This window comes from Streptomyces sp. NPDC049597, assembly GCF_040675505.1.
In the GTDB taxonomy this organism is placed as follows: Bacteria; Actinomycetota; Actinomycetes; order Streptomycetales; family Streptomycetaceae; genus Streptomyces.
On sequence record NZ_JBFAOY010000029.1, the window covers coordinates 1 to 57,671 of the forward strand.

A 57,671-nucleotide genomic window follows, 5' to 3' on the forward strand; every position below is an offset into this window, starting at 1 on the left:
TCCGGCCTCCGTACCGTGCTGGACCTCGATGGCGCCATCGGCCGCGCCGATCTGGCGTTCGTCCAGCTGCTGCACGGCGTGCGCACCGGCGAGGCAGCCTTCCCACAGGCTGCGGTGGACACGCAACTGGCGAAGCTCGCCGACACACCAGGCAGCCTCTGCCCGCCGTTGTACGCCGGAACGGGAGCTGTGACGCGCAACCCCCGGAAGAGCAGCGACGAACGTCGCGTCTTCCTCCGGCGGGCGGCGGCCGGACAGGATCGACGCCGAAGTGCGGGGCGGTGTCAGAATTTCCCGTACCGTCTCGGCTCACAGAGCGTGCGAGACCGCGGCACCCCGACAACGCGATGAGGACCTTTCATGTACCGAAGAACGCGGCGTATAGCCGCTCTGAGCGCAGCCACTGGTCTGCTCACCGCTGCATCCCTTCTCGGCTCCGGTCCGGCTATGGCCGAGGACGGTCTGCGGGTTACGGGACGCGACGAGGTACTGCAGCCCAACTCCTTCTGGTACACCGGGGTGGAGATCACCGGCACGACCACGGTCAGAGGCCAAGTGGTGTTGGCGTACGCGACCAGGCCGCTCGACGGCACGGTGGACGGGGCCGGGTGGCCGTCGTCGTTCTCCATGAGCTTCCACGAGTGCCAGGAGGTCCCCGGCTACACGGCCGTCTTCACATGCAAGCTGGGGGCCTACTACCAGCGTCCTCCTGTGTTCGTCGTATCGGCGGATGCTGGCGACATGACCGCCGCGTACCGGGGATACGCGTACGTTCCCCCGGGCGGTGACCTGGCCGAGGGCATCGATGCCGCCCGCAACGCCGGCGTCAGGCCTGCCACGGCGACCTCCGGGATGTCGCAGGCCGTGGTCAAGACGCGGGAGCACGCCGAGCGCAACACCGTCGCCTTCGACCTGGCGAACGCGCCCGCCGGCAAGACGGTGCAGCAGCGGCTGCACATCCACGCGATCGACGCCGGACGACTGTACCTCTACTTCCGACCTGCGGCCGGGCAGGTCGCATGGCGCCGTGAGGACATCCGGATCGGGAACGTCACCACCGGATCCGGCGCCTCATGCGCGGTCCAGTGGTCCAAGCTCGTCGACGGGGTCCTCAACCTCAACTGCCAACTGGAACCCGGCGACCACACCATCGGCTACGAACTCACCCCGGCCTCGGGCGTCCACGCATGGCGCATGCAGGCCGTGACGATGTACGACATCTACACCACGTCCGGCCGCGACGACCGGTACGTCCGCCAGGCCGGGGACTTCTCCACGGAAGGCGCACCCGTCTTCCCCCGGCACCATCTTCTGGCACGCGACACTTCCGGGCAGCTGTACCTCTACCACGGCAAGGGCACGGCCACCACGCCCTTCTTCTCCCGCATCCTGGTCGGCGGCGGATGGCAGACGTACAACAAGCTCACCCGACTCTCCCCGCTGGCCGAGGACCTGTCCTACGCACCGGGCACCGCACCGGCCGGCGCCGCACGCGGCCGCGGTGACCTCGTCGCCCGGGACAGCACCGGATACCTCTGGTACTACGACCGGCAGTTCGGGCACGGCAAGCCGTACGCCACCCGCGTGAAGGTCGGCGGCGGCTGGAACATCTACAACCAGCTCACCGGCGCAGGCGATGTGAACCGCGACGGCCGGATGGACGTCGTGGCCCGAGACGCGACCGGGGCCCTGTGGCTGTACAAGGGCACCGGCGGCGCCGGCAGCGCCCGGTTCGCCACCCGGACCAAGATCGGAGGCGGCTGGCAGATCTACAACCAGCTCACCGCAGGCGCTGACCTCAACGGCGACGGCAGGCCCGACCTGCTCGCCCGCGACACCTCCGGCGTCCTGTGGCTGTACAAGGGCACGGGCAGCGCCACCGCCCCGTACACCACCCGCGTGAAGGCCGGCAGCGGCTGGAACATCTACAGCCGGCTGTCCCTCACCGGTGACCTGACGGACGACGGCAAGGCCGACGCCGTCGCCCGCGACACCTCCGGCGTCCTGTGGCTGTACAAGGGGACGGGCAGCGCCACCGCGCCGTTCGCTGTCCGCACCGGGATCGGCAGCGGCTGGAACATCTACAACGCTGTCCTCTGAGAGCGCCCTTTGCGACCCGGACGCCTGACCATTGACCGGCCAGGCCCTCTCCACTGACCCTGTGTCCCAGCTGGTTCGTCCCCTGAACCAACTGGTGCAGCACCGGGGAACGGCCCGGTCGGGACAGGGACGAGACGATCGCCGCCTATGGCACCGGCGACCTATGACGCTCCGGAGAGGGCACCGAAACCTGCCGGGTGGGAGCAGCGACGCCTACGGATGTCCGGGCCATGAGCCGGGCCGCCCGCGTCCCTGGGGACGCGGGGCGCGCTGCCCCAGCGGTCAGTCGGTTCGTCGACTTCGGTCGCAGCGAGGACTGCACGCGGACGCGGCTTCAGGAGTTGCGCGAGCCGGCCGAGTACGCCCGTGCCCGCGGCCAACCGGGCTCTTCGGATTGTTGTCGGCCGATGTGTGATCGTGAGTCCGGTGCCGGCAAGGAGCGGGCATGCCCGAGACGACCCGGTGGCGCGCCTTCCTGTGGTCGGTGAGGGGTCCGGGACCGGAACCCTGACCTGGAGGCCCTTTACGCCGGCCCCTGCAACCGGGGACCCCGACTTCTTCGAGTACACCCTGCATCGACAAGGCCGCCTACAAAGCCGGTGCCGTCACCGCCGACTACGAGACCTTCATGACGGTCAACGGGCAGTCGGTCAATGTCAGTCCGTATCCCCACCACGGCCCCGGCTACTGGCTGCACGGCGAATGGGTCGAGGGCCCGGCGGGACAGCGCCGGCCTGTGGCACCCCTGCAGCAAGGGCGACCGGATCACCGTCCGCGTCACCGTCCAGTTCGCGCCGACCCTGCACAGCGGCTGGACCGAGGGGAGCGAGCTGCATCCTGTGACGCCAACGGCCGGGGCAGGACGAGCTGCGCACGTATCCTGCCTGTATGGCGGTGCCTCCTGACCCGGCCCGGTGGCCCGGCCTGTACCGGCTGCGGCTGCGGCACGGCGTGGACTTCGCGCGCCGGCCTCAGGCGGGCGGACACATGGAGCAGCTCCCTGCGGAGCACCGCCACTTCGGCCTCGTCACCGTCGAGTACGAACTCCATGCGCAGCCGCCCGCCCGCTGGCGGCTGCGCCGGGTCCGCGATGTCGGGGGCGAGCCGCCGGGGCGCGACGAACTCCTGGTCGCCTGGGACCACTGGTACTGGTTCCATCCGAACGACGACGTCGAGTACGACACCTACCGGCCGCAGGACGACGTCGAGTACGACGCGTACCGGCAGACGGTCCCGGAGCATTTCCAGCACCTGTTCGAGCCGGAATCCCTTCTGGCGCTGTGCCAGGTGGAACAGGCAGCACCGGCGGTCCTGCTCGGGCGGAGCGTACAAATAGTGCTGGCCCGTCCGCGCCCCGGGCAGCCGGCCGGGGCGTTCGCCTCGTGGGGGCGGGGAGCCGACGCCTACCGGCTGCGCATCGACGCGTCCACCGGCCTCGTGCTGCGCGCCGAGGCCCTCGTCGGCGGACGCCCGTTCCAGGTGGACGAGGTGGTCGGGCTGGAGCTCGATCCGGACGTGCCGCCCGCGCTGTTCGCGGCCGGCCCGAACCCCGGGGACGTGCTCTACCGCAGGGGAGACATCGGACCCGGCCGACGCGTACCACCCGCCCGCGCCGCCCGGTATGCCGCAGCGGCGGGGTTCGACCTTCTGCTGCCGCAGCCCCTGCCCCCGGGCGGGGCTGTGCGGGTCTGGGACCGCGCCCTCGGCCGACGCGAGATCCGTGTCCAGGTGGACCTTGCATCCGGCCGCCACGTCGTCCTGCTGCAGTATGCGGCTGACGACGCGTCCGGTTCCGCCGCCTTCCGCGGCAGGACCTGTGTCGACGTGAGCGGCACGGCCGACCCCGAGGAGACCGAGAGCATGTTGGCGCTCCTGGCCCCCGTACGCTGACGGGCCCCCGGCCCCGCCTCGGGTTCCGGGCTCGCCTCGCAGCCGTCGGGCCCGCGACGCCTGCGACGCTGCCCGATCGTCGCCGACCGGCCGGTGCCAGATCGTGCGGCAGAGGCGGGCTGCGTCCAGCATCGCGGCGTGGATGTTCCTGCTGGTCACCGCGTCCCCTGTGCGGAACAGTCGCAACGAGCCGTCTTCATTGCGCACCACCGACCGGGGCTCGCGGGCCAGGAGTTCCGTCAGGTCGACGGCCCCCAGACGGGTCGAAGAGCCGAGCAGCCCGTCGTGGAGCTCCTGGACCGGTTCGATGCCCGTGTCTCGGCGGCATCGAACGTGCCGTGCTCACGGAACGCGGAGCGATCGTCGGCATCGAACCGGAGCCGGTTTTCCAGGATGCGTTGCTCCCGCCTGCCCCTTGAAGACACCGATGCCTGGTGGCCACACCGGAACTCTTCTGAGTCTCGCGCATCCGGCCATGCGCGCGCTGCCCCGGCCACTTCGGATGGCTGATCGGCCGTGCGCCGCAGCCGGCCGTCCCGCAGGCAGGGCTTGGGTCGCAGACGGCGCAGTTCAGCAGCCGGCGTCCGCGGACGGCCTTCGCCTCGCGGGTGTGAGCGGACACGTCGACGACGTGGAGAAGCCCGCTGCGCCTGCCCGGGGCGGCGGCGACCCTGCGGCTCGCCGACCACATCGCAGCGGGACCCCTGGGCGCGGCGGCGAACCGCTGCGGTGCCCGGGACTGAGTAGCTGTTGTCTTTCCGATCTTGAGAGATGCGCGTCGAACGGGAGTCCCGATTAGGTGGTCCTGGGTGCTTGGGGGCGCGTTCGCATCCCGCGGATCCGGGGTGACCCCCGTGCCGACGGTGTTGCCGCCGTCCGGAGCCAGCACCGTGTTGACCCGCCTGCGGGCGATCGCCCACTCCTGCCATTCCAGCTCGGCCGCGGCCAGCTCGGCCTGGATACGGCAGCCTCCTCACGCAGCCCGTCGACTCGACGGCGAGCGGCGAACTCGTACTGTTTCCAGTAGCCCGACCCCGACGGCATTCGAGGCCTCCCGCCGAGCGACAACACAACAGGCCACAGCTCCCACGGAATCACCGACCCCAAGCTTGACCAGCTGAAACGCCGTCCTCAAGTTCGGCAAGCCAACAGCCACCCACCCTTACCGCTTCAGGGGCGGCGGCGCCGTGCTGCTTCTGACCACCAGGCGGGTGGGAACGATGTCCGTGCCGGATCGGGGGACGTCGTGTTCGTGGATCTGCCGCAAGACCTCCTGGGCACTTTTCCGGCCCACCTCGGCGAAGTCCTGGTGGACGGTGGTCAGGGGCGGGGCGAAGTGGGCGGCATCGGGGAGGTCGTCGAAGCCGACCACGCTGATGTCGCCGGGGACGGCCTTGCCTCGTTCTTGGAAGGCGTGCAGGAGACCGAGTGCCATCTGGTCGTTGGAGGCAAACACCGCGGTGCAGTCCGGCTCTTGTGCGAGTTCGAGGCCGGCCGCGTAGCCCGATTCGGCGGTCCAGTCGCCGTGCAGGGGCGGTGGCACAGGCCGTCCGGCTTCCTCGAGCACGGTCTGCCATGTCTGGGCTCGGCGCTGGCTTGCGTACGACGTCTCCGGACCGGTCACGTGCCAGACGGTCTCATGTCCGAGTTCCAGCAGGTGGCTGATGGCCTCTCGGGTGCCGCCGGCCTGGTCGGTATCGACCACGCGATAGCGGTCTCCGGCGTCGGAGTCCACGACGACCACGCGCACGCCGGGCGGCAGCTTCACGGTTCCCGCGTCAAGCAGGTGGACCTCGATGAAGACGATGACTGCGTCGACGGCCAGTTCACCCATCCGGGTGAAGGCGCCCAGCACACTGTCCTGGGTCGGAATATCGACGGGGATCACCGTGATCGCGTATCCCTCGGCCGCGGCCTGGGCCGCGATCGCTTGCACGGTGTCGCTGTGGCCGGTGGCGGAGAGGCTGTGGAGGATCACGCCGATGGTCTTGAACTGCCCGTACCTGAGGGCGCGCGCGGCACTGTTGGGCCGGTAGCCCAGTTCCCGCATCGCAGCCTGCACCCGCTCCCGGGTCGAACCGATCACGCTGGGATGGCCGTTGGCCACCCTGGACACGGTCTGACGTGAAACGCCGGCAAGCGCGGCGACGTCGGCCCTCGTGACGTGCTGCCTGTGGCGCCCGCCCGGTACGGCCGAACCGACTTGCTGTGCGCCCACCGCAGGACCAGGATCCTGCTGTCCCGGCTCACTCAGGTCCATCGAGCCTTCGCTCCTGTCTGTCCACCCGTCGCCGTCCGCTGAAGGCTCGGGCGGAAGTTTTAACGTGCGAGAAACCTTGACCTCCCACTGTGACGGGTGCCACGCTACCGCATCATGTTCACGTGACCAACCGCCTGCGGGCTGAATGGTCACGTGAACAAGGTTCGGATCGGTGCGCTGAGCCGGACTCGATGTTCACGTGACCACGCAGTGTGGTCAGCGTTCGCGCAGCAAGGAGTGAAGCGGTGGTCGCAGCACCCCAGGCAGGGGTTCCAGGTGCCAGGAGGCCATCGGCCTCGAGACGGCGGTCATGGGTCGGCTGGCGGTTCGTCGGGCCGTTCGTGGCGGTGTTTGCGCTGGTCTTCCTCGCACCGATCGGCTACTCGATCTACCTGAGCCTGTTCCGTACACAGCTGATCGGCGGAACGGCCTTCGTCGGTGCCGACAACTACACCGAGGTGCTGGGGGACGCACAGTTCTGGTCCGCCTTCGGGCGGGTGGCGGTCTTCCTTGCCGTGCAGGTCCCGATCATGCTGCTCCTCGCGCTTCTGCTGGCCCTGGCGATCGACAGCGGCCGCCTGTACGGGGCGGGCTTCTTCCGGATCTCGGTGTTCCTGCCTTACGCGGTGCCGGCCGTCGTCGCAACGCTGATGTGGGGCTTCATGTACGGAACCCGGTTCGGCCTGGTCGGCAACATCAATGAGGCGTTCGGGATCTCGCTTCCCGACCCGCTGTCGCCCGATCTGGTCCTCGCGTCGATCGGCAACATCGTGACCTGGCAGTTCGTGGGCTACAACATGCTGATCCTCTACTCGGCGCTGAGGGTGGTCGATCCGGCGCTGTACGAGGCTGCGGAGATGGACGGGGCCGGGCAGCTGCGGATCATCCGGGCGATCAAGCTCCCGGCGCTGCGCGGGGCTCTGTCGATCGCAACGATCTTCTCGATCATCGGCAGTTTCCAGCTGTTCAACGAGCCGAGCGTCCTCAAGAGCCTGGCGCCGAATGCGATCACGTCCTACTTCACGCCAAACCTCTACGCCTACTCGCTGTCGTTTGCCGGACAGAAGTTCAACTACTCGGCCACGGTCGCCATCGTCATGGGTGTGATCACGATGATCATCGCCTACGCCGTCCAGCTGCGCGGCCTGCGGAAGGAATCCTGATCATGGCGACCACGACTCCCCGCGTCGGGCACAAGCCGCGCACGGCACGGCACGCGGGTGCCTCTTCGGGCCCGCTGGTGGTCCGCCCCGCCCGGCGCGCCTCCCGCCGGAAGAGGCGCAGCGCCACGCTGACCGCCCTGACGGTGATCATGCTGGTGTACACGTTGCTGCCGCTGGCGTGGCTGGCGATCAACGCGACCAAGACGCAGAAGGGGCTGTTCGACTCCTTCGGCCTGTGGCTGGATGGCGACTTCGCCCTGTTCGGCAATATCGCCGACACCTTCAGCTACAACGACGGGATCTTCACCCGCTGGCTGCTCAACACCGTGCTGTATGTGGTGGTCGGGGCGGGCGGCGCTACGTTCCTCGCGACGCTCGCCGGATACGGGCTGGCCAAGTTCGACTTCCCCGGCAAGAAGGCCGTGTTCGCGACTGTCATCGGAGCGGTCGCGGTGCCCGGTACCGCACTGGCGGTTCCCACCTTCCTGATGTTCTCCGAGATGGGGCTGACCAACACCCCGTGGGCGATCATCATCCCGTCGCTGGTCTCGCCGTTCGGCCTCTACCTGATGTGGACCTTCGCCACCGACGCCGTCCCGAAAGAGATCCTGGAGTCGGCGCGCGTCGACGGCGCCGGCGAGTTCCGCACGTTCTTCCGGATCAGCCTGCCGATGCTGGCGCCGGGAATCGTCACCGTTCTTCTCTTCAACGTGGTCGCGACCTGGAACAACTACTTCCTGCCGCTGATCATGCTGAAGGATCCCGACTGGTACCCGCTGACCCTCGGCCTGAACAGCTGGAACGCCCAGGCTTCCACCGTGGGTGGCGAAGCGGTCTTCAATCTCGTGATCACCGGATCACTGCTCACCATCGTCCCGCTGATCGTGGCGTTCCTGCTGCTCCAGCGGTACTGGCAGTCCGGCCTGTCCGCCGGAAGCGTCAAGGGCTGATCTGCGCCCGCCGACTGCAACCCCTCCCAGGTACACCGCACGAAAGGGAACACCCCATGACGAGAACCCGTCGTCACACCCTGCTGCTGGGCGCCGCGGCCCTGTCGGTGGCACTCACCGCCACCGCCTGCAGCTCCTCCGGCACCGAGGACTCGGGCAGCGCCAAGCCTGCGTCCAACGCCGACATCCAGGCCGCCCTGAACGCCGGGGGCGAGATCACGGTCTGGGCCTGGGACCCGACGCTGAAGAAGGTCGTCAGCGATTTCGAGGCCAAGTACCCCAAGGTCAAGGTCAACCTGGTCAATGCCGGTACCAACAACGAGCAGTACACCGCGCTGCAGAACGCGGTCAAGGCCGGATCGGGTGTCCCCGACGTCGCCATGATCGAGTACTACGCCCTGTCGCAGTTCTCGCTCGCCAAGTCCCTCACCGACCTCAGCGCCCTGGGTGCGGACAAGCTCCAGGGCACCTTCTCTCCTGGCCCGTGGAGCGCCGTCCACGCCGGCACCGAGGGTATCTACGCCCTGCCGATGGACTCCGGCCCGATGGCCTTGTTCTACAACAAGGAGGTCTTCGACAAGCACAAGATCAAGGTGCCGGCCACCTGGGAGGAGTACATCGCCGCGGCCAAGAAGCTGCACAGGGCGGACCCCAAGGCGTATCTCACCGCCGACACCGGCGACGCCGGCTTCACCACCAGCATGATCTGGCAGGCCGGCGGAAGGCCGTACACCGTGAACGGCACCCAGGTCGGTGTGAACTTCGACGACGCCGGGACCAAGAAGTTCACCACCGCCTGGCAGCAGCTCATCAGCGACAAGCTGCTCGCCCCGGTCTCCCCCTGGAGCGATGCGTGGTACAAGGGCCTCGGCGACGGCACGATCGCCTCCCTCGTCACCGGCGCGTGGATGCCCGCGCCCCTCGCATCGGGCGTCAAGGCCGGCGCCGGCAAGTGGCGTGTGGCGCCCATGCCGCAGTGGAAGAGCGGGCAGGAGGCCACCGCCGAGAACGGCGGCAGCTCGCTGGCCGTCACGCAGGCCAGCACCAAGAAGAAGCTCGCCTACGCCTTCCTCAAGTACGCCACCGTCGACGAGGGCGCGCAGACCCGCGTCGACGCCGGGACGTTCCCCTCCACCACCAAGCAGCTGAAGTCCCCGGACTTCCTCAATAAGAAGGACCCGTACTTCGGCGGCCAGAAGATCAACGAGGTGCTCGCCAAGTCGGCCAGCAATGTCCTCATCGGATGGTCGTACCTGCCCTTCCAGGTCTACGCCAACAGCATCTTCAACGACAACGTCGGCAAGGCCTACGTCAGCGGCACCACCCTGCAGGAGGGCCTGAAGTCCTGGCAGGACGCCTCCATCAAGTACGGCCAGGAACAAGGCTTCACCGTCAAGTAACACGCCCCCGGCCCGTGTCCCGCCCGCCTGTTGGCGGGACAGCAGGACCGTCCAACGGCACTTTGTCGCACCTCCACCCTGAGGGCACGAGGTCGCACGACCGGCCGCCAACGGCCGCCGCTGACGACGACCTCAGCGACCCGCCCCCACCATCGCCCCGCCGGCCACCTGACAGGCCGGCGGGGTCCCACCCCGGGCTCACCGAGCCACACGCGGCCTCCCCCCATGCTCGGAGCCGCCCGTACCCGAAGGAGCAACCCGGATGCACGGACGCTCGCCCAGCATCCTGCCCAGGCCACCGCCCGCGCGGATTCGGGCACCGGTGGTCGCGATCACCGCGGTCGGCCGCGCAGCCGCCAACAGCATCCCGTGCCCGCCGCCCCGAGCAAGGACACTCAGCGGGCGGTGACAAGGCCGTAGCGGGCCCCACCCGCAGTGGCCCCTTCTCCACAACAAAGGCCGTGCCCGCCAGCCCAAAGCGAGCACGTCAACTCAGCCGACCCCACGTGCCCCGGCTGCCCGGCGCCCATCACCACCTTGCGCCGTGCCCTCTCCGGAACACACCCGGGCGCCACCACCGCATCACAACCGCCCACCGCGGCAGATCGCTTCGTGGCGCCCAAGGCGGCAACGACCGCCTGCACAGAGCCGCATGCAGAAAAGGAATACGACATGCCCAACTCCCAACGCACCCGGCCAGGTCCTCACTCAGCCGTACTCCCCCCCGCCCGTACCCGCTTCCTCCGCCGCGCGCTGGCCTGCCTCGCGGCCGCGCTGATCGCCGTGCCGATCACCATGCTGTCCACGGCGTCGCCGGCGGCTGCGGAAACCAACCCGACGGACGCCAGCAAGTTCCAGGGCGTGAACTGGGCCAGGGTGGGCGACAACTTCGTCCAGGGCGACGACGTCGTCCCGGAGGGGCTGAACAGCTCCGACAGCTACGACACCGTCAAAGCCAAGGCCAACGCCATCCTCAGCGGATTCCAGAGCACGCTCGGCGCCAACACCGTCCGGCTGCCGATCAACACCCACTCCGTCCCCGGCACGACGTGGGGCGACAAGTACACCGGCGCCATCGACGCCGCAACCGCCAAGGGCTTCAAGGTCATCCTCTCCTACTGGGAGGACGAGGCCGCCTCGGGCGGCAAGATCACCAATATGGCCGCCTTCAACTCGATGTGGGACTCGGTCATCGGTAAGTACGGCTCCAACAGCCTGGTCTACTTCGAGCCGATGAACGAGCCCCACGGCTACAGCGCCACCGACTGGGCGAACGTCGCCGCCAAGTGGATCACCGACCGCCCCTCGGTCCCCAAGAACCGGATCATCGTGAGCGGACCGGACTACAACGACTACGTCACGACCGTGTGCGCAGACTCCCGCCTCGACGGGACCTACCTCTCGCTCCACCACTACGCCTTCAATCAGTCGGCGAAGACTTACGACGGGTTTGTCACCGACCTCAAGAGCAAGGTCGGCACCTGCGGCGCGCGCACCATCCTGGACGAGTTCGGCGCGCCGATGGACACAGGTCTCAACTACAACGACGCGACGAGCACCGACAACTTCGTGCGGTACCTGCGCGCCGACACCGACAGCGTGCGCTCCCTCGGCATGGGCGCGGTCTACTGGCCGGCCCTCGGCGGTAAGCCCACCGAGGGCCGGACAGACGGGCACGACTGGTACTCCCTGTTCGACCTCAAGGGCAGCGGCACCAACCTGGCGCTGGGCGTTCGCAACATCAGCGGCATCGACCGCCTGAAGTACGCCTGGGGCAGCGACCCCGGCTCGCACACGAGCATCCTGCGCAACGTCGGCAGCAACGGCTGCCTCGACGTCCCCCTCGGCCAAGACAACGTCCAGGTCCAGGTCTGGGCCCAGTGCTGGGGCGGCGACAACCAGAAGTGGACCCGGACGCCCTCCGGGCAGCTCACCGTCTACAGCGGTACGAACCAGAAGTGCCTGGACGCCTGGGGAGCCATCAAGGACGGCACCGTGGTCGGCACCTATAACTGCAACGGCCAAGACAACCAGAAGTGGAGGTTCTACTCCGACGGCACGATCCGTCCGATAGTGAACTCCGATCTCTGCCTGGACAGGGCCCTGGAAACCTCCAAGGTCCAGCTCTGGTCCTGCTGGGGCGGCAACAACCAGAAGTGGCAGACCAGCTGAGAGGCCACCCCCCGCCTGACACACCCACAGGCCGGTCGCGGACGTCAAGAGCCGCGACCGGCCTCATCCCCGGGGCGCTCCCCTCCGGGCCCGAGCAGCGCCCCGGTCCATCCACGGTCCCATCCGTACCCCGAACACCTCCCGACCACGAAGCGAGGAAAGCTGTGCCCCTTGACGACCTGACCGCATTCCACTCCGGCTTTGCCTGGGGAGCGGCCACCTCCGCCTACCAGATCGAAGGCGCGGTCGCCGAGGACGGCCGAGCACCATCCATCTGGGACACCTTCTGCAAGCAGCCCGGCACCATCGCCGGCGGGGACACCGGCGACGTTGCCTGCGACCACTACCGCCGGTGGCCCGACGACGTGGCGTTGATGAAGGCCCTCGGCCTCAACGCCTACCGATTCTCCATCGCCTGGCCCCGCGTCATGCCGGACGGGGACAGCCGCGTGAACCCGGCAGGGCTGGCCTTCTACGACCAACTGGTCGACGCACTGCTGGAAGCGGGCCTTGCTCCTCATGCCACCCTCTACCACTGGGACCTGCCGCAGGCCCTCGAGGACCGCGGCGGCTGGCCCGCCCGCGACACCGCCCTGCGATTCGCCGAATATGCCACCGTCGTGGCCGACAGGCTCGGTGACCGGGTCACCAACTGGGCGACGCTGAACGAGCCGTACTGCTCCGCATGGCTCGGCCACCTCCAGGGGGTCATGGCGCCGGGCCGCACCGACCTGACCGCCGCCGTGCGCGCCTCACACCACCTGTTGCTCGCCCACGGGCTCGGCGTCGAGGCCCTCCGGTCCACCGCCTCACAAGCGCGGGTCGGCATCGTCAACATCCTCACGCAGTCCGAGCCCGCGAGCGACCGGCCCGAGGACATCGCCGCCGCCCGCCGCGACGACGGGCACAACAACCGCTGGTGGCTCGATCCCATCCACGGCCGCGGTTACCCGGCCGACATGGTCGAGGTGTACGGGACCGAACCACCCATCGAGGCCGGGGATCTGCAGAAGATCGCGGCGCCGCTGGACTGGCTCGGCGTCAACTACTACAAGCGGTCAGTCACCGTCGATGATCCGCAGGGGCCCGCACCGTTCGCCCGTTCCGTCACACCGCCGGGCACACCCCGCACCGGGATGGACTGGGAGGTCCATCCGGACCGGCTGGAACACCTGCTCGTCCGGGTCACCGAGGACTACGCGCCGCGATCGGTCCTCGTCACCGAGAACGGCTCCGCTTTCCCCGACCGTGCAGCGCCCGACGGCAGCGTCCACGACGTCGAGCGCATCGCCTTCCTGGAGTCCCACCTGGCAGCCTGCGCGCGGGCTGCCCGCCGCGGCGTCCCGCTCGACGGCTACTTCGCCTGGTCCCTGCTGGACAACTTCGAATGGGCCTACGGCTACTCCCAGCGGTTCGGCATCGTCCACGTCGACTACGAGACCCAGACACGCACCATCAAGGACAGCGGCCACCGCTACGCCGAGATCATCCGCGCACACGGGCACACCACACAACACGCAGCTTCCGTCGCGTTCCCCGCCCCCCGAGAAGAGAACCTCTATTCGGAGGAGCGGCGCATTAACTGAAGACCCTCGTCACCAGGGGACTGTCTGACGCTTACATATCCCGGGCCGACAGGACGCGGCGAAGCGGTGCATGGATGCCGCCGAGGCCGAGGCTCTTGGTAGCTGTTGTTTTTCGATCTTGAGAGAAGCCCGTCGGGCGGGAGTCCCGATTGGGTGGTCGCGGGATGCTTGGCGCATACGGGTGGGGCCTCCTGAACAGCTTGTTGGTATCGAATCACCGAGCAGCAGGAAGCCCTGATGCAGCAGTCTTCCGTGCCGATGGCCGGGCGGTCCAGCTCGGTCACCTGGGAGTGTGACTGTCTGGCTCACCGGTTCGGAAACGCCGCCGACAACGGGTCCCGGCAGCCGCGTTATCCGACGGACATGACGGACCGGGAGTGGACGGCTGTCCGGCCGTTGCTGCCGGTGCCGGGCTGGTTGCGCGGTCGCGGCGGCCGGCCGGAGGCGTACTGCCACCGGGCCGTACTTGATGCGATCCGCTACCTGGTGGACAACGGCATCAAGTGGCGGGCGATGCCTGCTGACTTCCCGCCGTGGGACCGGGTGTACGCATTCTTCCGCCGCTGGCGCGACCACGGTCTGGTCAGGGAGTTCCACGACCGGCTGCGCGCCAGGGCCCGCCTGATGGTGGGCCGCGACGCGGAGCCGAGCGCAGGCGTGATCGATTCGCAGTCGGTCAAGGCGGACGCGGTGGTCGGGGCGGACAGTCGGGGCTTCGACGGCGGCAAGCTGGTCAACGGCCGCAAACGGCACGTCGTGGTCGACACGCTCGGTCTGCTGCTGGGGGTGATGGTCACCGCCGCGGACACCGGCGACCGCGTGCTGCTGAAACAGGTAGGCGATGCCCACCACCGCCTCGCCCTCGTCTGGGCCGACGGCGGCTACACCGGCAGCCTCGTCGAGCACTGCCTGGCCGCGTTCGCGCTGGACCTGGCGATCGTCAAGCGCAGCGACGACATGCGCGGCTTCGTGGTGCTGCCCAAACGGTGGATCGTCGAGCGGTTCTTCGCCCACCTGATGCGCACCCGACGCCTGGCACGCGACTTCGAACGCCGCACCACCAGCGCCGAAGCAATGATCTACTGGTCGATGACCCTGCTCATGACCCGCCGCCTGGCCCGGACACGCCCGCAGCCAGCATGAACCGGCCCGGTGCGGGCTCGGCCAGCCAGCCGCGGGCCACCAGGCGTTTCGCCTTCGACCGCAATGCCTCCAAACGCGCTGGCACCACGTCCATACCGAACACCGCAGCCATCTCCTGGCAGGTCAGCGGCCCTTGACGGAGCCGGGACCGGTCCGCGAGCGCCTGCAGGATGCGCTGGTAGTCCGCCGACAGCACCGACGAGGCCAGCCCCTCACGCCACACGGGCACCTGCGACTTCGGCTTCGCCGCATCGGGCGTCGGCTGAGCATCCGCATCCCGCGGATCCGGGATGACCTCCGTCCCGGCGGTGTCGCCGCGGTCCGGAGCCAGCACCATATCGACCCGCCTGCGGGCGATCGCCCACTCCTGCCATTCCAGCTCGGCCACGGCCAACTCGGCCTGGATCCGGTCGGCCTCCTCCCGCAGCCCGTCGACCCGACGGCGAGCGGCGAGCTCGTGCTGTTCCAGCAGTCCAACGACCGACGGCATTCGCGACCTCCCGGCAAGCGACGACCCGACAGGCCACGACTCCCACCGAATCACCGACCCTATGCCCGACCAGCGGAAACGCGGCGATCACGTCCGGAAAAACAACAGCTTCTCAGCCGCTGTCCCCGCCGCCTGCCGCTGGCACGTCGCCTCCGGCATCGCCTACCCCTCCCACGACGGCTCCGCCTGGTGCCGCATCCCGCACACCCTGCTCTGCCCCGCAGGCAATGCCCCCAAGCAGCTGACTCCGCCCCTGGCAGAGCTGCGCCGACGACTCGCTCTGCGCACCCGCCGCCTCCTCGACACCGGCGCCTTCATCTCCGCCACCGCAGCCGAGCCCCCCTCACAGGCTGCGGTATGCCGGCCGGCCAGGCCCATCGTGCAGATCCTCTACGGCCGCTACCTCGCCGCCCGCCCGGTCGACGCCATCCAGTGCGTCGCCCAGACCCGCAGGCGACACCGCTGCACCAGCCCCGTCCTCGCCCCCGCCGACCTCAGCGGAATCTGGACACTCATGCCCGCCACCACCCACCGCAGGCAACTCGCCCTCCCCGCCCGTGACATGGCCGTCTACGACCTTACCCACCTGCCCTACGACACCCAGATCCGCTGGCGCACCCAACGCTGCACCACCCACGCAGCCGCACCCGCAGCCGCCGACCTGGCCCTCACCGACTGGCAACCCTTCGACCCGCTGCTCCACCACGCCCACATCCACCACCGCCTCCCCGACAGCGCCCGGACAACGGGGCCCACCACCCCCCGCACCTGCCCCGCTCGTCCTCCCCGTGGCCAGGCGTGAACTATGCCCTTGCATGCTGTCGAGATCACCCTGACCCGCCCGGTCACACCGGGCGAACTCCGCCGCGCCGCCCAGGCCATGGCCCTGGCCCCGGATGCCGACCGCACACGGCTGATGACCGTCGCCCGGGGCAAGACCGCCCGCCAGGCCCTGCGACGCACCCGGAACCGCCTGCAGCATCTGCTGCCGATCGACATCCTGGCCACGCACTACCCCGACTCCACCGGCAGCGTCCTCATCAACATCGCGCTCCCCGAGAGCGTTCACGCCTACCTCGAGGACGCCGCCCGCCGCGAAGGCCGCAGCACCGAAGCCCACCTCACCGACGCCGTACACCACGCGCTGGCGCGTGCCGAGCACGACAGAGTCCGGCGGCTCGACGCCGCACTCGACGAGCTCCTGACCTGGACCACACCACATCAGCTGCTGGCCGCCGCAGCCCGCACCATCAACCAGCCCACCACGCATGGAGCACCAGGGTGCTGAACCCCACCGACGAACAGACCACCGCCGCCGACACCTTCAAGGCCGGCGACCACCTCGCCCTCCAGGCAGGCGCCGGCACAGGCAAGACCAGCACCCTCACATTGCTCGCCGCCGCCACGCCACACCGCCGCGGGCGGTACATCGCCTTCAACAAGGCCATTGCTCTTGACGCCGCCAGCCGCTTCCCGCCCACGGTCGTCTGCAAAACCGCCCACGCGCTCGCCTTCGCAGCCGTGGGCCACCGCTACGTTCGCCGTCTGGGCGGACCCCGCCAGGCCGGCTGGCGAACCGGCCAGGCCCTCGGCATCACCAAACCCGTCCGCATCGGCAACCGCGAAGTGACGCACAAGGCCCTCTCCCAGGCCGTGCTGAAAACGGTGATCCGCTACTGCCACTCCGCCGACCGCACCCTCACCCGCCACCACGTACCACGCCTACGAGGACTCGACGCCCCCGAGCACCACGCCCAGCTCACCGACGCCGTCCTGCCGTTCGCCCGCAAAGCCTGGGCAGACCTCCAGAACCCCGACGACGGCGTCGTTCGCTTCGACCACGACCACTACCTCAAGATCTGGGCCCTCACCGACCCCCGGATCGAAGCCGACTACCTCCTCCTCGACGAAGCCCAGGACACCAACCCCGTCCTCGAACACGTCATCGACGCCCAGCGCGACCACACCCAACTCGTGATCGTCGGCGACTCCGCCCAGGCCATCTACGGATGGCGCGGCGCCCACGACATCATGACCGGCTTCGACGGCACCCACCTCACCCTGACCCAGTCATTCCGCTTCGGCCCCCGCCTGGCCGACGAAGCCAACCGCTGGCTCCAGGCAGCCGACGCCCCCATCCGCCTGACCGGCACCCCCACCATCGCGACCGAACTCGCCCCCGTCACCCACCCGCAGGCAGTGCTGTGCCGCACCAACGTCGGCGCCATGACCGAAGTCATGCACCACCTCAAAGCCGGCCACCGCGTCGCCCTGGCCGGCGGAGGGGAAAGCCTGCGCGCCCTGACCACCGCCGCCCGCGACCTCAAAGAAGGCCGCCGCACCTGGCACCCGGAGCTCCTCCTGTTCCCCACCTGGAGCGACCTGCAGGACTACGCAGAGACCGACCCCGCCGGCCGCGACCTGAAACCCTTCGTCGACCTCATCGACCAACACGGCACCGACACCATCCTCATCGCAGTCGACCAGCTCATTCCCGAGACATCCGCGGACGTCACCATCTCCACAGCCCACCGCTCCAAAGGCCGCGAATGGAACACGGTGAGAATCGCGGACGACTTCACCGAACCCAGCAATACCGACCAGCGAGACAACGCTGGCCGATCTACTCCAGTGCCCATCGATGAAGCAGAAGCGCGCCTCGCGTACGTAGCCGTCACCCGAGCACGCACCTGCCTCGACCTCGGTGGCCTCTCCTGGATCACCGACCACCCTGTCGGGCTCTAGATGCGGCCACGTGCGAATGGTGCCGGCTATGAGGCGCTGGAAGAGGAGGCCGAGCAATCGACGGACGGAGATGCCGCAGCACCAGTGAGCTAACCAGTCCGGCCTTCACCAAGAGAGTGCTGGTGGGCCCGGTTGATGGTGGAGTCCACCGACACTGTCCACTCCACCTGCCACCCGCGTCGTCGTGGACGTGCACGTGCTCCAGCAGCTTCGCCCAGGTCCCGTCTGCTTCCCAGCGCGCGAACCGCTCATAGACCGTCTGCCAAGGCCCAAACCGCTCGGGCAGGTCCCGCCACGGGCGCCCACGCCCGTCCATGCCCGAGAGTGAGTAGCGGCTCTATCCGCCCCATGCCGCGTCCGTCAGTTCACCGCGACCCACCACAAGATCAATTATCAGACCTATCTCATTCGAACAGGCTACTCAGGATGCGCCCCAGGTCGGATTTGGCGATGCTCAAGACGCGCATGCCCAGCGGACTCTCGGCAACTTGTCGGCTGCCGCATGCTTCCGCAATCAACGGCTGGAACCGCATCAGTGCGCCACAACCGAGATGCCTGCCAGAACAGTAAGGAAGGAAGCGCCTTGTCGCAGCTGGCTCGGATTCCGCTAGAGAGCGGCGCCTGCATCCTGGTCGAGGCGTCGCCTGCAGTGGAGGGGCCGGTGAAGGCTGGCCGCCTCAGTGACACCATCCATGACCTGCCGGGCAGCCTTCAACAGGCGTTGGAGCCGGTCACTGCAGCGGCCCGCGCCACTCTCGAACAATTGCGCAAGGCTGGTCCCCACGAGATCGCGGTTGAGTTCGGTGTTGATCTCGCGGTTGAGGCTGGAGCCGTCATCACGAAGAGCAGGGCCAATTGCCACCTGCAGGTGACCATGATGTGGCAATGGAATGAGTCCCTACATTCAACGTAGAAGAGAACGTGGGCTGATTTGATGGGCGTGCTTGGAGAGGGCTCGGACAGCGGAAGGGCGTGGGGGCTACATAGTGCAGTGGCTCAGGTTCTCGGGCAGGGGGGTCAGGTGGCCGGGGCGGGCTTTCTGGTAGCTGAACGTCTCCTGGTTACCTGCGCGCATGTTGTACAGGCCGCCGGTTCCGGTCCCGGTGGGAGAGTACAGCTGATCTTCCCTCAGGTGGATGGCGCTCCTCAGGTGGAGGGCCACGTTCTGGACGAGCCGTGGCATTCTCCTGAAAACGAAGATGTGGCCATCGTGCGCCTGAGCAGGGCGTCAGCCGACATGATTGTGTTGCCGTTGGGCTCTGCGGAAGGTTGTCGGGGCCACCAGGTGCGCTCGTTCGGGTTCCCCGCCCAGGCCCCGCCTGGTGGGCACTTTGGGTTTGGTGTGTGCGGCGACCTGCTGGGCGGTACTGAGAGCAGGGGCATGCGTCTGCAGTTGACTAGCGCCAACGACCTAACCACTGGGTTCAGCGGCGGCCCGGTCCTTGATGAGGTGACCGGTCTGGTCATCGGCATGCTCACCGAAATCACCTCTCCTGATGAACGCGAAAGGGGACAAGGCATCGCTTATGTCACCCCGACGCAGGTGCTGCGAGAGATCTGGCCTGGACTGACTGAGCAGGAGGTTTTCCCCTATCGAGGGCTGGAGCCGTTCGCGGCTGAGCATGCTCGTTGGTTTATGGGCAGGGAAGACGCAGTACGGCAGGTGATTTCCAGGCTGGCGCGTCAGCGGCGGCTCACGCTGCTGCTTGGGCCTTCCGGCTCGGGGAAAACATCGCTGGTTCAAGCCGGAGTCCTGCCTGCACTGGCTGCAGGCGCGTTGCCCGGTAGCGATAGCTGGCTCTCTTTGCTCGTGCGGCCGCGGCAGGATCTGCTGGCCGAGCTGGAACACGCGGGGCTGCCCGGTGTTGGCAGCGATGGGATCTCCGTAGCAGTCAGCCGCAGACTCGCGACCGAGCCCACTTGTCAGCGCGTCTTGCTGATCATCGACCAGTTCGAAGAGCTGCTCATCCAGCCCACTGCTGGCATTCATGACGCTCGTCTGATGGTCATGAATCAGATTGCCGAGGCGGTCAACTCCCAGGGGCAGCTCAGTGTGGTCCTCATCATGCGCGACGACTTCTATCCCCAGCTCGCTGCCTTGGCACCTGAGCTGCTGGAAGCCGCGATGCCGGGACTCCTCAACGTGCCGGCCGTTCTCAGCGAGAACGACCTGCACGAGATCATCACCTTCCCTGCCCACGATGCGGGGGCCCACTTCGAGCCTGGGCTGCCTGGACATATCATCCGCGACACGTTGGCCACGACCCCCGAAGGGGCGACAGCCCGCCAGGCACCGGCCACCGTGCTACCGCTCGTTGAGCTGGCTCTCAGCCAGCTGTGGCAGAGGCGCCGCGAGGGATACCTCACTCACGCTGCCTACGAGCGCATCGGCGGAACGACTGGCAGTCTTGCCACGTGGGCCGACACCGTCCTCAACCAGCTCGCCCCTGATCAACGTCCAATCGCGCAGCGGATCCTGACCTCCTTGGTGCGACCCGCTGATCCTGGCCATCGCATTCCTGCCGTCCGCACGCAGGTCCCTTTGGGGGAACTACGTGATCTGTCAACCGACCCAAACGCCGCGCCAGAGAGTGACGTAGCCTTCGACGAGGTCCTCGCTGCCCTCACACGCCATCGCGTCATCACCACCCACACACCCGGCGCTTCCGAAGACGCCGATCCCCTTCACCGGCACCGGTGGCCGAGTTGATCCACGATGCACTCATCCGTGACTGGGGCACGCTGCACGAGTGGGTCCGCCAAGACCACCGCTTTCAGGAATGGCTCGAGCACACCCGTGCACGGCATGCCCGCTGGGCAAAAGCGGCTGACCCTGGAGATCTGCTCGGAGGGACAGCACTCGCAGAGGGCCTCGAGTGGCAACGGCAGCGTCGTCTGCCAGCGGGTATTACCGCCTACCTGGCCGCCAGTCAGCAACGCCAACAGGCGGTCATCCGGCGCAGCAGACGCCTCAATGTGATCCTTGCTACCGTGTTGGCCGTGGCACTCGCCGCCGCCGGGGGCGCGCTGTGGCAATGGCGAACCGCCGAGGCCGAACGCCGAGCAGCCCTGTCCCGCCAACTGGCTGTGGAGTCCAGCAGTCTCATCGGCACAAATCCCGATCTAGCGTCGCTGCTGGCCATCCAGGCATACCGCACGAGCCATACACCCGAAGCTCTTTCGAGTCTGCAGGACGCCGCGGCTCTCCCACTGCATCGGCGCTTGGCCGGCCACAAGCGAGAGGTGTACTCGGTGGCGTTCAGTCCGGACGGACGCACCCTCGCTACCGGCAGCACCGATCACAGGGCCCGGTTGTGGGACGTGACGACCGGTAAGACCCGCACCATCCTCACCGGCCACAGGGACGAGGTGTGGTCGGTGGCGTTCAGTCCGGACGGGCGCACCCTCGCCACTGCCAGCAAGGACCACACGGCCCGGTTGTGGGACGTGACGACCGGGAAAACCCGCACCATCCTCACCGGCCACCGCGGTCCCTTGAACTTTGTGGCGTTCAGTCCGGACGGACGTAGCCTCGCTACCGCCAGCAAGGACCACACGGCCCGGTTGTGGGACGTGACGACCGGCAAGACCCGCACCATCCTCACCGGCCACACCGACTGGGTGTACTCGGTCGCGTTCAGTCCGGACGGACGCACCCTTGCCACCGGCAGCGTCGACCAAACCGCACGGCTTTGGGACGTGGCCACCGGGAACACCCGCGCGACCTTCGTGGGCCACGAGGATAAGGTCTGGGTCGCGAGGTTCAGTCCGGACGGACGCACCCTCGCCACCGGCAGCGCCGACACGACCGTACGGCTGTGGGACGTGGCAACCGGCAAGACCCGCACCACCCTCACCGGCCACACCGACTCGGCATGGGCAGTGGCGTTCAGCCCCGACGGACGCACCCTCGCCACTGCAAGCGCCGACCAAACCGCGCGGCTTTGGGACGTGGCCACCGGGAACACCCGCGCGACCTTCGTGGGCCACATCGGGGCGGTGGAGGCGGTGGCGTTCAGCCCCGACGGACGCACCCTCGCCACCGGCAGCGACGACAAGACCGTACGACTGTGGGAAATGGCAACCGGCACCACCCGTGCCACCCTCACCGGCCACACCGGTGAGGTGTGGGCGGTGGCGTTCAGCCCGGATGGACGCACCCTCGCCACCGGCAGCGCCGACAAAACCGCACGGCTTTGGGACGTGGCCACCAGCAAGCACCGCGTGACCCTCACCGGCCACACCGGTGACGTGGGGGCGGTGGCGTTCAGCCCGGACGGACGCACCCTCGCCACCGGCAGCGCCGACAAAACCGTACAACTGCGGGACATCGCTACCGGGAACACCCGCACCACCCTCACCGGCCACACGAGCGGGGTGAGTTCGGTGGCGTTCAGCCCCGACAGACGCACCCTCGCCACCGGCAGCTTCAACACCGTACGGCTGTCGGACGTGGCCACCGGCAAGACCCGCACCACCCTCACCGTCACCCAAGGCGAGGGGTTCGGTGCAATCTCCGTGGCGTTCAGCCCGGATGGACGCACCCTCGCCACTGGGATCGGTGACACCACCGTACGGCTGTGGGACGTGGCGACCGGCAAGCCCCGCGCCACCTTCGCCGGCCACACGAATGTGGTGGGGTCGGTGGCGTTCAGCCCCGATGGGCGCACGCTCGCCAGCGGCAGCGACGACAAGACCGCGAGGCTGTGGGACGTGGCGACCGGCAAGCCCCGCGCCTCCTTCACGGGCCACACGGGTGAGGTGTGGGCAGTGGCGTTCAGCCCCGACGGACGCACGCTCGCCACCGGCAGCGCCGACCAGGCCGTACGGCTGTGGGACGTGGCCACCGGCAAGACCCGCGTCGCCCTCACCGGCCACACGGGTGAGGTGTGGGCGGTGGCGTTCAGCCCCGATGGACGCACTCTCGCCACCGGCAGCGACGACCAAACCGTACGGCTGTGGGATTCGGTCCTCCCCAACCCCACCGCAGCGATCCAGCAAATTTGTCGGCGTGTCAACCGCGAGCTGACTGCGGACGAAAGGGCGGCCTTTCTTTCTGGACAATCAACCGGCCCTATGTGTTCGTCACGCTGATCGCCGTCAAGACATCGAGGGAGCAAACGGCCCGGACCCGCCACTCAAGCGGGTGACCCAAGTCAGTGAGTCCCATGGTGGTGCCCACGACGAAGCGGCCCTCCGCGACCGGTGACCACCAGCGCGGCCCTGGCCCCTGTGCCGAGGCCGCCCCAAGCAGGAACCAGAGTCATGACCCACACCGGCGAACCGGCGCTGTCACCCGGCACGCCGCCTGCCTGCCCCTCTGCCGCGACAAGGACAGCGAGCGATCAACGAGACGCTGCCCTTGGAGGACTGCGAGGTCGTTAGCAGGGCAGGGATGGCTTGGTCAGAGGATGGAGTTGTAGATGTTCCAGCCGCTGCCGATTTTGGTGCGGGTTGCGAAGGGGGCGGTGGTGCTGCCGGTGCCTTTGTACAGCCAGAGCACGCCGGAGGCATCACGGGCAACGGCGTCGGCCTTGCCGTCGTCGGTCAGGTCACCAGTGAGGGACAGCTGGTTGTAGATCTGCCAGCCGCTGCCGACCTTCACGCGGGTCGCGTACGGGGCGGTGGTGCTGCCTGTGCCTTTGTACAGCCAGAGCACGCCGGAGGTGTCGCGGGCGAGGAGGTCGGGCTTGGCGTCGCTGTTGAGGTCGGCGCCTGCGGTGAGCTGGTTGTAGATGTGCCAGCCGCCTCCGATCTTGGTCCGGGTGGCGAACCGGGCGCTGCCGGTGCTGCCGGTGCCCTTGTACAGCCACAGGATGCCGGAGGCGTCGCGGGCGACGAGGTCCATCCGGCCGTCGCGGTTCGCATCGCCTGCGCCGGTGAGCTGGTTGTAGATGTTCCAGCCGCTGCCGACCTTCACGCGCGTCGCGTACGGCTTGCCGTATGCGAACTGCCGGTCGTAGTACCAGAGGTTGCCGGTGCTGTCCCGGGCGACGAGGTCACCGCGGCCGCGTGTGCTCCCGGCCGGAGCGGGGGCGGACCAGTACGTCAGGTCCTCGGCCAGCGGGGAGAGCCGGGTGAGCTGGTTGTATGTCTGCCATCCGCTCCCGACCGGCGTGCGGGAGAAGAAGGTCGTGCCGGCTGTGCCCTTGCCGTGGTAGAGGAACAGTTGTCCGGTGGTGTCACGGGCGAGAAGGTGATGCCGCGGGAACAGAGGTGCGCCTTCGGTGGAGAAATTCCCGGCCTGGCGCACGAGGGGATCGTCGAAGCCGGAGCGGGTGTAGATGTCGTACATCGTCGCGGCCTGCATGCGCCAGGCGTGGATGCCGGAGGCGGGGGTGAGTTCGTAGCCGATGGTGTGGTCGCCGGGTTCCAGGCGGCACATGAGGTTGAGGGCCCCGTCGACGAGCGTGGGCCAGTTGACGGTGCACGAGGCTCCGGGGCCGGTGGTGATGTTTCCGATCCGGATGTCCTCGCGGCGCCATGCGACCTGTCCCTCGGCGGGGCGGAAGTAGAGGTTCAGCTCTCCGGCGTCGTTCGCGTGGACTCGCAGCCGCTGCTGCACCGTCTCGCCCGCGGGGGTGTTCGGCAGGTCGAAGGCGACCGTGTTGCGCTCGGCGTGCTCGCGTGTCTTGATCACGGCCTGCGACATTCCCGAGGTCGCCGTGGCCGGCCTGACGCCGGCGTTGCGCGCGGCGTCGATGCCCTCAGCCAGGTCACCGTCCGGGGGAACATACGCGTATCCGCGGTACGCGGTGGTCATGTCGGCCGTATCCCTCGACACGACGAATTCCGGGGCGCGCTGATACTCGATGCCCGTCTTGCATGTGAACACTGCCTTGTAGCCGGGGATCTCCTGGCATTCGTGGTGGTTCATGGTGAACGAGGAGGGCCATCCGGCGCCCTCTTCCGTGCCGTCGAGGGGCCTGGTCGCGTAGGCCAGCACCAGTTGGCCTCCGGCCGTCGTCTCACCGGTGATGTCCACCCCGGTGAACCACAGGGAGTTGGTCGGCAGGACCTCGTCCTTTGCTGTGACCAGCGGACCGTCCTCGGCCATCGCCGGGCCGGGGCTGACGAGGGCTGCGGCGGTGAGCAGACCGGTGGCTGCGCCCATGACGGCTATACGACACATTTTGCGGTGCATGGAGATCCTTCATTGTGTTGTCGGGTCGTCGTGGTCTTGAGGCTCTGTGTACGGGATCGTGCTGGAACTTATGACGCTGCTCGCCAGAAGCGGTCTCGACGGCCGGGCCTGCCTCTGAGCCGGAGAGCTGGCGAAGAGACGAGTCGGTGTCTGCCGCGTGGTGGGCGGACAACAAGCCCCTCCGGAAAGGCGCGGCTCGCCCCCGCACCATCGGCGTCGATCTGGGACCGCCGAAAGACACCGGTGACGGCCTGTCTTGGATGCTGCCGCCTGGGCCGGAAGGCACGAGACAGCGGCTACGGGACGGTGGTGCCGGGAGTCAGCACACTGTCAGGTGCCGTGCCACGTGCTCAAGCAACCCGCCACGCGCTGTCGGACTTTAGGGCTTTGGGGGTGGCTCTGGCTGGGCCAAGAGCCACCCCCTCGCATTTCACCGCCTGCGGTGTTCAGTTGCGCTGCAGTGCGCCGGGCGGGCATGCGCGCCCGGCGAACAGCGGTTGGTGCCTGCCTAGAAGATGCCGGTGATGCTGGTGTTCCAGCCGGATAGGCCCACGAGGCGGGGTGGCCTGTGCGTGGTGGGTCCTCCGGGGTAGAAGAGCAGGCATCCGGTGGGGCAGGTGGTGGTCTTGGCGGTGCCGTTGTCGTCGACGTAGCTGACGGTCAGGTCAGGGTCGGCGGGTGTGGTGGCCCACAGGTCGCCGTGGGTTTCGTTGGCCGTGGGCTGGAACTGGCGGTAGGTGATGCTGGTGCCGGCGTCGGGGTCGCTGTAGCTGGCTGTGCTGACCGTGCCTTGGACGTTGCCGGGGGAGGCCAGGTGGGGGCGGAGCTGCCATGATGCGGTCCCGTAGACCGAGCGGGTGCCCAGCGAGAACACCCCATTGTTGATCTGACCGGGGTAGAGGTAGAGCTGGCCGGTGCTCGGATCGCGTGCGACGAGGTCCTGGACGCCGTCGCCGTTCTGATCGCCGACCGCGAGGTTGGTGTAGTCCTTCCAGCCATGCAGGCCGATGTTGACGCGGCTGCCCAGGTCGAACGGTGCGGTCTGGTCCTGCCAGTTGTTCGGCGGGGTGCCGAGGGTGTTGCCGGTGTAGAGCCACAGGGCGGCATTGGTGCAGGTATCGTCGACACATTCGATGGTGATGAGGTCGTTGCCGCCGACGTGGCCTTCCGTGCTGTTCTGGTCGATGTCCCCGGGCATGATGATCTGGCGGATGCGCCGCCAGTCCGGGGCGCTGTCCACACTGGGGTGGATCAGTTCGCGACGGGTGTCGGGGGCTGGGGTGCCCAGCCCGGTGCCACCGTAGACGTAGAGCTTGTTGTTGCTCAGACGCACCACGAAGTCTTCGTAGCCGTCTGGCGGTGCGGTTGGACTGGTGAAGTCGCCCAGGTCGCCGCGGTGCGCTATCAGAGCGCCCGTCCAGCCCGAGAGGCCCACGGTTTGCGCGGCTGCGACCTTGCCGGTGCCGTCGCCGGCGTACAGGCGCAGCTTGCCGGCGTCGTCGGTGGCGACCATGTCGCCATAGCCGTCACCGTTGAGGTCACCCGGAAGGTCTCTGAGGGCGATGCCGGTGCCGGGATCTTTGCCCGGCCCGTAGACGAACTCGGACTTGTTGGTGCTGAGGATGACTTCATCGGCGCCCTTGCCGAGCGGCGAGTGGTTGCCGGCCTTGTCGTAGGCGACGACGTGCAGGGTGCTGGAGGGCCAGCCGCTGGGGGTCACGTCGACGGTGGCGCTCAGCCCGTCGGCTCCGACGTTCACCCAGTTGCCGTTGGCGCAGCGGGTGCTGGAGGCAGACAGGTACAGGTCCAGGGTCCAGCAGAATCCTGCAATGTCGGTGGCGGTGTTCTTGAGCTTCAGCCGGGCGGTCTTGCGTGCCGGGTACTTGTCGTTCAGAGCAGTGCCGTCGGCGTTGGTCACCGTAACGGAGTCTTTGGGACCGATTCGGTCGACGGTGAAGGCGCAGGAGGACGTGTAACTGCTGTAGGTGCTCTCTCCGTCCTTGGCACGGACCTTCCAGGTGTAGGTGCCGTTGGTGAGATTGGCGTAGGGCATGGTGACCGACGCCGTCTGGCCGTTGGAGACCTTGTCGTAGGACGGGCTGGGGTAGAAGGACACCGTACTGCCAGCTGAGTTGGTCACGGAGAACTCACCGGTGACCGCTCCGCCGTCTTGGTCCTTGAGCGTTGCTGTGAGGGCGATTCCGCTGTTGCCGATGACGCCTGCGCAGGGGACCTGCTTGTTGCCGTCTCCGCCGGGGCTCCACGATCCCTCGTAGGCTTTGGCGCTGGTGACCTCGGGTTTGAAGTTGTAGGTGACTTCCAGAGCAGGGTTGTTGGTAAACCGCTTGAAGCTGTCGTGGTCGTACTCGTAGCCGCTGCCGGCGCGCAGGCCGAAGGCCAGCGTTCCCCAGCCGCTGTCGGCGGCCTGCTGGACGTAGTTCGTCAGCGCGGCGGAGGTGTAGTCGTGCCCCAGGGTGCCCGGACAATAGGTGGGGTTGCCGTGGGCGTACGAGTCGGAATCGAGCTTCGCGGCCCACAGAGAGCCGTTGTTGTTCCAGGTGACGTTGTCCGTGATGGTGCCGGTGGACCACAGTTCGGTCGGCCCGGCTGCAGAGGCATCACAGCCCCAGGAGTGTGTCTCGACCACGGTGAAGGTCGCGGACTGGATGTCCGCTCCGGCCAGGCCGTTGGTGTTCATCGCGAAGAACGACCGTGTCGCACCGGTCCCGTTGAAGCCGACTCGCGGCTCGTCGCTCGGCGTTCCGGAGTGCCAGCCAGACCCGTTCGGGTAGGCCTCACTGGGTGTCGCTGAGTACACGACGGCCCACTTCTCCCGGTAGCCCCCGGTGAACACCGGGTCGACGACCAGCGGGAACTGATCTGCCGTGGCCAGGAGCGTGGGGTCCGGGGTCAGCGTCAAGGTGTTGCCGGACACATCGGCGGCCACTGGCGCGGTCTGCGGCTGGTCGTCGGCACTGGTCGCGGTCATGGCCGCGAGACCGGATGCCGGCTGCTCGTCGGTGGCGGTCGGCTCTTCCCACATCTTCGGCCGGGGGGCGCTGAAGACGACGTTGCCGCTCGCGTCCTTGGCTGTCAGGTTGTCACTCGCGTCATCCTCGAGGGTGACGCCGACGGTGGAGATTCCGAGCTCGATGCTCCTGAGCTCGGGGTTGGCGGCGGCCTGCGGCGTGTGGATGACCAAGTGCTCGGCGAAGCCGTCGACTTCAGCAATGATCTTCAGATCGACGTCCGGCAGGACCGACTTGTACACAGCGGTGTTGCCGTCGAGGACTGGCTGCGGAAGCACTCCGGGCCAGGTGAGCGCCAACTTCTTGTTGTCCTTGACCATGGTTGCCAGCGGGCCGCTGCCCCCGCCGGAGAAGGTGACGCCGAACGTCGGTGACGCGGGACCGATCGAGCCATCGCCGTGCCGGACCATCGTAGCGTCGGCCTTCTTCCACACGCCGTCCTTGCGGGACCACACGGGCGTGGAGTGCTGGCGGCGGGTGGTGGTTCCGTCAGGGTTGGCGAAGATCTCCGCGTTCTCCTCGCGCCGGTCGAGGATCTCCACGCGTCGGCCGGTCTTGGCGGCGACGTCGTAGGCCTTGGCCTCAGAAGCGGGCGGATTGGGAGGGGCGCTGTCGTCGGCCGCGGCCGCGGTGGGCAGAGCCAAAGTGGTGACGGCCGTCAACGGGAGTCCGAGGGCGAGAAGGACCGCTATGGAGCGTCTTCTTCTGCGGCCAGTCTTGTCCGGGTCTGTCATGAGGCCCTTTCTGAGGCGCACGCGCAGGATGCTGGGACCCGCAGATTACTCACACTCATGCCGTATTTCGCAGTGACGTCGACCATCCCGGCGCCTGCACAAGCGGACCAATTGGTTCCATCCTGTTATTCCGAATCAAGTTGCTTCATTGGATTTTGACGTCATGTCACATGAGGGCTGGTCAGGCTTGTGATCTCGACAGGTGGACATCGGTACATCGAGAGAACCGCCCAAATCGGGTTGTTTGGATGGAGGTCTTGTGTGCGTGCCATCTAGTCGGGTTTGATTCGCTCGTTTGGCACGTGACGCGGTTCTAGGGGTGGGGTTTTCATGTCGTACCGTCGTGGCTTTGGCATGCCTTTTTCTGCCCACCCGCTGTTGCGGTTGCGCCGCGGACAGGCCCCTTTGGTCGGCCTGCTCTGCACAGCTCTGAGCCTGTCGCTGCTGTCCGCGCCCGCGCTGGCCAAGCCCGGCGAGGGGTTCTCGGTGCGGTCGGTGCAGAAGACGGCATCGGTGCCGGGCAAGGACCTGACCGTCAATCGCTTCGTGACGATCCCTCCCTCGCAGCGCAATCGCTGGCATCCGCCGGGGAAGATCGCCTGGCCGACCGCCGGTCAGGCGGACGTGACGCTGCCTGACGCCGCCAACAGCACGGCGAAGAAGGCCGCCGCAGGCCACCGGCGGGTGCAAGCGGGGTCCCTCCCGATCCGCATCAGCCGGCCGACCACTCCCTCCGCCGGGACCAAGACCGGTCACCGCACTGCCGGCGCATCGAGCCCCGAGCGGCTGCGTGTGACTCTCACCGATCGCAAGACCGCGCAACGGGCCGGGGTCCGGGGGCTGATGCTGTCGCTTCAACGGACCGGCCCCACCGCTCCCAGCGCGGCCGAGGTCCAGGTCGACTACGCAAGCATCGAGTCAGCGTTCGGCGCCGGCTGGTCGTCCCGCCTGCGCCTGGTCCAGCTTCCTGCCTGCGCCCTTACCACCCCTGACAAGGCCGCATGCCTCAAGGGCGTGCCGCTCGCGACAGACAACGACGCCAAAGCCCGCACGCTGACCGCAACTGTGGCGTTCCCTGGCACCAAGAGCACGCGTCAGCAGTCACGCACGGCGGCAGCCTCGAGCGACAGCATGGTGGTGCTGGCCGCGACAGCGGCCGCAGACGGCGGAGAGGGGTCGTTCACCGCGACCTCGCTGTCCCCGTCCGGGTCGTGGTCGGCCGGAGGGAACTCCGGCGGTTTCGGATGGAGTGCGCCGCTTGGCGTTCCGCCTGTCCCGGGCGGGCTGCAGCCGAGCGTGGCGCTGTCCTACAACTCCTCCGCAGTGGACGGCCGGACCTCCTCGACGAACAACCAGACATCGTGGATCGGTGAGGGCTGGGACTACTCGCCAGGCTTCATCGAGCGCACCTACGCCGGCTGCGAGAACGACAAGCAGGGCGGCAACAACACCGCCAAGGTCGGGGACCTGTGCTGGAAGTCACACAACGCGACACTCTCGCTGAACGGCAGGTCCACCCCTCTGGTGTGGGATGCCGGAAAGAGTGTGTGGAAGCCTGCCGACGATGACGGTTCGCGGGTGGAGCGCGTAACCGGCAGCTTCCCGGACGATGTCAACGGTGACGAGAACTACGAGTACTGGAAGCTGACCACGGTGGACGGCACCCAGTACTGGTTCGGAAAGAACCGCCTCCCGGGCTGGTCGAGCGGCAAGGAGGAGACGAACTCGGTCTTCACCGTCCCGGTCTACGGCAACCACACCGGCGAACCAGGCCACGGAACGGACTTCGCGTCCTCCGTCGAGACGCAGGGCTGGCGCTGGAACCTCGACTACGTCGTCGACCCGCACCACAACGCCATGGCCCTGTACTACTCCAAGGAGATCGGCCACTACGCACAGAACCTCGAGGTCGATGCCCCGGTTCCCTACATCCGTGGCGGCCACCTGAACCGGATCGACTACGGCCTGCGCGCCGGCGCCGTGCACACGACGGACAACCCGGCGGGCCGGGTGACGTTCGGTGTGGCGGAGCGGTGCCTCGCCAACTGCGGCACCTTCGATGAGGCCCATGCCGCCAACTGGCCGGACGTCCCCGTCGACCTGAACTGCACTGCGGACAAGCAGTGCCTGAACCCGTCGCCGTCGTTCTGGTCCCGCAAGCGGCTGACCGACATCAACACCTTTGCCCTGCAGGGCAGCACGATGCAGCCGGTCGACACCTGGGCCCTCGAACAGTCCTTCCCGGCCACCGGCGACGTCTCCAAGCCCGCACTGTGGCTGGCGTCCATCCAGCGCACCGGCAAGGCAGGTGCGCTGGCGGACCTGACACTGCCGACGAAGACCACCTTCGGCGGGACACCGATGCCGAACCGGGTCAACTCGGCCGAGGGCCGGCCACCGCTGAACAAGTACCGCATCACCCGGATCACCAACGAGACCGGCGGCCAAACCCTCGTCACCTACAGTCCCACCGAGTGCACCCCCAGCACCCTGCCGTCCTCCCCGGACCAGAACACCAAACGCTGCTACCCGTCCTGGTGGACCCCGGACGGCGCCGTCGAGCCGGTCAAGGACTGGTTCCACAAGTACCTGGTCACTGAGGTCGTCGAGGACGACACCACCGCCGGCACCGGCTCGCCCTCGAAGACCACCACCTACGAATACGACAACGGCCCCAACTGGCGCCGCGACATATCCGAGTTCAGCCTCGACAAGCACCGCAGCTGGAGCGTCTTCCGCGGCTACGGCACGGTCCGCACCCTGACCGGCGCCACCAACCGCACCAAGACCGAGACCAGCTACTTCCTCGGCATGGCCGGCGACACCCTCGCCGACGGCCAACCCAGGCCCGCCGCCAAAATCAACGGCATCACCGACCGCGACGACTTCGCCGGCCGACCCGCCCAGACCCGCACCTACGACCAGGACGGCACCGGCGGCAAGGTGATCGCCAAGACCACCTACATTCCCTGGGAATCCGAGCCGACCGCCACCCAGAACATCACCGGCATCACCGACCCCGACAAACCAGGCACCCCTGGCCCCACGCTGCCCGACGCCGTAGCACGGCATTCAGGCACGGTCACCGAGACCGCCAGCACCCTGCTGGACGACGGCACGACGTGGCGCACCCTCACCACCACCCGTGCCTACGAACCGGTCTACGGTCTGGTGACCGCCGAGGGCGACGACGGCGACCCCACCCGCGGCGTGAAGCCGAAGTGCACCCGCACCTCCTACGTCACCCCCGACACCACCAACTGGCTGATCGCCTACCCCTCCCAGGTCACCACCATCGCCCAAGCACCCTGCGGCCTGGGCTACCTCAACACCGCCATCACCGGAGCAACCCGCGTCTCCTACGACGGCCAGGCACCCGGCGTCGCCCCCAAGTCCGGGCAGGCGAACACGACGAAGACCGAGCAGGCATCCAAGCTCGACATCAACGACCAGCTGATCTGGGAGACCACCACCCAAACCGGCTACGACCAGTACGGGCGCGTGGTTTCTGCCGCAGGCCAAGATGGTCAGCCCACCACCACTGCCTACACGCCTGCTACCGGCGCGCAGCCCACTACATTCACGACCACCAACCCCAAGGGGCACGCCAGCACGACCACGCTGGACGGGCTTCGCGGGCTCACCTTGAAGGTCACAGAGGCCAACGACCGCACCGCCACCGGCGAGTACGACGCGCTGGGTCGCCTCATCAAGGTGTGGAGCGCAGGCCGCGCCGTCACCAGCAACCCCAACGCCATCTTCACCTACAGCATGTCCGCCACCACACCGTCCACGGTGACGACGAAGAAGCTGTACGAGGACGGCGCCTGGGGCACCAGCATCACGATCTACGACTCGCTGCTGCGTGAACGCCAGACCCAAGCGGACGCAATCGGTGTCACCGGCCGGACCGTCAGCAACACTTTCTACGACACCCACGGCCGCGCCTTCCAGACCGACGCACCCTTCTTCAACGACCAGGCAGTCTCCACCACGATGCTCGTGGTCACGCCTAATCAGGTCCCCACCTCCCTCGTCAACGAGTACGACGGCCGTGGCCGGCCCACCGCCGCGATCACCCTGTCGCTGAACGTGGAGAAGTGGCGCACCACCTTCGCGCACGGCGACACCTGGACCTCCGTCCTCCCGCCCACCGGCGGCACCGCAACTCTCGCGATCAACGACATCCGCGGCCGCACCACTGAACTGCGCCACTACAAGGACCGCAACCCCCTCATCGGCGCAGCCGCCAGCCAGTACGAGAAGACCACCTACGCCTACGACCGCGCCGGCAACCTCGAGAAGATCACCGACACGTCCGGCCGTAACTCCTGGACCTACACCTACGACCTGCGGGGCCGGCAGATCGCCGCCACGGATCCCGACAAGGGTGCCAGCACCATGGTCTACGGCGCCGACGGTCGCCTCGCCACGACCACGGATGCCCGCGGCACCACCTTGGCCACCACCTACGACGAACTCGGCCGCAAGAGCACCCTGCGCACCGGCTCGGTCACCGGCGCCAAGCTGGCGGAGTGGGCATATGACACCGCGACCGGCGGCAAGGGCCTGCCTGCCTCCTCCACCCGCTACGACACATCCATCACCCCAGCCGCCGCCTACAAGACCGCGGTGACGGGCTACGACTCCACAGGCCACTCGACCGGCATAACGGTGACAGTGCCGTCGGTGACCGGTGAAGAGAAACTCGCCGGCACCTACTCCATCGCGACCACGGCCACCCCGGTCAGCGGACTGCCTGCCAGTGCCGCCTACAGCACCGGCAACACCAACGCCACCACCGCCCTGCCCGCCGAGACGGTCAGGAACCGCTACGGCGCCCAAGATCAGCTCAGCATCGTCGACGGCACTCTGTCGCAGGTGTATCTGACCGGCGCCAAGTACACCCCCTTCGGGGAACTCGCCCAGGCATCCCTCGGAAACCTTGGCGCCCGTGTCATCCAGACCCTCAGCTACGACACCGTCACCCGCCGACTTGCCACGTCCATCGCCGACCGCGAGACCTCCGGCCCCCAGACCCTGTCGAACATCAAGTACACCTACGACACGGCCGGCAACATCACCCGAATCCGCGACGATCAGAACGACGGCACCATCGCCGACGACCAGTGCTTCACCTACGACTGGGCCCGCCGCCTGGCCGAGGCTTGGACCACCGCAGACGCCTGCACCACCAAGCCGGTCAACGGCACTGGCACCCCGGCCCTCGGGACCGTCGACCCGTACTGGACCAGCTGGACCTTCACCAACACGGGCGACCGTGCCACCGAGACCCAGCACAAGGCCGGCCCCATCACCGCCGACACGACCCGCACCTACACCTATCCCACCACCACCGGCGCCGCCCAGCCGCACGCCGTACGCACCGTCACCGCAACCGGCGGCGCCACCGGGTCAGACACCTACCAGTACGACGCCACCGGCAACCTCACCAAGAAGACCCCCGCCACCGGCGCCGTCCAGGACCTCACCTGGAACGCAGAAGGCAAACTCGCCACCTCCACAGTCTCCGGCGCCACCACCAAGTTCCTGTACGACACCGAGGGCACGCGCATCCTCAAGCGGGAACCGACCGCCACCACCCTGTACCTGCCCGGCGGCCAGGAACTCGTCCTCACCAAATCCACCAACACCCTGGCCGGCACCCGCTACTACGCCGTACCCGGCGGCTCAGCCATCCGGACAAGCAGCGACGGCAGAGTCCGCCTCCTGGTCGCCGACCACCACGGCACCAACCAACTCTCCGTCAGCGCCACCACCCTCGCCTTCAACCGCCGCAAGACCCTGCCCTACGGCGGCCCTCGCGGCACCGCCCCCGCCTTCTGGCCCGGCCAGAAGGGCTTCGTCGGCGGAGACATCGACACCGTCACCGGCTTCACCCACATCGGCGCCCGCGAATACGACACGGCCACAGGCCGCTTCATCAGCGTCGACCCCATCATGCACGCCGATGACCCCCAGCAGATGCAGGGGTACGCCTACGCCAACAACAGTCCCGTGACCTTCTCCGATCCCACGGGACTAGAGATCGGCTCCACGCCGGGCACCTGCTCCTACGACGTCAAGCACTGCACTCCGGACCAGTTCTCGGGCAAAGACAAGAACAACGGGGCGAGGGACAACAGCGGCACTACGTCGGGGGACAGTGGCACCACGCCGGGGGGCAGCAGCGACCCCCAGCCGGAGGAGCCCGCAATCGGAGGTACACCGATTCCCACGCCACAGGAGCTGGCGGCTCGCGGGATCATGACCCCCTGGAACACCTATGAAGAGGCCATCCAGCTGTGGGCAAAAAACAGCTGTCAAGGCAGTTCGGCCAGTGAAAACACCTCGTTCTGCTCTGCAGCCGCCGATATCGGCCTACTCGATCTCGAGCAGCCGTGGGTAGGAGTTGCCATCGCTGTGATCGCCGGTTGCACAATGGCAGCCGAAGCATGTGCCGCTGCCGCGCTGAGATTCGTAGCCAGCGAAATTGAGTTCGCCGCAGGAGGGTCGCTCAGTGCAGGCGCTGCCCTAAGTAGATTCGGCAGCAAACTGAAAGGCCTGTACGGCTCACTCGGTTGCAAGAACAACAGCAACTGCCGCCCTACAGGCGTCGGAAATCCAGACGCTCCTAAGCCACTCGGGCGAGGTTCAACGGGTGACTCCACTCCAAGATCCCTCAAGGAACAGATGGCAATGGCGCAGGTCACGTCAAACCCAGCTGGCGGTTACGTCGTCCCCCTGAAGAAGGGCATGACCGACCCGAGGTGGGAAGGAAAGGACGGCTGGCAGAAGATGACTCAGAACGTCGACGGAATTGAGATCCACTACGTGTACAATCCCATGACTGGGCAAGTCGACGACTATAAGTTCAAGCGGTAGTGGAGGTAGAGAATGATCGTTGAGAGTCTCGTCACACAAGAAGCGATGCCGATTACGGCAGGTCGCAATTATGGCGTCTACGGTCTTGCTCAATATGCCTCACGCGCCATCGTCTTGGTGCGATCGGATGATGACCGCCCCAACTGGTGCCCGCTTGAGTGGTTTCGGGTAGTAGATGGCCATATTCCCGGAGATTGGGAATTTTCCGTCGTCGACCCGACTGGGTCGGCTCTGCAGCTCCTATTTGGATACCCGGAACTGGTAAACGATCCGGATCACTATGACGGGCTCCTAGAGCGTGATCCGCGGGCCATCTCTGTTTTCAGGGAAATCGCAGTGACCCCGTCTGAATTTTCAGCTCCATCGGATGAAGAATTCTTGTCTAACTTTGGCGTAGTCCCGAGTCAGGTAGGAAGTAGTAGTCGCTTCTCGATTGAGCTGGAAGATCCGACTGGTCGCGCCATTCTCTTGCAGTGGGATTCGATGGCGCGTACCGCCCAGTGGAGTCTTTTGACGGGACGGGAGGTAGTTGCGGAGGAAGCGCTTGTTGAATTGAACGAGGTCGCCATCTATTGCGAAAATCAAGAGTCCGGATTGATCCTCCGGGCGGGTGCGCCTCCAGGGCGAAATCATATCAGGATGCGCATTTATCCGGCCATTCGTGCGCAAACAGTCATGGGGTAACGAAGGCTAACTCGATTCCCGCTGGGAAAGCGTGACCCCGTGTTTGGTAACTCCATTCGTTCTTGATTCGCTCGAACATTGTTTGCTGTCGCCTGCCCTATCGAGAAATTGCGCGATGCTGGGCCCTGTCGCAACCCGCCGACCCGACCGACCTCAGTCAGCAGGTGCCTTCAAGACTCGTGACGATCTGCGAAGCCCTGGACCGGACAATGCCGTCAGAACTCGTTAACAAACGCTGTCGCAAGAAGTGATCGAAGCCAGGAAGCCGCAGCTCTTGCTCCAGCGGGCTGCCCTGCACGAACTCGTCCTTCAGGGTGGCCGCGGCCCGGGTCAGTCTCCGGGTGAGCTCACGGTGGCCGTCCGCCCGGTCCGCCACGACGGCCCCGGCGGCCTCCTGTGACCAGTCCGCCAGGATCTCCTCGAGCAGCCGGACCAGGTCGTCCAGGTGGTCCTTATCCGCCCGGCGGGGCGGCGGCCGGTGATGACATTGCGCGCCCGGTGCGGTCGGACATTATCGAGCCGCTGATGCCGGCCGATCCGGTCCGCGGGGGGCGATGGGCCGCCGCACTCTTGAGGCCTTCGCGTGGAAGTACCGCACCAACTCGCTCTGGTGGGACCTGCCCTAGGAACTCGGCTCGTTCCAGACTGCGCACAGGCGGCTGATCAGATGGGCCGTCGACGGCACCTGGGAGACGATTCTCGCCGCCGTCCTGGCAGCGGCGGACGCCGACGACGACATCGACTGGACGGTGTCGGTGGACGCCACGGTCGTCCGGGCCCACCAGCACGCCGCCAGAGCACCCAAAAGGGGGCGGCCCGCTCCGGCGAGCCCGCCGATCATGTCTCGGACGCTCCCGCGGCGGGTTGAGCACCAAGGTCCACCTGGCCGCAGACGGCCGCGCACGGCCCCTCGCTTTCACCGTCACCGCAGGCCAGGCAGGTGACGCACGCGCCTTCGAGACGGTGATGTCCCGCATCCGCGTGCCCCGCCGCGGTCCGGGCAGGCCAGGCACCCGGCCCCCTGGCCGTTCCGGCCGACCGCGCGTCATCGCCACATGTTGGAGCTGATTTGGTCGAACAAGGTTTCCCACTCACCTTCTTCGTCTGCGAAGGGTGTGGGGTCGACAGCGGTGATCTCCTGAGTCATGCGGTCCACGATGCGCAGACGCTGCTCGTCGTCGTCCGTCTCCAGCTGCAGGTAGTCCAACCGGCCCCTGTTCAGGACGATGAGTGCGTGCACAAGGCTCGATACATCCGCGTGCATCGGCTGGTAGTTGATCTCTCCCTCCGGGAAGGCGTAGATCCGTCCGTCCCGCGGGTCGAGGGCGACTGTGGCGTAGATGAAGTGCCCGAGCAGCTCCCAGGTCTCTGCTTCCGGTGGCAGTTCGGATCCGACGCGTTCAAAGGACGCCTTCAGGCTCGGGCCGAATCCCAGGCGCGGCGCATGGTTGTCCTCCAGGTCCATCCGCGTGCCAAAGAACTTGCTCTCCGGAAGCCCGACAGTTGCCAGGAAGTCGGCTGTCGGCGCATGGAGGTGCCTGGGTGCTGCGTGGGGAAAGTAGGTCATGGAGGTGAGACCGAACGCCTCGATCGCGGCTTCTGGACTGACATGGGTAAGCATGCTGGACCTGTCTGTCATGGGTGTCCCTGGCTTTGGTGACGCTTCTTCAATTCTTTCATGTATTCGCGGTGCTCTCGGTCTCGCTCGGGATCTCTGGAAGGAAGCGTCTGGTCGTACGAATTGGCGTGCTCCACTTGCAGGTTCGGATTCTTGGTCTTGAAGTACTCGTCCAGCCACTGGTCGCACTTTGGGGATTTTTGGCAGGGCTCCCGTTCGGTGTAGACCTTGGTGATGTTCGCTTCTTCGTTGTGTCGGAGCACCGGGTAACCGATCGTTCGTTCCGAGTGCGGACCTTCGCTGTCGCCGATGAGAATGATGGGCTTCCCGGTCTTTGGGTTCACGTACTCTGCGGCGGCGAAGTTGGTGCCGCCGTAGTCGTCCTTCGCGAACCGGGCGATCTCCGTGGCCCGCGACAGGTCGGTGGATCCCGGTGTGATCTTCTGCGAGACCACCTTAGGGCCGCCGCGCGTGTTCGGGATGGGGTAAGGGTTGGTGCCTTTGGGGGGACGCCAGACGGTCCCATCCTTCTCCAGGACATTCCAAATACCGGACTTGTCATCCTTCGAAACAGCTGACCTGCTGCCGTCGGTGTGAAGTTCCTGCACAGACCCGTCAGCATTGAGCAAGTACATCGGGGTGTCGCCGCCGTCGGGCGTCTTGCATTTGTCGATATCGTCCTTGGTGTTCTTGTCGGTGCCCTTCTGGTCCTTCTTGCTCTTGTCGATCTTGCCGCCGTGGTCTTCGAGGGTTTTGACCATCTCGTCGGCCTTCTTGTCGACCGCGTCCTCGGCTTTGTCCATGACGGTGGAGAGCTTGTGGAACCTGCTGTCCTTCTTCACCGACGTCTTGCGCCCGGCTCCGCCGGCCTTGAACTCGCCCTTCTTCTTGTCGAAGTTGGTTGCGGTCTTCTGGTAGTCACCGGCCGCGCGGTCGAACTCGTCGAACTCGATGACGAGGTCTTGGGCCATGTCCTTGCTGCCCATGGCCATGACGTCGTGCGTACTGCCGCCGCCGAGCTTGTCGGAGAACAGCTTGTCGATCTCCGCGAGGACCTTTGCTTCAATCTTGTCGGTGACGATCGCGGTGATCTGATCGACGGCGTAGTCGATGGCTTCCTGGATGACGAGCCGTGCGGCGCCGATAGCAGCCGCAGACAGCAGACCGCTGAGACCGGCCGTGAAGAACATGCCGACGACACCGGCCGTTGCCGCGGCGGCCGTTGTGGTCAGCTTGCCGATGATCGCGACCTTGCACGTGACGATGAGGCCGGCACATTCGTCGAGGGCGCCGGCCAGGTCGTCGCATCCCTTGGCGAAAGTCGCCAGGTCTCTCGTGGTGAGCTTGCCCCAGCGGCGGTCGATGGCGTTGACCGTCTCGCCCTTGCTCTTGCCGGCGACGATGTGAGAGCAGGCGTCGTTGCCTTCCTTGACCGCGTCGCGGATGCCTTCGGCCAGCTTCCGGTAGTCCTTGGCCGAGGCTTTGACGTCGTCCTCGTCGATCTGTGGCCAGTCGATGCCTATGAGGTCCAGGGCCTCGACCAGGTCATCGGGCAGCGTCATCCCCATGTGTTACCCCCGTCATGCGCCAATCTCCCCACCCTTCATGCCAGTTGAACAGCCGTCAACTTTGCACATGGGAGGGAGCTCTGAATCAGACAGTCCGCAAGTCGGATTCTGGAGAGCTGCCGCCACCCTGTGATCGTCGTGGAACGAGGCAGGTCAGGGCCTCATCCATCCCGATGTAGACACGGCTGTCCGAATCAAGCGCCACGGCACGGACAGGCGGGCCAGGCCGGAACGTTTGCTGTGCACCGGTGTCCCACTCGATCCACTGCACTGCGCCGTCGCCCCAGGCCACCACGACGGACGGCCCGTTGTCCGTGATCGCGGCATCGAGAGACACCACAGGGCAGGACCGTTGCACCAGGGGCGCGGTCATGGGGGAGTGGCCTGGTGACCAGGCCCGCACGGTGCCGTCCGCGCCGCCGCTGTAGATGAGGGGTACTGCCGTGTCGCCGACGATGGGGACGCTGAGTGCGGCCAGAGACCTCACCGGGCCGTCGTGCAGCGAAGCGGAGTCTGCAACGTCTCCGAAGGCCCGCACGGTGCCGGTGGCGCCGCCCAGTGCCACGATCCCGAGGTCGAGTCCCGCGGCGTAGGCGAGCGCGGTGCCCGTGTGTTCCTGCACGGCTGCGACCAGGCGCTGGGCGCCGGTGGGGGTGTCGTCCAGCAGTGCCGCAAGGCCTGACCCCGCAGGCCGGGCGGCCCAGCTGGCGTCGGCGTGAACGTGACCGGCCTGATCGAGCACCAGCACGGTGCCGTCCGCGGTGACCGTCGCATCGGCCGGTTCCCCGCGTCCCTGAGGCAAGCGCCCGCGCGGGGAAGCGTCCGCCACGTGCACGGCCTTCACGACGCCGCCAGCACCGACCACCAGCAGACAGCCGGCGAGGGGCCCTTCGCCCAGAGCCAGCGTGGTCACAGCACCAGGCCAGGGCGGCGCCATGTCCCCCCGAACCCGACTCCACTCCACACTCCAGTCCGAGCCCGCCGCGAGCTCGACAAGCACAGGCGCAAGCCTCGGATCAGCAGAGTCACCCAACACACAGAGGAGACTCAGTGCGCGAGACGCCGGTGACTGTTCCCTGCACAGGGACTGCCCCGCTCTCAACCAAGCGGCGCGAAGCCCTCCGTGGTCACGGTCGCCGTCACTCTCGTACCCGGCAGTGACCTGCCACGGATCGGCGGCACAGACCGCCACCGGATCAGAAAGGTCCACTACCGTGTCCTCAAGCCCCGACACCGCGCTGCCTTCACCTTCGCTCAGGGACGCCTTCCACTGCTCGAAGCGACGATGGTCCCGCCACTGCTCCAGATCCAAGTCCAGCTCCGCGCAACCGCTGCCGGCCAGACGCTGATGCGCAGGACTACCGGAACGGGACTCGACGATCAGCCGGACATGCGGCAGACGGGCCAGGCTGCGCACCAGCTCGATGCCGTCCCCCTCGTGAAGATCGGGCAGAACGATCACCGTGCGCCGCGGGTCACGCCCCAGCACGGCCACGAGCTCACCCCGATCACGCGCCACGACGCCAAGCTGGTCGGCCAGCGACCACACCGTGCCCCGCAGGCTCCGCCCCGCGGCGGGAACCACGGCATGGACCGCGCGCTCGGCCGGAGTCCCACGCTGGCTGCCGTGGCGCACGAGCCAGGCGAGCAGCCCCGATTTCCCGCATCCCTCGGATCCTGACACGAGACACAGCCGAGGCGCCTGCGGGTCGGCAAGCCAGCCCAGCAGAGCAGCTGCCGCCGGTTCACGACCGGCGGCAGGACGTTCCCACCGCATCAGCCACGCCTCGCCTGCTCGGCAGCGTGCGTGATCAGCTCCTTGAGTCCCTCTTCGCGCGATGCAGCGCTCGCACCGTAGTCGAAGCTGTGGGTGAACTGAGCCTGCGGAAAGGTCTCCTGCATCCACACGGCACAGTAGTGGCCGGGCATGAGACACGGCTCCAGCTCACAGTAGACACGACGCACCTGGTCAGGCTGCACACCCTCCCCGGAAAGGCGGCGCCAGATCAGCTCCTCGGGATGCGGCCGCCCCGGACCCGTGGCCTCCGTGACAACCTGCTTGGCACCTGCAGCATCCACATACTCGAACGCAGCAGAGAAAGGAAAGTTCAAGGTGTGCCGGATGTCGTCGAGGACACGAGGCCACCAGGACTCCCTCTCCTCGAAGGCCGCTGCATCAATCCGTCGCAGCTCCGCAGACAGGTCGCGGAAGACAGCCGCAGCCTCCTTCAACCCCGAGGCCCCCGCAATCAGCGGCTGTGCACGGTCCAGCGCCAGCAACGACGCACTCAGCGTCGAAACAGCCGTGTTCACGAACATGTCATCCGCGACCCCCTCCAGCACGACGGCCTGAACGGCACCGTCGGGCCGCACACACAGATGCGCCAGACCGTCGAACCCGATGCGCGGCCAACTCTCCATAACGGCATGCGGCCGCGGTCCGGCGGAACGGGACGCGACAACGCCCAGGGCTACAGGCTCATCAACAAGCGGAGCGCGGAAGTAGGGAGCAACGCCTACCGGTATGCCGCTCTCCTCCAGGAACACCGTCGTGGCCTCCGGCAAGCGGGCACCCGACAAACTGGCCCGCCCGAATCGCCGCAGCCCCTGACGACCGAAGTGCTGAACCAGCTCGTCCCGGTTCTCCGGAGCGGGGGAAGGCATGGGAACCTCGCAATACACGCAGGCGGTCGATGGTCACAGACGACCTTAGTCGTGAGCAAGGACAGCGATGCCCCAGGACGGGGGAGCGGGCGCATGGCGCCGGTCAGCGGAGGAGGCGGCACGGCCGGCGAGCTTTGCGACCGGGGTTTGACGCCCAGAAGAGCATCTTGGGCTGAGCCGGCAAGAACCCTGAATTCAAAGGGCCATCGGTTCAGGTGGAGGCTGTTCGCCGCAGTACAGGGCGGGCCGGCAGCACCGAATCACTCGTGCGGCATCAGGGTGTCGACCAGCGTCGCACGTACAGACGTACAGGGTCCCCACCCGAGAAGGGGTCGGTTTGCCGGACCGCTGCACGTGGTAGCTCACGTTCCCACCACTACGCGACCGAGGATCCCGCCGACCTCGTCTGTGGCCTGGACGGTTGGGGCGGTGCCCCGGAGGCGGGATCACTGATGTTCGTGGAGGTCGACGACTCCTACCTCTGCAAGACTGCAGGCTGTGAAACGCTCGAAGCTCGATCATGTCGCCGCGACCCTCGAATTACGGTCCTCTGGCCTCGAGCCGGTGGACCCGTACCCGGGAGTGACCTCCAAACCATTCAAGGTGCGTTGCACCCAGCCGAGCTGCGAGGGCCACCTAGCACCGTTTCCTGCCTACCTCAGCGTCGTCCGTCAGCTGGCGGCCAAGGGCCGGGTTGGCTGCGTTCACTGCAACAAGCGGAATCGGGCGAAGCAGCGGCGGACGGACATGATCAGACTGGGGCACATGTTGCCCATGGTGGAGATACCTGATGTCAGAACCGCGGTGCAGTCGTGGTGCATGCGGTGTTGGAAGGTCTGCCAGCCAGGGCCGCGGCTGGACAACATCAAGAATGGCAAGCAAGGGGGCTGCGACCACTGTGGAGGAAAGCGTCGCCTACCTGATGACGTGGCGCGTGAGCGCGCACAGGCCTGGGGTTACATTCCGGATCCGGACATCCCTTACACGAGCGACGCGACAAAATGGCCGGGCCGTTGTGTCGCCAAAGGTCACTACTGCGCACCCGTTCTAAACGCTCACAAGCGCCAAGGGCCTTGCGGGACTTGCGCCGATAACGGCTTCAAGCCGCATCGACCCGCTCTCCTCTACCTTGTCACCAAGGCCAGCCTTGTCGCAGCCAAGATCGGCATCTGTGAAGACTCTCCGAAGAACAGGCGGCTGTACGAGCACCGGTTGAACGGCTGGACCACGATCGAAACGATGCGCTTCTCCGTCGGCGCCGACGCTCGGATCGTTGAGGACACCATCGTCCGATCCTGGCGCGCCCGAAACCGTCCGCCCGTGCTGGACAACGGTTACGGATACAGCGGATACAGCGAGACGGTCTCGCTCGACGAAGTTCGAGTGAGTGAAATCTGGTCGGAGGTCTGTGCCGTCGCGGAACGGATCGCGACCGAGTGACGCCGACCAGCCCACCTCTGTAGAGCGCATGTGTTTCCCTACCGGACCGATTCGAGTTTTGCGGTTTCTACAGAGGTGCACGTCCCGCCCTGACGGCCAGTCTCGGGCCAAGCGCCCGCCATCATCGGCTTGCGGGTGGGCCCCAGTTGAGGATTTGGATGCTGGTGGCCTTGATCAGGTCGGTGTCGAGGTGGAGAAGTTGGATGGGGGAGTGGCCGTGGCGGCGTAGCCATCGGCGCCGGCGCGTGTTCCGCGGGGTGCACGGTAGGCCGCAGCCTATCGACGTGCTCCCCGCCCGGATAGTTGCCACCGTGCCAGGCGTCCCTGGGCCGGCGCCGTGCTGGATCCTGGCCGGACAACCGACTGGATCATGGCGGGATCCCGGCGCAAGGTCGGTTGTCAGCGGCCAGCCTGCTGGGGGAAGCCGACCTGATTGGGGACGGTCGGGGCCATCGGGGTCGGCTGAGGGCCCGCGACCATCGCCGTGAGAGCCCTGTCGGTCGCGCGGACCGTGTCCGGGCGCCGACAGGGAGGGGCAGCCGTGTCCGCTGACAGGACCGGGCGGGCTGCGATCCCCTTTTGTCGGGGAGCCGTGCCGACCCCGAGCGGCACGGCTCCCTACCGGGAGCGAGGACCTGGTGGTGCTGCGTTCGCGGGTGGAGCCGATGCTCGCCCAGGCCCGGGAGACTCCCCGGCCCCGGCACCCTGCCTGGCGGGCTCGTGTTCGAGGCGAAGTTCGACGAACGGGTGCTTGCTTCTCACCCCGGTCCGGCCAGGTACGCCGGTGCTCTTGCCGTATCGGAGTGGCAGTTGATCCAGCGTCACTTCCCCGACCTCGTCATCGCGGCGGCGCAGCTGCCGCACGGACTGGTCCTCGACGGCGTTATGCGACGTGCCCGTTGACAGCCTGCTGCTCCACGCCGGACAGCCAAGTGCCTGCCATCTCTGAGGGAGATGCACCTCGGCACCCATCACCCGAATGGGTGACAGATGTATTGCTATCCGGAACTGTGCTGACAGACTGCTTGTCCGATCTTCAACCCGCCTGGCGACAATCACTCCTAACATGGTCTCAGGTTCGGGGGAGCGAGTCTTGGGGAGGGACCGCGCGGATGAAGGTTCTCAGACCGACGCAGCCGACGAGTGAGCAGCTCACCGTGATCAACAATCACAAGCCGGGGGTGTTCGTCGTACGGGGCGCCGCCGGAAGCGGCAAGACCACCACAGCCCTCTACCGGCTGAAGTTCACCGTCCGGTACTGGCAGCGGCGGCGCCGTGACGGCTTCATCGACGGCCCGGTCCGCGTCCTGGTCCTCACCTACAACAAGACGCTTCGCGGCTACATCGAGGAACTCACCGAGGAGCAGATCAAAGGCAACGACGTCGAGCTGACGATCTCCACCTTCGCCAAGTGGGCTACCGACCACGTGCCCTACGAGCGGATCCTTCGTGAGCGGGAGCGCAACGGAAAGCTGGACACCCTGGCCGCGACCCTGCCCCTGTCCGACGACTTCGTACGCTCCGAAGTGGACTATGCTCTAGGCCGCTTCATGCCGGACAGCCTGCACGAGTACATCGAGTGCGAGCGACAGGGCCGCGGCCGCTCACCGCGCATGCCGACCTCGCTGCGACGCCGACTGCTGGGCGAGGTGATCCTTCCGTTCCAGGAGTGGAAGAAGCAGCAGCAGGCCTGGGACTGGTCCGACCTGGCCAACGCGATGGCCGCCAAGCGCGCCGACGCCCCCTACCACGTGGTCGTCGTCGACGAGGCCCAGGACTTCTCCGCGAACCAGGTCCGGGCCGTCCTCAACCACGTTACCGACGAGCACACCCTCACCTTCGTCCTCGACGCCGCCCAGCGCATCTACCCCCAGCGCTTCACCTGGGCCGAAGTTGGCCTGGGCGTGGGGCCGCACAACAGTAAGCTGCTTTCGAAGAACTTCCGCAACACCCGCCAGATCGCCGCCTTCGCCGCCCCTTTGCTGCGCGACGTGGAGACCACGGACGACGCCGCGATCCCGGATCTTTCCTCGTGCGAGGAGGAGGGCGACAAGCCCTTGCTGGCCCAGGGCACCTTCACCCAGCAGATGGACCACGTCGTTCAGTTCCTCAACGACCTCGGTCCGGAAAACGACGAGTCCGTCGCCATTCTCCATGCCAAGGGCGGCGGCTGGTTCGACTACGTCAAGACGCGCCTAAACACCGCCGGGCTGGCCTGGGCCGAACTTACCCGTAATGGGGAATGGCCCACCGGCCCGGTGAACGTGGCGCTGTCGACCATGCACTCCGCAAAGGGCCTGGAGTTCGACCACGTCATCATCGTCGGCCTTAACAGCGAGGTCATGCCGCACGCCGCTGAGCCCGGGGACAGCGAGCGAGACGCTCACCTGCGCCTGCTGGCCATGTCCGCCGGACGCGCCCGCAAGACGCTCACCATCACATACAAGCCCTCCGAGGCCAGCGACCTCATCGCCTGCATGGATCCGGACACCTACGAGGTGAAGGCCGTATGACCACCACAGATCCCAGCCCGCCCATATCGGACGGCGAAAGACACAGTGAGGGGATCAGCGCGCTCATCCAGGAGCGGAAGATCACCGAAGTGGTGCACTTCACCACGAACCGCGGTCTCCTCGGAATCCTCGTGCAGCGGCTTTGCAAGGCCAGGGCGCTCTTGGCCCAAGACCAGTACCTCGAGAGCATCTACCACCAGAACACCAAGATCCGCAGAGAAGCTCCGCAGTACTGGTCCTACGTGAACCTCAGCATCAGTGAGCCCAACCACCGCTTCCTCCGGATCAGCAGCGAAGACTGGTGGGCGAACGAGGACCTGTTCTGGGCTGTCCTCAGCTTCGATCCAGTGATCATGACGCACCCCGGCGTCCTGTTCGCCCCGGGCAACATGGGATACACCGGTATCACCCCCGTGAAGGGGCTGCCCGGAGCTGAAGCCCTCTTCGCCGACGGCGTTCCTGCGGGTTTCAACAAGACGATGCCGCGCCACGACCGAGCGCCTGACCTCCCGACGAATCCCCAGGCCGAAGTGCTCTATCCGCAGGCCGTCTCTAGCGAACATCTGCAGCGGATCTACGTCCTCACCGACGAAGACGCAGCGAAGGCCGAGGCCATTGTCAGCGTCAGCGAACATGATGAGGTCGACATCATCGTCGACCCGGTCATGTTCGGCAGGTAAGGACTACGGTGAGCGCCATGCAATGGGAGGCAGTACGCGCCTCAGCCCAGTGGGCTGCCTACGGAGACGCACTCGGCTTCATCACCGAACTGACCGACGCCGCCGGCGTACGTCGCCGCATCGGACGGGATGAAGTCACCACCACCGTGCCATGGAAGAGGCGCATCGGAGGCCGCTACGGACGCGACATGCCTCTCCCCGCAGGCGCATACTCCGACGACACCCAGCTGCGCCTGGCGACCTCACGCGCCATCCGCGGTGACGGGGAATTCGACGCGGAGGCCTTCGCGAAGATCGAAGTCGTTGCCTGGCAGGCTTACGCCCTTGGAGCCGGTCGTGGGACCAAAGCGGCAGCCACCGGCTTGATGCGGGTCGAGGCCAAGTGGTCGCAGAACATCTTCGCCACCAAGGCCGCCCGCTATGCCGACATCGGTGGGAACGGGGCCGCCATGCGTGTCCAGCCCCATGTCTGGTCCGCGCGGGACCTCACCAGCTGGGACCACATCACCCGCGACGTCGTACGCAACGCCGTCAGCACTCACGGCCACCCCCGGGGCATCCTCGGCGCCGTTCTGCACGCCGTTCTGCTGGCTCACGCCCTGGACACCAACGAACTGCCCGGCCCCAAGCAGTGGCGCCCCGCAATCGACTGGCTCGAGCAGGTTCCAGACGTCATCGCCAAGGACGACGAACTGGCGTATCTGTGGCTACCCACATGGGCGGATGCCGCAGGGATCGACTTCCGCTCGGCCGCGATCACCGTGGCCCACGAATGCCGCGCAGCACTCGAAGCTTATGACCCCGCATCGCCCCTGACCGCAGAAACTTATGCTGCCCTGGTGGAGCGGTGGGGCGGCTTCAACGACGCGACTCGCGGATCAGGAACAGTCACCACCCTGCTTGCCGCGGTTCTCGCACATGCCTATGCCGACTCACCCGAAGCCGGCCTGCTCCTCGCCGCTAACACTCTCGGATCGGACACCGACACCATCGCCACCATGGCCGGCGCACTCCTCGGCGCCGTCACGGCAGGCCCTCCACCTGGCACCGTGCAAGATGCCAAGGTCATCGATGCCGAGGCACGCCGCATGTGGGACATTTCCCAGGGGCGTGAAGCCGCCACGTTCGCCTACCCGGATCTGCTCCGCTGGAGCCCTCCCAAGGCCACGCTCGACCTTGTAGGCCACACGTCACTGGGGCCGGCATTGGCCGGTCTAGGTCCACTTACGCCTACGGACACGCCGGCAGTGAGCAACCAGGCCACATACGTGTGGGGCACCTTGTCATTCGGCCAGAGCGTCTTGGTCCGCGCCAGGCCAGACCTCAGACCTCTGGATGAGAACCTGCTTCCGGGAGATGTGAGACAGCCGCGGAGCCGGCCTGCTGGGAACGCTCCGAGAGAACAGCAACTCCTCTTCGAAGCTCCATTGCAGGCTGCTGCATCAGCTGATCAAAGGCCCGTCCTTGCCGGAACTGTGCCTGGGGCCGAGAGCGAGCGTGCCCACAGGTACGCACCACCGCCCCTTGAAGAGATCGTTCAGGAGCTGGCAAGAAACGGGTTCACGCCCCAACAGGTAGGTAGTGCACTGCTTCAACAGATCCGAGGCGGCCGATACAGCGTAGAGCGGGCTGCTGCGTTCGCGGGGCTCCTTGCCCGCGCCTACCGCCAGGACGATCAGTAGCAGTCCGGCCCAGCGAGCTGTCCACGACAGCTGTCAGCCGGCATTCGCGCTCCTACGGATTCCGGCCGGACCGCGGCTGTCACGACGCCATCCAGGCTATCTTCAGCACCGCGAAGGGCAAGGCTGCCAAGCGCCAGTGGGACTGGCCGCCGACTGGCCGCCGCGTTCGATCGCATCAACCACGACTATCTCCTCAACACCGTCGAACAGTTCCCAGCCAGGGAATTGATCTGGCAGTGGCTGAAGGCGGGCATGGCCGATGATGGACCGCCTCGGTAGCCGGGCCCGGGCGGGCCATCACGCTGGCCGGACGGTTGTTTCCGGCGTTATCACGGAACTGCGGGCCGCCCGGCCGGACGGACGCGGGTGTGGCCTCGCTAGCGGCCACGGTCCTGCCCCGCGGTCGTCCGGTGTCCGCAGCCCCGGGTGTCACCCCCGGTGCCGCGTCAGAGCCTCTCGCACGGCGGTGATGGTGATGCGCTCTTGCTCCAGGCGCAGGTGCGGCCGGTAGGCGCCGGTCCGCAGGTCCTGGTCGAGGTGGGCCTCCTCGGGCGTGAGGTGTGTCAGGCCGCCGCGTGCCTGAGTCTTCTCCTGGCCCCAGTGGGACTCGTGGGCGAGGAGGGTGGCGCGGTCCATGAGCAGTGACGTGGTGTGCGGGAAGCGTCCTCGGACCTGGTCGAGGATGGCGAAGCCATGGGTGTCGATGTCGCCCCAGTAACAGAGGTCGACGTCGTCGAGCCAGGGGAGGTGACGCAGCAGGGCAGCGGCGTATCCGGAGCCGAGGATGGCGATGGCGTCGGGGACCGGCGGCAGCGAGAGATAGGTGATCTCGTTCTCGAGGACGAAGACGGTGCGCACCTTGGGGGACCAGTCGGCCAGTTCCTCGGCTCGGACGGTGAGTTCGCTGAAGGGCAGGGGAGAGGCGCCGAGGTAGCGCAGGCGGATGTAGATGGGCTTGGTGCGGAAGCCGTAGCGGGCGGCGAGATCATTCTTCGGGGCGTCGGCGTCGATGCGGTCCTCGGGGAGGGCGTGGTCGAGGAGTTCGGCGAGGATCGCCTTGTGGGTCTCGACGAACTTGGTGTCCACGCCGGGGACGTCGATCTCGCGCAGGTAGACCTGTTCGGCGCTGTGGTCGCGGATCCAGCAGACAGTACGCACGAGCTGGTGCCAGACCGCGGTGCGCAGGAGCACCTTCATGGGGTGGTCGGCCATCCACCGGGCGAGGCCGGGGTCATGGAGTGCGGTGTGCTCGTACAGGGTGTGGAAGCGGTCGACCTCGGCGGTGACGCCCAGCAGGGCCCACAGAGCGGGGCGGGTGTCGACCCAGGCCCGGGCCGGCACGGTGTGGGAGGGAAGGCCGTTGCGGCCGCCGATGGATCTGGTCTGGAGGCGCAGCTGGGGGTGAAGGCTGGGGGCCCAGGACTGCGCCCAGGCAAGTGCCTGTTCGTAGTGGTGCAGGGTGTCGGCCGCGGTCGGGCCCTTGAGCGGCACCGCGATGGGTTCGAAGGGGTGTCCGCCTGCGGCGGCGGCTAGGTAGCGGCCGCTGGTCCACTTGCGGCGCAGGGTCTCGACAACGTCCTCGGGGCGGGTCCACGCGGCCGGCGTCATGACTGCTCCGCCGGCCGCTGGTGGGCTTGCCGGGCCGCTTGCTTGTGGGCGCGGAACTCCTCGATGGTGAGGTTGACCAGGCGGGAGCAGGTCTCGTCGGGCTTGTCGACGTAGCCGACGCGCGTGACGTGGGGCTCGATGACGTGCAGCTTCTGGAGCGGGGTGATGACAAGGAGTTGCAGGCCCAGACGCTGGAACAGGTCGAGGGCGAAGTGGGCGGAGGAGTCGTCTCCGCGTCCGAAGGCCTCGTCGATGGTGACGAAGTGGAAGGTCTTGGCCTTGGTGGTGGTGGGGTCGATGCGGAACTGGTAGGCGAGGGAGGCCGCGAGAACGGTGTAGGCGAGCTTTTCCTTCTGGCCGCCTGACTTGCCGCCGGAATCGGGGTGGACCTCGTGCTCGGTGTCGGTGCCGCGGTCGAGCTCGCTGGCGGAGAAGACGAACCAGCGCCGCACGTCGGTGACCCGGGCGGTCCACCCGGCGTCGACGCGGGTGTGGTCGGCGCGGCCCTTGAACCGATCGAGGAGCGCTTTGACCTGGAGGAACTTCTCCTCGGTGTAGGCGTCGCCGGTGTCGTTGGAGAGCGCTTCGCTGCTGCAGGCCCGCAGGTCGTGCTGGAATTCGCGGATTTCCCTGTTCAGCGTTGGGGCGGCGTTCAGCCGGATGTAGCGGCCCGGGTTGTAGTCGATGCCGGCCAGCGAGTCGTTGATCACGTCGATGCGTTCGCGGATCTGCTGCTCCTGGGCGGTGAGCCGGCCCTGGAAGGAGGCGATGTCGCGGATGACATTGGTACGCAGGTAGAGGAGGAACTGCTGCTCGAAGCGAGGCAGGTCCTCGTCGGTGAGATGGCGGTGCAGCGATCTGTAGCCGGCGACGGACCCCATGGAGTTGTCCAGTTCGGTGGTGTGGGCCGGGTATCTGCCGCGGAAGGCGGTCATCAGCCCGATCGCCTGGTTGCTCGCCTGGCGCAGGGTGTCGTTGCGTCTGCCGATCGTGCGCTGCAGTTGTACTTCGGCGTCGCGCTCGGCTATGTCCAGGTCCTCCAGGCGGCTGTCGTCGCTGCCGACCGCGGGCAGGAACCTGCCCAGGGCTGTCTCGTGCTCCGCCACGGCGTCGAGGTCGCATTTCGCCAGCAGGTTCGTGGTCTTCTCCAGCAGCGTGGTGGTGCCCTCGGTGTCGTGGCGCAGCGCGCCCAGCTCTTCCTGGCCCTGGCCGAGGGTCTCCTCGCTCTGCTTGATGTCGTTCTTGGCCTGCTGGAGCTGCGCGGTGAGCGTGTCCAGGCCTGCCTCGGCCTCCAGGGTGCGTTTTTGCCGCTCGAGCTGTTCGATGTCAGCGACGGTGGCCGGCCAGTCGAGTTCCGCGTAGGCGGTGACGCTGGCCAGGAGGGTGAGGGCGCCGCTGGTTCCGGCGCGGGCCCTTTGACGCTTCTCGAGTTCGCGGGTGGCGGCGGTGAGGGCGGCGCTCTCGCGGGTGAGGCGGTCGGCGTCGGCGAGGAGGGCGTCGAGCTTAGTCTGGTTGCTCCAGCCCAGCACCCAATTGCGCCGGTCGTCGATGCGGTGGGTGTCATTCTTCTCGTGGCGGCCTCCGCCGGCCTTGACCAGGCCTTGCCGGGTGACGGCGGGCCGGGTGGCGCGGGTGAAGGTTTCCAGGTCTTCGGCGCACAGGTAGTCGGCGCGCGAGCGCAGCCGCGCGGCGAGCCAGTCGCGGGCCCAGCTGTCGAACTTGAGGTCGAGTTTGCCGGTCAGCAGGGTGCGGTCGTCAGGCAGCGTGGTGCTCGCGGTATGGGCGGGGATCGCGTAGTAGACGAGCCTGAGTCCCAGGTGACGGCCGTTGACCCAGGACGAGACCGCGTCGTAGTGGGTGTGCGGGACCAGCAAGGACAGGGCGAATCCGCGCAGGACGCGTTCGGCGGCGCCGGCCCAGGCAGCCTCGTCGTCGCGGACCTGGATCAGCTCGCCGGCGAACGGCAGGATGTCGACGCCGACGCCGGTGGCGGAAGCGAGTTCGCGGCGCAGGTCCAGCAGATGGGCGGGGATGCTGGAGCGCTGCTGCTGCAGGCTGGTGATCTCGCGCCGCATCTCGTCGGTCGCGGCGGTGTTGTCACGGCGCGCGACGGCGAGGCCGTCGAGTTCCTCGCGGTCCTGCCGTTCCTGTTCCCCGGCCCGGGTGCGGGCGGCGGCGATCTGCTCCGTGCGCTCGCGGAAGGAGGCGGAGTCGGTGACCGGGGCCATGCCTGCTTGCGCGAGCCAGTCGTTGTACTCGGTGGCGCGGTCGCGGCGCCGCTTGCGTTCGCGGCCCAACTCATCGATCCGGCTGGTCAGCAGGACGAGCTTCTCCCCGCCGGCGCCGTCGATGCGGCGCTGCAGGCCGTCGGCCGCACCGCGGAGCTGCTCCAGCTGCCGCGCGCGGGTGGACTGCAATTCCTCAAGTTCTGTCGTGCGGGCACGCAGGGCCGTGTGGCGTGCGGCGAGGAGGCGCTGGCGGTGGCGGGCGAAGAACGCGGGGACGGCGCTGCGGCGCCTTTCCAGGATGGTGAGGTCTTCCTGGAGGGTGTCATACCGGGCGCACGCCTCCACGATCGGCGCCAGGCCTTCGATCATCTGGCGGGCCCGCACCACTTCGCTGTGGCTGGCGGTGAGCGCGTCGAAGTGAGCGACGATCTTGTCGACGGCCGCCTGGGCGTCGAACGGCTCCAGCATCCGCTCGCGGACGAATTCGTCCAGGCTGCCCACGGCCTTCATCGACACCGTCTGGTGGAACAGCTCCAGGGCCTGCTCGCCGGGGATGCCCAGGCCGCGGCGCAGCGCCTTGCCGTACTGCGTGTACGCACTGCCGTGGAGGGTGGCACCGCGCTGTTTCAGCTGCCGACGCAGGTCGGAGATGTCGGTGCCGAAGCGGGTGAAGTCGGTGTCGATGGACATCGGGTGCTCGGCGGTGAGGTAGAACCGCTCCGGCTGCCCGGTACTGGTAGGGGAGGTCCAGTAGAAGACCTGCGCGAGTGTGAGGTGGGTATCGAGGGCGTAGTTGGTGAAGACGCCCAGGATCACGCTGTAGGAGGTGTGGTCGCGCAGCCCCACGGGGCGGGTACTGCCCGTTGCTTCGACACGTTCGTTCCGGTAGTGGCCCAGGACGTAGGAGCGCAGGTCGCGTTCCTTGGCGTCGGCGCCCGCCGCCTTGTTGTAGTCGATCTTGTGGGCGGGCAGGAGGAGTGTCGTGATTGCGTCCACCAGGGTGGACTTGCCCGAGCCCACACCGCCGGTGAGCAGCGCGCTGTGCCCCTCGATGGCGAACGTGCGGGTGGTGCGGTGGAATGTGCCCCAGTTCAGCACCTCCAGGCGGGCGAGCCGGAATCCGGGGCCGGTGTCGTAGGTGGGTGCCGGGCTGGACGCCGTCTGGCGGGGGATGAGCGCCGCCGGGCCGGTGGTGAGAGTCATGCGTCGTCCTTAACCGTGGTGGAGACAGCGCTGCGGTAGGTGGCGAGGAGGTCGTTGAAATCTCCCAGAACCTGGGCGTCGACCAGGGCCTTGAGGTGCCGCCGTACCTCGTAGGCTGCGGTCTGCTTCGTCGGGCGCAGTACTTTGAGGTCGACGAGCTTCCTTATGTGGGCGTCGATCTGGTCGACGAGCTGGGCTTCGTTGCCGCGTGGGGGCAAAAAGCCGCGGACCATCTCGACCAGGTCCTCACGGGTCAGCACCAGGCGCGGATCGTCGGAGCCGGCGTCGCTGTCCGCCAGCCGCCCGCGCAGCAGGACGAGCATCAGGCTGACAGGGAAGGAGAGTCGGTGGCGGGTGACCAGCCTCGGCACGGCGGTCCCGTCGTCCCGGGCTTCGCTGTCCTGCTGTCGCACATAGGCGTAGCCCTCGGCGCGGTCGATGACGACATCGAGGCCGATCACGCCGAGGTAGTCGCCGATCGCCGCCTGCTGGGCGAGGATCTGCTCCCACACAAGCGGGGCGTCGCCCTGGTAGAGCACGCCTGCCTTCAGCAGGTGGACCACGGGGGCGGTGAGGGTGTCGCTCATCGCGGGTCGGCCTTTCCGGCGGCCGTGCCGCCCTCGTGGCGTACGAACGTCACATGCGGCACCTCGGCCCGGGCGTGGCCCGGTGCCCCCACACGCGGGTAGACCAGGACATCGGTGCGCTCTGGGTCCACGCTCACGTCCAGATCGGGATGCTGGATGCGGAAGTAGCCGAGCAGTTCCGCGAGCCCCAGGGTCAGCGGGTGGTCGTCGACGACAGTGGCCAGGGCCGCCTGGCCGTTCGGGCTCGCGGCGACCGCGTCCAGGACGTGGCCGGCCAGAACCTCGGTGTCGACGTGGATGCCGGCGAACAGCTCCGTGAGGTCCGCCTCGGTGTCGTCGGGAGGATCCTGCGTGGTGGTGTCCAACTCGACGCGTTCGACCGGCATGTACAGCCGGCGTTCCATCGGCAGCGCAATGCCCGCCTGGGGCATCTCCAGCTCCATTCCGGGCAGATCCGCCATGTCGCTCAGGGCGGTGACGTGGCGCTGGACGGAGCGCACCAGCGCGAGCACGCGCTGGTCCTCTGCCCGGCTTCGGTCGGCCAGGAAACGGCGCAGCTGTTCGGTCAGCTGCCGGACGGTGTCCTGAGTGTTTTCGGCCGCCTCCAGCCAGGCGAACGGAATCTTCAGCAGGGTCCGGTCGGTTCTGCCTTCCAGCTGCGGCAACTGGGTGACCTGCTGCAGCAGTTCCCGCAGCTCCTGCTGGCGGCGTGGGGAGAGGAGGTAGTCGAAGAACGCCTGGAAGCTCTGTCCCTGGTCGGACTGGGCGATCTCGTCGCGTTCCAGCAGGAAGGCGGCCAGCTGCTCGCCCTTTCCGCCTTCCGCGGTTGCCACTTGCCGGCGCAGCCGCCGGTCCAGTTCCCGCAGATTCGCCTCCACCTCACGGAAGTCCCGCAGGAGTTCGACCGCGGTGCTCTCCACCTGCTGGTAGCGGTCCAGCAGGGCGAGCGGGGAGAGGAGTTCCACCTCTCCGGTGAGCAGCCGGGCGATCTGGGCGTCGAGTGCATCACGTTCCCGGCGCAGTTCGTCGATGCGCGCCTGCGGGTCGGTCTGCGCCCCGAAGGCCATCTGCCGAAGAAGTGTGACGACGGTGTTCAGGCGGGACTCTGTCCCGATGAACGAGCGTGCCGGCAAATCCCGCACCCAGGCCACGGCCTTCTCCAGGGCCGTGGTCGCATCGAAGTGCGCCTCGTCCTCGCCGGGCGGGTAGTACTTGCGCAGCCAGCCGCTCTTCGTCCACTCCGCCAGGTAGGCGGCTGCGGACCGGGGAAAGGAGCCGGGCTCGCGCTCGTTGAGGAGGTAGAGCTGGTCGTCCAGCCGGGACTCCAGCACGCTCTCGGGCACGCCGCGCGCGTTCTCCTCGACGAATACCGTGCCGCAGAAGGACAGCACCAAGGCGGCGTTGTCCGCGCGCAGCAGCACCCATGCCGGGTGGCTGGTGAGAGCAGTGACCTGATCGAATTGCATGCAACTCCCCGAGCGCACACCTGCGGTTTCCGCATCCGCCCGGATGGAGCGGATGCAGAAACCTTAAAGACGAGCACTGACAAAAGCCGGAAAATAGAACAATTATGTGAATCTGATCGGGATGTCGGCAGTGGGCGGCAGCACCGCGTGGGATCAGGCGGCGACGCGGTGCTGGGCGAGCTTGTCCAGCATGATCTGGTTGGCTTCCCAGCCGTCGGGGAACTTGGCGCGCACGGACAGATGCACCGGGTCGGTCGAGGGGTGGCTGTCCAGGAGATCGGCGATGCCCTCGCGGGCGATGACGATGCATGCCTGCCGGTGGCGGGAGGTGAGCACACACAGCCGCCCGGCCTCGAGGTGGAAGGCCGTGGCGTCCCGGCGGCCGGACAACGGGTGCACGACGATGACGACTTCGAACTCGCGTCCCTGCAGTCGGTTCGCGGTGTCCACCGCCACGCCCCGCGCGCCGGGGTTGCCAGTCCGGGCGAGCGCGGCCCGGACCAGGTCGGCCTGGTCGCGGTGGGCGACGCCGATGGCGATGTCGCCGGGTTCCAGGGGCCGGCCGCCCTGGTGGCGCTCGCAAGTGGCGACCGCTCCGCGGTCCAGCAGCCGGCCGGCGAGGTCGGCGGCGGTTTGGAGGGTCTGGGTGTCGGTGCGTGGGACATGGCGACGGGGCAGTTCGTGCAGGGCCCAGCCGGTGGTGAACGCCTGCGTGAGGGTCTCGTCCAGGTCGGTGCGGGCGAATCCGGCGGTGCGGAACTCCAGGGCACGCGTGTCTTCACCGGTTCCGGCGGTGAAGTGAGTGAATGGGTAGAACGCCCGGGAGATGGTCGGTGCGGCCGAGAGCGGCAGGCGCCAGGACACCGGCAACCGATGCACGGGAATGTTCTGGTTGTGCTCCAGCATCACGCTGACACCGTTCTGCGTCGGGTCGTGCGGCAACCCGATCCAGCGCTCGGTGCCAACGATCGTGAACGGGTCCAACTGGCCGGGATCGCCGACGAACAGCCCCCGCTCGAAGCGTTCGACAATCTGCAGCAGCATGTCCGAACGCATCTGGTAGGCCTCGTCCAGGATCGCCCACCCGAACGTGGTGTCACGGACGGTGGCCCACTTGGCGGCGGTGGCGACGATGATCCTGCAGCCGGCCACGTCGGCCAGGGTGCGGCCGACGGTTGTATTCGGCTGGGCCCCCAGCGCCGGAGACGGGGTGTAGCCGGTGGCGCTCAGCCGTCCGACGGCGATGCCGGGATGCTCCCTGGCCAGGCGCATGACCAGGTCGTCGACCTGGTTGTTTGTCTGGGCGACGATGATCGGGCGTTCGCCGCTGTCGGTGAGTTCCTGGGCGGCGCTGACCACTAGGGTGCTCTTGCCGGCGCCCGGCGGGGAGTCGACGACCACGGCCCTGTGACGCTCGTCGGCCATGTCCGCGAGGATCGCCTCGGTGGCAGCGGCAGCGGCCGTTGCAGGGTTGGGCGCGGGCGTCGTGCTGGTGTCAGTCCTCATTGCCCCACTCCTCTGCTGCGGCGTCCTCGGGAACGGCGGAATCGGTGCGGCTCTCGTCGGCGGCACTGTGTGTCCACGGGGCGGCGTCGGAGGCCGGGAACTGCGGTGTCGGGCGCCAGCCCGGGTCGGGCAGGTAGGCGATGCGCTGGCCCCGCTCCGGCACGGTGCCCTGCTTCGGGACGCGGGCGCGCCCCATGCCGCCGGTGATCTCCACCGTGACCCGTGTGGTGTTGCCGTCGGGGAGGACGGAGACGATCACGGCTTTGTGCCCGGCCGGCATGGACGGGCTGATCAGTTTGGTGTCGGCGGCCAGCCGCACGGGATCGTCGGTGCGGAGGGTGACGCGCGGCCGCGGCACACGAGTGTTCTTGTCCGTGGTGTCCGTCCGGTCGGGTTCGGCCTCCACGACCGTCCCGGCGAACGCCTCCCCGGCGCTGCGCCGGTCGGCCAGCACGAACGGGTCGTCGAACGCCATGTCGGACTCGAATTCGGCCAGTGCGTGCTCCAGCCAGCCCAGCCGCCGGGCCGCGCCG

The 57,671-nt window shown here is 67.4% G+C and carries 34 protein-coding genes and 3 pseudogenes (1 of these 37 running past the window's edge); 22 read left to right on the forward strand and 15 right to left on the reverse strand.

Features of this window, described 5'->3' with window-relative positions:
• From AB0K02_RS27025 to AB0K02_RS27035, 3 genes and pseudogenes are all read left to right on the forward strand, one after another.
• Positions 1-108 (forward strand): annotated as a pseudogene (locus tag AB0K02_RS27025) (methyltransferase); the annotation flags it as partial.
• A 339-nt stretch (positions 109-447) separates the two neighbouring features.
• Positions 448-2,100, forward strand: coding sequence for a VCBS repeat-containing protein (locus tag AB0K02_RS27030; RefSeq protein ID WP_365995130.1), 1,653 nt, complete (start codon positions 448-450; stop codon positions 2,098-2,100).
• 888 nt (positions 2,101-2,988) lie between these two features.
• Complete coding sequence (locus tag AB0K02_RS27035; RefSeq protein ID WP_365995131.1) at positions 2,989-3,990, forward strand: hypothetical protein; 1,002 nt, start codon at positions 2,989-2,991, stop codon at positions 3,988-3,990.
• A 1,162-nt stretch (positions 3,991-5,152) separates the two neighbouring features.
• Here AB0K02_RS27035 and AB0K02_RS27040 read toward each other — a convergent pair.
• Positions 5,153-6,250 carry a LacI family DNA-binding transcriptional regulator gene (locus tag AB0K02_RS27040; protein WP_051803924.1) on the reverse strand — a complete coding sequence of 366 codons (1,098 nt, stop codon included), beginning with the start codon at positions 6,248-6,250 and terminating at the stop codon, positions 5,153-5,155.
• Between the two features lie 245 nt (positions 6,251-6,495).
• On the opposite strand from AB0K02_RS27040, the gene AB0K02_RS27045 reads away from it, so the two are divergent.
• The 6 genes from AB0K02_RS27045 to AB0K02_RS27070 all read left to right on the forward strand — a co-directional run bounded on the left by AB0K02_RS27045 (position 6,496) and on the right by AB0K02_RS27070 (position 14,664).
• A complete protein-coding gene (locus AB0K02_RS27045) occupies positions 6,496-7,413 on the forward strand; it encodes a sugar ABC transporter permease (RefSeq protein ID WP_365995184.1) in 918 nt (305 codons plus the stop codon).
• A 2-nt stretch (positions 7,414-7,415) separates the two neighbouring features.
• Entirely contained in the window at positions 7,416-8,363 is a 948-nt protein-coding gene (locus AB0K02_RS27050) for a carbohydrate ABC transporter permease (RefSeq protein WP_030147258.1), read from the forward strand.
• Positions 8,364-8,419: 56 nt separating this feature from the next.
• Positions 8,420-9,763 (forward strand): sugar ABC transporter substrate-binding protein, encoded by a 1,344-nt coding sequence (locus AB0K02_RS27055; RefSeq protein ID WP_365995132.1) that lies wholly within the window; start codon positions 8,420-8,422, stop codon positions 9,761-9,763.
• A 672-nt stretch (positions 9,764-10,435) separates the two neighbouring features.
• Positions 10,436-11,935: a ricin-type beta-trefoil lectin domain protein gene (locus tag AB0K02_RS27060; RefSeq protein WP_365995133.1), complete on the forward strand. Its 1,500-nt coding sequence runs from the start codon at positions 10,436-10,438 to the stop codon at positions 11,933-11,935.
• A 164-nt stretch (positions 11,936-12,099) separates the two neighbouring features.
• Positions 12,100-13,521: a GH1 family beta-glucosidase gene (locus tag AB0K02_RS27065; protein WP_365995134.1), complete on the forward strand. Its 1,422-nt coding sequence runs from the start codon at positions 12,100-12,102 to the stop codon at positions 13,519-13,521.
• Positions 13,522-13,758: 237 nt separating this feature from the next.
• Positions 13,759-14,664, forward strand: a complete 906-nt coding sequence (locus AB0K02_RS27070) for an IS5 family transposase (protein WP_365995135.1) — start codon at positions 13,759-13,761, stop codon at positions 14,662-14,664.
• Here the strand turns inward: AB0K02_RS27070 and AB0K02_RS27075 are convergent.
• Entirely contained in the window at positions 14,621-15,154 is a 534-nt protein-coding gene (locus tag AB0K02_RS27075; RefSeq protein ID WP_365995136.1) for a hypothetical protein, read from the reverse strand. The two genes, AB0K02_RS27070 and AB0K02_RS27075, sit on opposite strands and share 44 nt — an antisense overlap.
• Before the next feature lie 61 nt (positions 15,155-15,215).
• On the opposite strand from AB0K02_RS27075, the gene AB0K02_RS27080 reads away from it, so the two are divergent.
• The 3 genes from AB0K02_RS27080 to AB0K02_RS27090 are packed head-to-tail and all read left to right on the forward strand — an operon-like array spanning position 15,216 to position 17,899.
• Positions 15,216-15,956, forward strand: coding sequence for a DUF6083 domain-containing protein (locus AB0K02_RS27080; protein ID WP_365995137.1), 741 nt, complete (start codon positions 15,216-15,218; stop codon positions 15,954-15,956).
• Positions 15,957-15,959: 3 nt separating this feature from the next.
• Positions 15,960-16,442: a hypothetical protein gene (locus AB0K02_RS27085; protein WP_365995138.1), complete on the forward strand. Its 483-nt coding sequence runs from the start codon at positions 15,960-15,962 to the stop codon at positions 16,440-16,442.
• Positions 16,439-17,899, forward strand: coding sequence for a UvrD-helicase domain-containing protein (locus tag AB0K02_RS27090; RefSeq protein ID WP_365995185.1), 1,461 nt, complete (start codon positions 16,439-16,441; stop codon positions 17,897-17,899). Before AB0K02_RS27085 ends, AB0K02_RS27090 begins: the two co-directional genes overlap by 4 nt.
• A 107-nt stretch (positions 17,900-18,006) precedes the next feature.
• Here the strand turns inward: AB0K02_RS27090 and AB0K02_RS27095 are convergent.
• Positions 18,007-18,281 (reverse strand): annotated as a pseudogene (locus AB0K02_RS27095) (transposase); the annotation flags it as partial.
• A 201-nt stretch (positions 18,282-18,482) separates the two neighbouring features.
• Here AB0K02_RS27095 and AB0K02_RS27100 point away from each other — a divergent pair.
• From AB0K02_RS27100 to AB0K02_RS27110, 3 genes are all read left to right on the forward strand, one after another.
• Positions 18,483-18,812: a CU044_2847 family protein gene (locus AB0K02_RS27100; RefSeq protein ID WP_365995139.1), complete on the forward strand. Its 330-nt coding sequence runs from the start codon at positions 18,483-18,485 to the stop codon at positions 18,810-18,812.
• A 78-nt stretch (positions 18,813-18,890) separates the two neighbouring features.
• Entirely contained in the window at positions 18,891-20,609 is a 1,719-nt protein-coding gene (locus AB0K02_RS27105; RefSeq protein WP_365995140.1) for a trypsin-like peptidase domain-containing protein, read from the forward strand.
• Positions 20,597-22,993, forward strand: coding sequence for a WD40 repeat domain-containing protein (locus AB0K02_RS27110; RefSeq protein WP_365995141.1), 2,397 nt, complete (start codon positions 20,597-20,599; stop codon positions 22,991-22,993). Before AB0K02_RS27105 ends, AB0K02_RS27110 begins: the two co-directional genes overlap by 13 nt.
• A gap of 310 nt (positions 22,994-23,303) precedes the next feature.
• On the opposite strand, the gene AB0K02_RS27115 is transcribed toward AB0K02_RS27110, so the two are convergent.
• The gene (locus AB0K02_RS27115) at positions 23,304-25,013 is read right to left on the reverse strand and encodes a VCBS repeat-containing protein (protein WP_365995142.1); all 1,710 of its coding nucleotides are present in this window, start codon (positions 25,011-25,013) and stop codon (positions 23,304-23,306) included.
• Between the two features lie 538 nt (positions 25,014-25,551).
• Positions 25,552-28,806, reverse strand: coding sequence for a hypothetical protein (locus tag AB0K02_RS27120; RefSeq protein WP_365995143.1), 3,255 nt, complete (start codon positions 28,804-28,806; stop codon positions 25,552-25,554).
• 330 nt (positions 28,807-29,136) lie between these two features.
• Here AB0K02_RS27120 and AB0K02_RS27125 point away from each other — a divergent pair, with 330 nt between their 5' ends.
• The 3 genes and pseudogenes from AB0K02_RS27125 to AB0K02_RS27135 form a co-directional block, all read left to right on the forward strand.
• Positions 29,137-35,691 carry an RHS repeat-associated core domain-containing protein gene (locus AB0K02_RS27125; protein WP_365995144.1) on the forward strand — a complete coding sequence of 2,185 codons (6,555 nt, stop codon included), beginning with the start codon at positions 29,137-29,139 and terminating at the stop codon, positions 35,689-35,691.
• A gap of 12 nt (positions 35,692-35,703) precedes the next feature.
• On the forward strand, positions 35,704-36,375 hold the full coding sequence (locus AB0K02_RS27130) for a hypothetical protein (RefSeq protein WP_365995145.1): 672 nt from the start codon (positions 35,704-35,706) through the stop codon (positions 36,373-36,375).
• 525 nt (positions 36,376-36,900) lie between these two features.
• Positions 36,901-37,395 (forward strand): annotated as a pseudogene (locus tag AB0K02_RS27135) (IS5 family transposase); the annotation flags it as partial.
• Between the two features lie 25 nt (positions 37,396-37,420).
• Here AB0K02_RS27135 and AB0K02_RS27140 read toward each other — a convergent pair.
• The 4 genes from AB0K02_RS27140 to AB0K02_RS27155 all read right to left on the reverse strand — a co-directional run bounded on the left by AB0K02_RS27140 (position 37,421) and on the right by AB0K02_RS27155 (position 42,225).
• Positions 37,421-37,996, reverse strand: a complete 576-nt coding sequence (locus AB0K02_RS27140) for an SUKH-4 family immunity protein (RefSeq protein ID WP_365995146.1) — start codon at positions 37,994-37,996, stop codon at positions 37,421-37,423.
• 14 nt (positions 37,997-38,010) lie between these two features.
• Positions 38,011-39,555, reverse strand: a complete 1,545-nt coding sequence (locus AB0K02_RS27145) for a nucleic acid/nucleotide deaminase domain-containing protein (RefSeq protein WP_365995147.1) — start codon at positions 39,553-39,555, stop codon at positions 38,011-38,013.
• Between the two features lie 91 nt (positions 39,556-39,646).
• Positions 39,647-41,245, reverse strand: coding sequence for a hypothetical protein (locus tag AB0K02_RS27150; RefSeq protein ID WP_365995148.1), 1,599 nt, complete (start codon positions 41,243-41,245; stop codon positions 39,647-39,649).
• Between the two features lie 92 nt (positions 41,246-41,337).
• On the reverse strand, positions 41,338-42,225 hold the full coding sequence (locus AB0K02_RS27155) for a nucleic acid/nucleotide deaminase domain-containing protein (protein WP_365995149.1): 888 nt from the start codon (positions 42,223-42,225) through the stop codon (positions 41,338-41,340).
• Between the two features lie 765 nt (positions 42,226-42,990).
• Between AB0K02_RS27155 and AB0K02_RS27160 the strand changes: the two genes are divergently transcribed.
• The 4 genes from AB0K02_RS27160 (at position 42,991) to AB0K02_RS27175 (ending at position 48,540) form a co-directional block, all read left to right on the forward strand.
• Positions 42,991-43,665, forward strand: a complete 675-nt coding sequence (locus tag AB0K02_RS27160) for a hypothetical protein (RefSeq protein WP_365995150.1) — start codon at positions 42,991-42,993, stop codon at positions 43,663-43,665.
• Between the two features lie 1,112 nt (positions 43,666-44,777).
• Positions 44,778-46,178 (forward strand): 3'-5' exonuclease, encoded by a 1,401-nt coding sequence (locus AB0K02_RS27165; protein ID WP_365995151.1) that lies wholly within the window; start codon positions 44,778-44,780, stop codon positions 46,176-46,178.
• Positions 46,175-46,858 (forward strand): DarT ssDNA thymidine ADP-ribosyltransferase family protein, encoded by a 684-nt coding sequence (locus tag AB0K02_RS27170; RefSeq protein WP_365995152.1) that lies wholly within the window; start codon positions 46,175-46,177, stop codon positions 46,856-46,858. The genes AB0K02_RS27165 and AB0K02_RS27170 overlap by 4 nt, the downstream gene beginning before the upstream one ends.
• A 17-nt stretch (positions 46,859-46,875) precedes the next feature.
• On the forward strand, positions 46,876-48,540 hold the full coding sequence (locus tag AB0K02_RS27175; protein ID WP_365995153.1) for an ADP-ribosylglycohydrolase family protein: 1,665 nt from the start codon (positions 46,876-46,878) through the stop codon (positions 48,538-48,540).
• Positions 48,541-48,969: 429 nt separating this feature from the next.
• Here the strand turns inward: AB0K02_RS27175 and AB0K02_RS27180 are convergent, their stop codons facing one another.
• The 6 genes from AB0K02_RS27180 to AB0K02_RS27205 form a co-directional block, all read right to left on the reverse strand.
• Positions 48,970-50,148, reverse strand: a complete 1,179-nt coding sequence (locus AB0K02_RS27180) for a Wadjet anti-phage system protein JetD domain-containing protein (RefSeq protein ID WP_365995154.1) — start codon at positions 50,146-50,148, stop codon at positions 48,970-48,972.
• Entirely contained in the window at positions 50,145-53,579 is a 3,435-nt protein-coding gene (locus tag AB0K02_RS27185) for an ATP-binding protein (protein ID WP_365995155.1), read from the reverse strand. Before AB0K02_RS27185 ends, AB0K02_RS27180 begins: the two co-directional genes overlap by 4 nt.
• Positions 53,576-54,166, reverse strand: coding sequence for a DUF4194 domain-containing protein (locus tag AB0K02_RS27190; protein ID WP_365995156.1), 591 nt, complete (start codon positions 54,164-54,166; stop codon positions 53,576-53,578). The genes AB0K02_RS27185 and AB0K02_RS27190 overlap by 4 nt, the downstream gene beginning before the upstream one ends.
• Positions 54,163-55,632 carry a DUF3375 domain-containing protein gene (locus AB0K02_RS27195; RefSeq protein ID WP_365995157.1) on the reverse strand — a complete coding sequence of 490 codons (1,470 nt, stop codon included), beginning with the start codon at positions 55,630-55,632 and terminating at the stop codon, positions 54,163-54,165. The genes AB0K02_RS27190 and AB0K02_RS27195 overlap by 4 nt, the downstream gene beginning before the upstream one ends.
• A gap of 153 nt (positions 55,633-55,785) precedes the next feature.
• The gene (locus AB0K02_RS27200; RefSeq protein ID WP_365995158.1) at positions 55,786-57,138 is read right to left on the reverse strand and encodes an AAA domain-containing protein; all 1,353 of its coding nucleotides are present in this window, start codon (positions 57,136-57,138) and stop codon (positions 55,786-55,788) included.
• Positions 57,128-57,671, reverse strand: the end of a protein-coding gene (locus tag AB0K02_RS27205) for a hypothetical protein (RefSeq protein WP_365995159.1). The gene runs 965 nt beyond the window's last position; the window shows 544 of its 1,509 coding nt (coding positions 966-1,509); its start codon lies off the right edge, out of view; the stop codon is at positions 57,128-57,130. Before AB0K02_RS27205 ends, AB0K02_RS27200 begins: the two co-directional genes overlap by 11 nt.

Coding starts and splice junctions, on each gene's coding strand:
- AB0K02_RS27030 (WP_365995130.1), top strand. CDS start 448: ATGGCCGAGGACGGTCTGCGGGTTACGGGACGCGACGAGGTACTGCAG.
- AB0K02_RS27035 (WP_365995131.1), top strand. CDS start 2,989: ATGGCGGTGCCTCCTGACCCGGCCCGGTGGCCCGGCCTGTACCGGCTG.
- AB0K02_RS27040 (WP_051803924.1), bottom strand. CDS start 6,250: ATGGACCTGAGTGAGCCGGGACAGCAGGATCCTGGTCCTGCGGTGGGC.
- AB0K02_RS27050 (WP_030147258.1), top strand. CDS start 7,416: ATGGCGACCACGACTCCCCGCGTCGGGCACAAGCCGCGCACGGCACGG.
- AB0K02_RS27055 (WP_365995132.1), top strand. CDS start 8,420: ATGACGAGAACCCGTCGTCACACCCTGCTGCTGGGCGCCGCGGCCCTG.
- AB0K02_RS27060 (WP_365995133.1), top strand. CDS start 10,436: ATGCCCAACTCCCAACGCACCCGGCCAGGTCCTCACTCAGCCGTACTC.
- AB0K02_RS27070 (WP_365995135.1), top strand. CDS start 13,759: ATGCAGCAGTCTTCCGTGCCGATGGCCGGGCGGTCCAGCTCGGTCACC.
- AB0K02_RS27075 (WP_365995136.1), bottom strand. CDS start 15,154: ATGCCGTCGGTCGTTGGACTGCTGGAACAGCACGAGCTCGCCGCTCGC.
- AB0K02_RS27080 (WP_365995137.1), top strand. CDS start 15,216: ATGCCCGACCAGCGGAAACGCGGCGATCACGTCCGGAAAAACAACAGC.
- AB0K02_RS27085 (WP_365995138.1), top strand. CDS start 15,960: ATGCCCTTGCATGCTGTCGAGATCACCCTGACCCGCCCGGTCACACCG.
- AB0K02_RS27115 (WP_365995142.1), bottom strand. CDS start 25,013: ATGGGCGCAGCCACCGGTCTGCTCACCGCCGCAGCCCTCGTCAGCCCC.
- AB0K02_RS27120 (WP_365995143.1), bottom strand. CDS start 28,806: ATGACAGACCCGGACAAGACTGGCCGCAGAAGAAGACGCTCCATAGCG.
- AB0K02_RS27125 (WP_365995144.1), top strand. CDS start 29,137: ATGTCGTACCGTCGTGGCTTTGGCATGCCTTTTTCTGCCCACCCGCTG.
- AB0K02_RS27130 (WP_365995145.1), top strand. CDS start 35,704: ATGATCGTTGAGAGTCTCGTCACACAAGAAGCGATGCCGATTACGGCA.
- AB0K02_RS27140 (WP_365995146.1), bottom strand. CDS start 37,996: ATGCTTACCCATGTCAGTCCAGAAGCCGCGATCGAGGCGTTCGGTCTC.
- AB0K02_RS27145 (WP_365995147.1), bottom strand. CDS start 39,555: ATGACGCTGCCCGATGACCTGGTCGAGGCCCTGGACCTCATAGGCATC.
- AB0K02_RS27155 (WP_365995149.1), bottom strand. CDS start 42,225: ATGCCTTCCCCCGCTCCGGAGAACCGGGACGAGCTGGTTCAGCACTTC.
- AB0K02_RS27160 (WP_365995150.1), top strand. CDS start 42,991: ATGTTGCCCATGGTGGAGATACCTGATGTCAGAACCGCGGTGCAGTCG.
- AB0K02_RS27165 (WP_365995151.1), top strand. CDS start 44,778: ATGAAGGTTCTCAGACCGACGCAGCCGACGAGTGAGCAGCTCACCGTG.
- AB0K02_RS27170 (WP_365995152.1), top strand. CDS start 46,175: ATGACCACCACAGATCCCAGCCCGCCCATATCGGACGGCGAAAGACAC.
- AB0K02_RS27175 (WP_365995153.1), top strand. CDS start 46,876: ATGCAATGGGAGGCAGTACGCGCCTCAGCCCAGTGGGCTGCCTACGGA.
- AB0K02_RS27180 (WP_365995154.1), bottom strand. CDS start 50,148: ATGACGCCGGCCGCGTGGACCCGCCCCGAGGACGTTGTCGAGACCCTG.
- AB0K02_RS27185 (WP_365995155.1), bottom strand. CDS start 53,579: ATGACTCTCACCACCGGCCCGGCGGCGCTCATCCCCCGCCAGACGGCG.
- AB0K02_RS27190 (WP_365995156.1), bottom strand. CDS start 54,166: ATGAGCGACACCCTCACCGCCCCCGTGGTCCACCTGCTGAAGGCAGGC.
- AB0K02_RS27195 (WP_365995157.1), bottom strand. CDS start 55,632: ATGCAATTCGATCAGGTCACTGCTCTCACCAGCCACCCGGCATGGGTG.
- AB0K02_RS27200 (WP_365995158.1), bottom strand. CDS start 57,138: ATGAGGACTGACACCAGCACGACGCCCGCGCCCAACCCTGCAACGGCC.